The organism is Salinivibrio sp. ML198 (assembly GCF_001996015.1).
Lineage (GTDB): Bacteria > Pseudomonadota > Gammaproteobacteria > Enterobacterales > Vibrionaceae > Salinivibrio > Salinivibrio siamensis.
Window position 1 is genome coordinate 115,344 of the sequence record NZ_MUEZ01000005.1, and the last position, 57,671, is coordinate 173,014.

The 57,671-nt window shown below is 51.0% G+C and carries 58 protein-coding genes and 1 pseudogene (2 of these 59 cut by a window edge); 31 read left to right on the top strand and 28 right to left on the bottom strand.

Going from position 1 to position 57,671, the window contains the following annotated elements; genetic code table 11:
* Positions 1–299, bottom strand: partial view of an outer membrane protein assembly factor BamC gene (bamC, locus tag BZG25_RS04950; protein WP_046073722.1) — the 5' end (the start) only. 730 nt of this gene lie to the left of the window's left edge; the window shows 299 of its 1,029 coding nt (coding positions 1–299); it begins with the start codon at positions 297–299; its stop codon lies beyond the left edge, outside the window.
* Positions 300–314: 15 nt separating this feature from the next.
* Positions 315–1,193 (bottom strand): 4-hydroxy-tetrahydrodipicolinate synthase, encoded by an 879-nt coding sequence (gene dapA, locus BZG25_RS04955; protein ID WP_046073723.1) that lies wholly within the window; start codon positions 1,191–1,193, stop codon positions 315–317.
* A 267-nt stretch (positions 1,194–1,460) separates the two neighbouring features.
* Here dapA and bcp point away from each other — a divergent pair, with 267 nt between their 5' ends.
* Positions 1,461–1,931 (top strand): thioredoxin-dependent thiol peroxidase, encoded by a 471-nt coding sequence (gene bcp / locus BZG25_RS04960; RefSeq protein WP_046073724.1) that lies wholly within the window; start codon positions 1,461–1,463, stop codon positions 1,929–1,931.
* 102 nt (positions 1,932–2,033) lie between these two features.
* On the opposite strand, the gene BZG25_RS04965 is transcribed toward bcp, so the two are convergent.
* From BZG25_RS04965 to BZG25_RS04975, 3 genes are all read right to left on the bottom strand, one after another.
* A complete protein-coding gene (locus BZG25_RS04965; RefSeq protein WP_077578604.1) occupies positions 2,034–3,470 on the bottom strand; it encodes an FAD-dependent oxidoreductase in 1,437 nt (478 codons plus the stop codon).
* A gap of 106 nt (positions 3,471–3,576) precedes the next feature.
* The gene (locus BZG25_RS04970; protein ID WP_077578605.1) at positions 3,577–4,656 is read right to left on the bottom strand and encodes an AI-2E family transporter; all 1,080 of its coding nucleotides are present in this window, start codon (positions 4,654–4,656) and stop codon (positions 3,577–3,579) included.
* 10 nt (positions 4,657–4,666) lie between these two features.
* Positions 4,667–4,885, bottom strand: coding sequence for a sulfurtransferase TusA family protein (locus BZG25_RS04975; RefSeq protein WP_046073727.1), 219 nt, complete (start codon positions 4,883–4,885; stop codon positions 4,667–4,669).
* Positions 4,886–5,010: 125 nt separating this feature from the next.
* Here BZG25_RS04975 and BZG25_RS04980 point away from each other — a divergent pair, with 125 nt between their 5' ends.
* The 4 genes from BZG25_RS04980 to BZG25_RS04995 are packed head-to-tail and all read left to right on the top strand — an operon-like array spanning position 5,011 to position 7,927.
* Entirely contained in the window at positions 5,011–6,510 is a 1,500-nt protein-coding gene (locus BZG25_RS04980) for a M48 family metalloprotease (protein ID WP_077578606.1), read from the top strand.
* Positions 6,511–6,533: 23 nt separating this feature from the next.
* Entirely contained in the window at positions 6,534–6,890 is a 357-nt protein-coding gene (arsC, locus tag BZG25_RS04985; protein ID WP_077578607.1) for an arsenate reductase (glutaredoxin), read from the top strand.
* A complete protein-coding gene (gene wrbA, locus BZG25_RS04990) occupies positions 6,887–7,480 on the top strand; it encodes an NAD(P)H:quinone oxidoreductase (protein ID WP_077578608.1) in 594 nt (197 codons plus the stop codon). Before arsC ends, wrbA begins: the two co-directional genes overlap by 4 nt.
* 33 nt (positions 7,481–7,513) lie before the next feature.
* A complete protein-coding gene (locus BZG25_RS04995) occupies positions 7,514–7,927 on the top strand; it encodes a DUF2069 domain-containing protein (protein WP_077578609.1) in 414 nt (137 codons plus the stop codon).
* Positions 7,928–7,993: 66 nt separating this feature from the next.
* Here BZG25_RS04995 and BZG25_RS05000 read toward each other — a convergent pair whose 3' ends face one another.
* Positions 7,994–8,479, bottom strand: a complete 486-nt coding sequence (locus BZG25_RS05000; protein WP_046073731.1) for a zinc ribbon-containing protein — start codon at positions 8,477–8,479, stop codon at positions 7,994–7,996.
* 106 nt (positions 8,480–8,585) lie between these two features.
* Between BZG25_RS05000 and leuS the strand changes: the two are divergent.
* The 12 genes and pseudogenes from leuS to lipA all read left to right on the top strand — a co-directional run.
* A pseudogene (leuS, locus tag BZG25_RS05005) lies at positions 8,586–11,144 on the top strand (leucine--tRNA ligase); the annotation flags it as partial.
* Between the two features lie 32 nt (positions 11,145–11,176).
* The gene (lptE, locus tag BZG25_RS05010; protein ID WP_231637399.1) at positions 11,177–11,800 is read left to right on the top strand and encodes an LPS assembly lipoprotein LptE; all 624 of its coding nucleotides are present in this window, start codon (positions 11,177–11,179) and stop codon (positions 11,798–11,800) included.
* Positions 11,800–12,822 carry a DNA polymerase III subunit delta gene (gene holA, locus BZG25_RS05015; RefSeq protein ID WP_046073866.1) on the top strand — a complete coding sequence of 341 codons (1,023 nt, stop codon included), beginning with the start codon at positions 11,800–11,802 and terminating at the stop codon, positions 12,820–12,822. The genes lptE and holA overlap by 1 nt, the downstream gene beginning before the upstream one ends.
* Before the next feature lie 68 nt (positions 12,823–12,890).
* Positions 12,891–13,208 (top strand): ribosome silencing factor, encoded by a 318-nt coding sequence (rsfS, locus tag BZG25_RS05020; protein WP_046073734.1) that lies wholly within the window; start codon positions 12,891–12,893, stop codon positions 13,206–13,208.
* A 3-nt stretch (positions 13,209–13,211) separates the two neighbouring features.
* Positions 13,212–13,682 carry a 23S rRNA (pseudouridine(1915)-N(3))-methyltransferase RlmH gene (gene rlmH / locus BZG25_RS05025; RefSeq protein ID WP_077578611.1) on the top strand — a complete coding sequence of 157 codons (471 nt, stop codon included), beginning with the start codon at positions 13,212–13,214 and terminating at the stop codon, positions 13,680–13,682.
* A 6-nt stretch (positions 13,683–13,688) separates the two neighbouring features.
* Positions 13,689–15,569, top strand: coding sequence for a penicillin-binding protein 2 (mrdA, locus tag BZG25_RS05030; protein WP_077578612.1), 1,881 nt, complete (start codon positions 13,689–13,691; stop codon positions 15,567–15,569).
* Positions 15,566–16,684 carry a rod shape-determining protein RodA gene (gene rodA / locus BZG25_RS05035; RefSeq protein ID WP_046073737.1) on the top strand — a complete coding sequence of 373 codons (1,119 nt, stop codon included), beginning with the start codon at positions 15,566–15,568 and terminating at the stop codon, positions 16,682–16,684. The genes mrdA and rodA overlap by 4 nt, the downstream gene beginning before the upstream one ends.
* 2 nt (positions 16,685–16,686) lie before the next feature.
* The gene (locus tag BZG25_RS05040; protein ID WP_046073738.1) at positions 16,687–17,508 is read left to right on the top strand and encodes a septal ring lytic transglycosylase RlpA family protein; all 822 of its coding nucleotides are present in this window, start codon (positions 16,687–16,689) and stop codon (positions 17,506–17,508) included.
* A gap of 112 nt (positions 17,509–17,620) precedes the next feature.
* On the top strand, positions 17,621–18,772 hold the full coding sequence (locus tag BZG25_RS05045) for a serine hydrolase (protein ID WP_369795687.1): 1,152 nt from the start codon (positions 17,621–17,623) through the stop codon (positions 18,770–18,772).
* Between the two features lie 129 nt (positions 18,773–18,901).
* Positions 18,902–19,171: a DUF493 family protein YbeD gene (gene ybeD, locus BZG25_RS05050; RefSeq protein ID WP_046073739.1), complete on the top strand. Its 270-nt coding sequence runs from the start codon at positions 18,902–18,904 to the stop codon at positions 19,169–19,171.
* Positions 19,172–19,255: 84 nt separating this feature from the next.
* Entirely contained in the window at positions 19,256–19,906 is a 651-nt protein-coding gene (lipB, locus tag BZG25_RS05055; protein ID WP_172969991.1) for a lipoyl(octanoyl) transferase LipB, read from the top strand.
* Entirely contained in the window at positions 19,903–20,868 is a 966-nt protein-coding gene (gene lipA, locus BZG25_RS05060; protein ID WP_046073741.1) for a lipoyl synthase, read from the top strand. Before lipB ends, lipA begins: the two co-directional genes overlap by 4 nt.
* A 72-nt stretch (positions 20,869–20,940) precedes the next feature.
* Here lipA and BZG25_RS05065 read toward each other — a convergent pair whose 3' ends face one another.
* The 6 genes from BZG25_RS05065 to BZG25_RS05090 form a co-directional block, all read right to left on the bottom strand.
* The gene (locus BZG25_RS05065; protein ID WP_077578613.1) at positions 20,941–22,194 is read right to left on the bottom strand and encodes a glutamate-5-semialdehyde dehydrogenase; all 1,254 of its coding nucleotides are present in this window, start codon (positions 22,192–22,194) and stop codon (positions 20,941–20,943) included.
* Positions 22,195–22,215: 21 nt separating this feature from the next.
* Positions 22,216–23,370: a glutamate 5-kinase gene (gene proB, locus BZG25_RS05070; RefSeq protein ID WP_077578638.1), complete on the bottom strand. Its 1,155-nt coding sequence runs from the start codon at positions 23,368–23,370 to the stop codon at positions 22,216–22,218.
* Between the two features lie 85 nt (positions 23,371–23,455).
* Positions 23,456–23,857, bottom strand: a complete 402-nt coding sequence (crl, locus tag BZG25_RS05075) for a sigma factor-binding protein Crl (protein ID WP_077578614.1) — start codon at positions 23,855–23,857, stop codon at positions 23,456–23,458.
* 157 nt (positions 23,858–24,014) lie between these two features.
* Positions 24,015–25,268 (bottom strand): esterase FrsA, encoded by a 1,254-nt coding sequence (gene frsA, locus BZG25_RS05080; protein WP_077578615.1) that lies wholly within the window; start codon positions 25,266–25,268, stop codon positions 24,015–24,017.
* A 165-nt stretch (positions 25,269–25,433) separates the two neighbouring features.
* On the bottom strand, positions 25,434–25,889 hold the full coding sequence (gene gpt, locus BZG25_RS05085; protein ID WP_069361135.1) for a xanthine phosphoribosyltransferase: 456 nt from the start codon (positions 25,887–25,889) through the stop codon (positions 25,434–25,436).
* Between the two features lie 56 nt (positions 25,890–25,945).
* Entirely contained in the window at positions 25,946–27,238 is a 1,293-nt protein-coding gene (locus BZG25_RS05090; RefSeq protein ID WP_046073747.1) for an NCS2 family permease, read from the bottom strand.
* 702 nt (positions 27,239–27,940) lie between these two features.
* Between BZG25_RS05090 and BZG25_RS05095 the strand changes: the two genes are divergently transcribed.
* Positions 27,941–29,416 carry an aminoacyl-histidine dipeptidase gene (locus tag BZG25_RS05095; RefSeq protein ID WP_197075731.1) on the top strand — a complete coding sequence of 492 codons (1,476 nt, stop codon included), beginning with the start codon at positions 27,941–27,943 and terminating at the stop codon, positions 29,414–29,416.
* Here BZG25_RS05095 and dinB read toward each other — a convergent pair.
* The 10 genes from dinB to bolA all read right to left on the bottom strand — a co-directional run bounded on the left by dinB (position 29,413) and on the right by bolA (position 38,560).
* Positions 29,413–30,489 carry a DNA polymerase IV gene (gene dinB / locus BZG25_RS05100; protein ID WP_077578616.1) on the bottom strand — a complete coding sequence of 359 codons (1,077 nt, stop codon included), beginning with the start codon at positions 30,487–30,489 and terminating at the stop codon, positions 29,413–29,415. The genes BZG25_RS05095 and dinB overlap by 4 nt on opposite strands.
* A gap of 54 nt (positions 30,490–30,543) precedes the next feature.
* On the bottom strand, positions 30,544–30,765 hold the full coding sequence (nqrM, locus tag BZG25_RS05105) for a (Na+)-NQR maturation NqrM (protein WP_046073749.1): 222 nt from the start codon (positions 30,763–30,765) through the stop codon (positions 30,544–30,546).
* A 101-nt stretch (positions 30,766–30,866) separates the two neighbouring features.
* On the bottom strand, positions 30,867–31,883 hold the full coding sequence (locus tag BZG25_RS05110) for an FAD:protein FMN transferase (RefSeq protein ID WP_046073750.1): 1,017 nt from the start codon (positions 31,881–31,883) through the stop codon (positions 30,867–30,869).
* Between the two features lie 84 nt (positions 31,884–31,967).
* Positions 31,968–33,191 (bottom strand): NADH:ubiquinone reductase (Na(+)-transporting) subunit F, encoded by a 1,224-nt coding sequence (nqrF, locus tag BZG25_RS05115; protein WP_046073751.1) that lies wholly within the window; start codon positions 33,189–33,191, stop codon positions 31,968–31,970.
* A 31-nt stretch (positions 33,192–33,222) separates the two neighbouring features.
* Positions 33,223–33,819, bottom strand: coding sequence for an NADH:ubiquinone reductase (Na(+)-transporting) subunit E (gene nqrE / locus BZG25_RS05120; protein ID WP_046073752.1), 597 nt, complete (start codon positions 33,817–33,819; stop codon positions 33,223–33,225).
* A 6-nt stretch (positions 33,820–33,825) separates the two neighbouring features.
* Positions 33,826–34,458 (bottom strand): NADH:ubiquinone reductase (Na(+)-transporting) subunit D, encoded by a 633-nt coding sequence (locus BZG25_RS05125; RefSeq protein ID WP_046073753.1) that lies wholly within the window; start codon positions 34,456–34,458, stop codon positions 33,826–33,828.
* Entirely contained in the window at positions 34,451–35,254 is an 804-nt protein-coding gene (locus BZG25_RS05130) for a Na(+)-translocating NADH-quinone reductase subunit C (protein WP_077578617.1), read from the bottom strand. Before BZG25_RS05130 ends, BZG25_RS05125 begins: the two co-directional genes overlap by 8 nt.
* Positions 35,244–36,485 carry an NADH:ubiquinone reductase (Na(+)-transporting) subunit B gene (locus tag BZG25_RS15880; RefSeq protein WP_046073755.1) on the bottom strand — a complete coding sequence of 414 codons (1,242 nt, stop codon included), beginning with the start codon at positions 36,483–36,485 and terminating at the stop codon, positions 35,244–35,246. The genes BZG25_RS05130 and BZG25_RS15880 overlap by 11 nt, the downstream gene beginning before the upstream one ends.
* Positions 36,486–36,488: 3 nt before the next feature.
* On the bottom strand, positions 36,489–37,829 hold the full coding sequence (locus BZG25_RS15885) for a Na(+)-translocating NADH-quinone reductase subunit A (protein WP_046073869.1): 1,341 nt from the start codon (positions 37,827–37,829) through the stop codon (positions 36,489–36,491).
* Positions 37,830–38,248: 419 nt separating this feature from the next.
* Positions 38,249–38,560 (bottom strand): transcriptional regulator BolA, encoded by a 312-nt coding sequence (gene bolA / locus BZG25_RS05140; protein WP_077638627.1) that lies wholly within the window; start codon positions 38,558–38,560, stop codon positions 38,249–38,251.
* Positions 38,561–38,735: 175 nt separating this feature from the next.
* Here bolA and BZG25_RS05145 point away from each other — a divergent pair, with 175 nt between their 5' ends.
* The 7 genes from BZG25_RS05145 (at position 38,736) to BZG25_RS05175 (ending at position 45,064) form a co-directional block, all read left to right on the top strand.
* Positions 38,736–39,878, top strand: coding sequence for a methyltransferase (locus BZG25_RS05145; protein WP_077638628.1), 1,143 nt, complete (start codon positions 38,736–38,738; stop codon positions 39,876–39,878).
* Positions 39,879–39,897: 19 nt separating this feature from the next.
* On the top strand, positions 39,898–40,467 hold the full coding sequence (locus BZG25_RS05150; protein WP_046073758.1) for a YajG family lipoprotein: 570 nt from the start codon (positions 39,898–39,900) through the stop codon (positions 40,465–40,467).
* 2 nt (positions 40,468–40,469) lie between these two features.
* Positions 40,470–41,030, top strand: a complete 561-nt coding sequence (locus BZG25_RS05155) for a peptidylprolyl isomerase (RefSeq protein WP_077638629.1) — start codon at positions 40,470–40,472, stop codon at positions 41,028–41,030.
* Positions 41,031–41,051: 21 nt separating this feature from the next.
* On the top strand, positions 41,052–42,446 hold the full coding sequence (locus BZG25_RS05160) for an AmpG family muropeptide MFS transporter (RefSeq protein ID WP_077638630.1): 1,395 nt from the start codon (positions 41,052–41,054) through the stop codon (positions 42,444–42,446).
* Between the two features lie 221 nt (positions 42,447–42,667).
* The gene (locus tag BZG25_RS05165; RefSeq protein WP_046073870.1) at positions 42,668–43,483 is read left to right on the top strand and encodes an outer membrane protein OmpK; all 816 of its coding nucleotides are present in this window, start codon (positions 42,668–42,670) and stop codon (positions 43,481–43,483) included.
* An 88-nt stretch (positions 43,484–43,571) separates the two neighbouring features.
* Positions 43,572–44,462 carry a 2-dehydropantoate 2-reductase gene (locus BZG25_RS05170; protein WP_077638631.1) on the top strand — a complete coding sequence of 297 codons (891 nt, stop codon included), beginning with the start codon at positions 43,572–43,574 and terminating at the stop codon, positions 44,460–44,462.
* Positions 44,459–45,064 carry a DJ-1 family glyoxalase III gene (locus BZG25_RS05175; RefSeq protein ID WP_077638632.1) on the top strand — a complete coding sequence of 202 codons (606 nt, stop codon included), beginning with the start codon at positions 44,459–44,461 and terminating at the stop codon, positions 45,062–45,064. The genes BZG25_RS05170 and BZG25_RS05175 overlap by 4 nt, the downstream gene beginning before the upstream one ends.
* Before the next feature lie 68 nt (positions 45,065–45,132).
* On the opposite strand, the gene thiI is transcribed toward BZG25_RS05175, so the two are convergent.
* From thiI to pomA, 3 genes are all read right to left on the bottom strand, one after another.
* The gene (gene thiI / locus BZG25_RS05180) at positions 45,133–46,581 is read right to left on the bottom strand and encodes a tRNA uracil 4-sulfurtransferase ThiI (protein WP_077578624.1); all 1,449 of its coding nucleotides are present in this window, start codon (positions 46,579–46,581) and stop codon (positions 45,133–45,135) included.
* Positions 46,582–46,729: 148 nt separating this feature from the next.
* Entirely contained in the window at positions 46,730–47,668 is a 939-nt protein-coding gene (locus BZG25_RS05185) for a flagellar motor protein MotB (protein ID WP_077578625.1), read from the bottom strand.
* 46 nt (positions 47,669–47,714) lie between these two features.
* Positions 47,715–48,476 (bottom strand): flagellar motor protein PomA, encoded by a 762-nt coding sequence (pomA, locus tag BZG25_RS05190; protein WP_046073765.1) that lies wholly within the window; start codon positions 48,474–48,476, stop codon positions 47,715–47,717.
* A 223-nt stretch (positions 48,477–48,699) separates the two neighbouring features.
* Between pomA and xseB the strand changes: the two genes are divergently transcribed.
* The 3 genes from xseB to dxs are packed head-to-tail and all read left to right on the top strand — an operon-like array spanning position 48,700 to position 51,739.
* Positions 48,700–48,945, top strand: coding sequence for an exodeoxyribonuclease VII small subunit (gene xseB, locus BZG25_RS05195; RefSeq protein ID WP_046073766.1), 246 nt, complete (start codon positions 48,700–48,702; stop codon positions 48,943–48,945).
* Entirely contained in the window at positions 48,938–49,837 is a 900-nt protein-coding gene (gene ispA, locus BZG25_RS05200; protein WP_046073767.1) for a (2E,6E)-farnesyl diphosphate synthase, read from the top strand. Before xseB ends, ispA begins: the two co-directional genes overlap by 8 nt.
* Positions 49,838–49,864: 27 nt before the next feature.
* Positions 49,865–51,739, top strand: a complete 1,875-nt coding sequence (gene dxs, locus BZG25_RS05205) for a 1-deoxy-D-xylulose-5-phosphate synthase (protein WP_077638633.1) — start codon at positions 49,865–49,867, stop codon at positions 51,737–51,739.
* A gap of 140 nt (positions 51,740–51,879) precedes the next feature.
* On the opposite strand, the gene upp is transcribed toward dxs, so the two are convergent.
* A complete protein-coding gene (upp, locus tag BZG25_RS05210) occupies positions 51,880–52,506 on the bottom strand; it encodes a uracil phosphoribosyltransferase (protein WP_046073769.1) in 627 nt (208 codons plus the stop codon).
* A gap of 184 nt (positions 52,507–52,690) precedes the next feature.
* On the opposite strand from upp, the gene purM reads away from it, so the two are divergent.
* Together purM and purN are read left to right on the top strand one after the other, a co-directional pair.
* Positions 52,691–53,734 carry a phosphoribosylformylglycinamidine cyclo-ligase gene (gene purM / locus BZG25_RS05215; protein WP_077578626.1) on the top strand — a complete coding sequence of 348 codons (1,044 nt, stop codon included), beginning with the start codon at positions 52,691–52,693 and terminating at the stop codon, positions 53,732–53,734.
* On the top strand, positions 53,731–54,366 hold the full coding sequence (gene purN / locus BZG25_RS05220) for a phosphoribosylglycinamide formyltransferase (RefSeq protein WP_077578627.1): 636 nt from the start codon (positions 53,731–53,733) through the stop codon (positions 54,364–54,366). Before purM ends, purN begins: the two co-directional genes overlap by 4 nt.
* Before the next feature lie 54 nt (positions 54,367–54,420).
* Here purN and BZG25_RS05225 read toward each other — a convergent pair whose 3' ends face one another.
* Together BZG25_RS05225 and lpcA are read right to left on the bottom strand one after the other, a co-directional pair.
* Positions 54,421–55,209, bottom strand: a complete 789-nt coding sequence (locus tag BZG25_RS05225) for a class II glutamine amidotransferase (RefSeq protein ID WP_046073772.1) — start codon at positions 55,207–55,209, stop codon at positions 54,421–54,423.
* A 22-nt stretch (positions 55,210–55,231) separates the two neighbouring features.
* Positions 55,232–55,810: a D-sedoheptulose 7-phosphate isomerase gene (lpcA, locus tag BZG25_RS05230; protein WP_046073773.1), complete on the bottom strand. Its 579-nt coding sequence runs from the start codon at positions 55,808–55,810 to the stop codon at positions 55,232–55,234.
* A 310-nt stretch (positions 55,811–56,120) separates the two neighbouring features.
* Here lpcA and fadE point away from each other — a divergent pair, with 310 nt between their 5' ends.
* Positions 56,121–57,671, top strand: the 5' portion of a protein-coding gene (fadE, locus tag BZG25_RS05235) for an acyl-CoA dehydrogenase FadE (RefSeq protein WP_077578628.1). 894 nt of this gene lie beyond the right edge of the window; the window shows 1,551 of its 2,445 coding nt (coding positions 1–1,551); its start codon is at positions 56,121–56,123; its stop codon lies off the right edge, out of view.

Consider the following 57,671-nt stretch of genomic DNA (forward strand, 5'->3'; position numbering starts at 1 on the left):
AGGGTGACGCCACGGCTATCACGTTGTATCCGTGCGCCCGGGATCAGATCCAGCACTTGGCGCGGCGGACGAATATCAACGTTCTGACCGACTTCACCATTAAAATCTTGTGTCGGGATCTGATAATTGGTGGAAAAATACGGCGCTTGATCCGGCAAGGTTTGCCATGGCGACAACGGGGTTGTTTGCAAATAGTCAAAGTCATCTTTGGCTTGACGGCGCTGCTCGACGCCACCACTGCAGGCCACCACACTGGTGGCCATGATGGCACATAGGCCGAGCTTAAATACTGGTTTCATTGACACTCCAACGGCTTAAACAGCACCTGCGACACGCAGTGCCTCACGAACATCTGGACGCAAGTGCTCGCTTAACTCAGTTAATGGCAGACGAAGGTGCCCATCCGCAATCAAGCCCATCTCACGGACTGCCCACTTCACAGGGATCGGATTGGCTTCGTCAAACAGGTGACGATGTAGGGGGATCAAGGTTTCGTTAATGGCATGCGCTTGCTCTGCTTCACCTGCGCGCGCCAGTTTGATCATTTTAGCCATTTGCGCAGCCGCCACATTATTGGTCACAGAGATAACGCCGTGCCCCCCGGCCAAGACAAAATCCAAGCCCGTTAAATCATCGCCACTGAATAAGAGGAAATCGTCGCCACAAAGTTCCCGATGAATCGCCACTCGGCTTACATCAGCGGTGGCATCTTTCAGACCAATGATGTTGTCGAATGCCGCCAGTCGCGCTACTGTCTCAGGCTGAATATCGACCGCGGTACGCCCGGGAACATTATATAAAATCTGTGGCAGGTCCGTGGCTTCAGCAATGGCTTTGTAATGCTGGAACAAACCTTCCTGGGTTGGTTTATTATAATAAGGGGTCACGCTTAGGCAGGCGGCCACACCTGAGCCAGCAAACATTTTGCTGAAAGTGATTGCTTCATGGGTGGCATTGGCGCCAGTTCCCGCAATAACCGGAATACGCCCGTTAGCAAATTCCAAGGTTTTCAGCACAACTTTAATGTGCTCATCCACGGTTACTGTCGACGACTCACCCGTCGTGCCCACTGCGACAATCGCATCAGTGCCCGATTGGATATGAAACTCGACCAGTTTTTCCAGGCTAACGTAATCAACTTCGCCGTGTGCATCCATTGGTGTGACGAGCGCCACAATGCTTCCAGAAACCATGTTCGTCTCCCTTATTAGTGATGCTTGCAATGTTACTTTTGGCGCTGGGCAAACACAAGAATAACCCTGCGTCTAGGCATGTCTTAATCGACATTTTTTCATCGATAGACAATGTGTCTTATCGTTATAATCGAGGAAGGGGTGAGTCTGCGTCAATGGGCAGTCAAATCCTGTCAAGTCAGTGATCCTATTATCAAAAACTTGCGTAATCGCGAACACCCTCTATCATCGTGAATTCGGTTTACCGACAAAAAGGAAACGCAGCGCATGCAAACAATCACCGAAGGCGCACAAGCGCCCGATTTTTCACTGCAAGATCAAAATGGCGACACCGTCACGCTTAGCCAATTCAAAGGTGACAAACGTGTTCTGGTTTATTTCTACCCAAAGGCGATGACACCGGGTTGTACAACGCAGGCCTGCTCGCTACGCGATACGAAAGCCGAGTTGGATGCACTTGACACCGTGGTGCTTGGCATAAGTCCAGATCCGGTGAAAAAACTGGCCCGTTTTGTTGAACGCGACGCACTTAACTTCACGCTGTTGAGCGATGAAGATCATGCCGTCGCCGATGCGTTCGGAGTCTGGGGACCGAAAAAATTCATGGGCAAAGAATACGATGGGATTCATCGTCTAAGCTTTTTGGTTGGCAAAGACGGTAAGATAGAACATGTGTTCAATAAGTTTAAAACCAAGGATCACCACCAAGTGGTGCTTGATTACTTAAACCAAGCGTAACGTCAGTCCACGTTGGCTTTGGCGACACGTTAGCTTTGGCGACAAAGCAGCCTACATGCTGCTGACTAAAAGCGCACGTACACCGTGCGCTTTTTTGTATGATTAGCCGACAGGCTTTGCCAACGCCTCAGGGTATCCGCGGCGTGTCGCAAGCTCGCAAGCGGTATCGATTATCTTCGCGGTGTTGGGGCGAGACAATGGCTGATAAGAGGTAGGAGATATCCAACCTGAATCTTCAAATTGCGTCAGTACTTTATTGATGGCCGTCAGCGCCGACGATGCTTTGACAATTTCCAAACGCGCATAACGTTCACCATCAAACGACACATCCGAGGCACGTAACGAAGGATCATCCCCGGGGATTTGCTGCGCACCACACAAGGGTTTGCCACCTACTTCGGCCTGTTTAAATGCCGGTAACCACTGGCCAAAATGGTCAATCGCACGATCAGTGCGTTCACACACTTCTTGCCAGTCCCAGCCTTTATCGATGTTTTTCACATAACGTGCATCGACAGTCGGTTGCGCCGACTCCGCAGAGCTTTTCACTAAACCACGCTCAAACAAGGTGACGTCTTGAGTCATACCGTGCAGCTGGAAAAAACCATCCGGGTAAGGAGTCAACTGCGCCATTCCCTGTGGGGTGCCCCGTTGACCGTGGACAATGATTTCCGGCCACTGATACTCAGTCCGTGTCCAATGCGCGATATACGCGGCTTTGTATTCGACCAAACGCTCGCGACCAAACCCGGCCATATCATCGATTGTCCCCGTGCGGAATCCGGCCGCATTGATAAGATAGTCAACGTCGGTGGTCTGTATCTGCCCTGACTGGTCTTGATAGGTTACCCGCCACCCTGACGAGATGGGCTGAGTATCCATCACTTTGTGATTGAAATTAAGCTGACAATGAGGCGCGTCGGCAAGGGTCAATTGCGCTTCCGCCGCCAAGCGAAACACGCTAAGCCCGTATTCTTGCACCAGGACCAGAGGGTATTTCATTGCACTTAAATCGAGCGATTGCGCCACGGGCCACATCCATCGATCGGCAGCATCGATCACGCTGTGATAGTCTTGAGCGCGCAATGCTTCCAGTTCCTCTTGCTGATACAAACGGAAATAATCGCTCGGCTCACCCATGACTTTATTATCGCTATCGATCTCAACCAATTGCGCATAACGCTCACGCAGGGTTTCTAAACGTGCAATCACACTGTCTAATGAACCTGGGTCTTGCTGAGGAACGGCGAGGACAGTCGGTCGACGATTGACCGAATGCGGATACATGCGCACCGTGGCCACCGACTGTTCGAGTAAGGTCAGGCATTGATCGAGTGAAATTTCACGATACAAATTGCCGCCCGCGTGCAGATGGCAAATTGGCGGCCCACTCACCAAGCCGGTGCCCGCCTCAAACACCTGGGTGTCCACCCCACGCTCAACCAAGCGCATTGCCGCTGTGGTTCCCGCAACACCGCCACCTATCACCGCGACGCGAAACTTTTCTACTTGCGTTTGTTCTTGCCTGTGTTGTGCCATGCCAACCCTGTTTTCATTACTACTTCTGTGGGCCAAACTGATCACGACGTGTCGATGTTTACCTGCCGCTCAGCCCCTTTTATTAGGGGCGTGAAAACAAGATGGATCACTCAATATCTGTCTTGGGATCGTCATCCAGCTCAATCACTGGCAGCGCTTGCCACACCGCTTTCACTAAGGTCGCCAATGGAATAGCAAAAAATACCCCCCAAAAGCCCCAGAGTCCACCGAAAACCAGTACGGCTATTATGATGGCGACTGGATGTAAATTCACCGCTTCTGAAAAAAGTACGGGGACGAGCACATTGCCATCTAGCGCTTGGATAACGCCATAGGCGATCATTACATACCAAAAACCAGGCTCAAGCCCCCACTGGAACAAGGCAACAATGGCTATCGGGACGGTGACAATCGCCGCACCAATATAAGGCACCAAGACAGAGAAGCCCGTCGCCACACTGAGTAGGACCGCATAGCGAAGGTCTAACAGGCTAAAGGTCAAATAACTGGTCACCCCGACGATAATGATTTCAGTCACTTTGCCCCGGATGTAGTTGGAGATCTGCTGATTCATCTCATGGCCGACTCGAGAGGCAAGACGACGGTTGCGTGGTAACAAGCCTTTGAACATCGCCAACATTTGTACTTTGTCCTTGAGCAAAAAGAACACCAGCAGGGGCACTAAAATCAGGTATACCGCCACCGCGACTAAGTTCACCAAAGACGCCAATGAACCTTTTACCAATGTTTCGCCAAGGTTGAGCACTTTATTTTGCAAGGTATCGACAAAGGTATTGACCATATGGGGATTGATCAGCTCTGGGTAGCGTTCTGGCAAACTCAGCATCAGTGCTTGCATGTTATTAAACATATTTGGCACATCGGCCACCAAGCTGACCCCCTGGTTCCATATGGTCGGCACCAACCCGAATAACGCCATCAAGGTTAAGCTGACAAACACAGTCAGTACCACCAGCACTGACAAAATGCGGGGCAAACCCAGCCGGCAGAGACGATTTACCGGCCAATCAAGTAGATAGGCCATCACGATCGCGACCAATAATGGGGCGAGCAAATTGCCAAAAAAGTAGATGGTAATAAAACCAAAAAGAAGGATCGCCACCAGGCTCACGGCATGTGGGTCAGAAAAACGTCGCCGATACCAGCGATGTAACATATCAAACATAAAAAGCCCGCTATTTCTTTGTGATGAGTAGCCGCGAAGCTGGCGTGTCTAACCACCTCATGCTGAAGCCTTCGCGTTTAAAATACTTGGGGATATCGTCTTTCGCCCCTTGATCACCGAGTAAAATCACCAATTGCTCACCTGACTGCAATAACGCGGCGGCGCGCTTTGCCAGCAATAGCGCCATTGGACAAACATGTTCTCGCAAATCAAGTGTTTGAGATTCCATTCTGGCTCACCGGTCGGTATTATCGTCAGTATTGTAATGGACATTAGATAGAACGCCAACGAAACCCTAACGGGTTTTATCGGTCTGTACCTAAGTACACCCTGCATTTAAAGGTCATCATACTTATGTCATCTCGCGCACTTGGCTCTCACAAAGGCAACAACGCTCGCCGCCTGCTCTGTTATGCACTAGCGGGGGTTTTAGCGAGCGCACCTGTGTCGGCACGTGTTGAGTCATATCAAAGTGACTTACCTGATATCGGTACCGCCGCCGTCAGTACCTTATCGGTTGCCAAAGAGAAAGAGTTTGGTGATGCCTACATGCGGATGCTAAGAGCCAGCAAGCCCATCATCAGCGATCCTCTGCTCAACGAGTATATTAATGGCTTGGGCCATCGACTGGTGGCGAATGCCAACGATGTTCGCACACCCTTTCGATTTATTTTAATCGATAATCAGGCAATCAACGCCTTTGCCTTTTTCGGTGGCTACGTGGCCATGCACTCTGGGCTGTTCCTCCATGCAAAAACGGAAAGCGAATTGGCATCGGTGATGGCCCACGAAATCGCCCATGTCACCCAGCGTCATCTTGCAAGAAGCATGGAGGAGCAAGCGCAAACCTCGCCGCTGACCGTCGCCGCCTTAGTGGGATCGTTGATGCTCGCGATTGCCTCTCCCGAAGCCGGGATTGCAGCGGCACACGCCGCGACAGCGGGCAGTATGCAAAACCAAATAAACTTCACCCGTCGCAATGAAGAAGAAGCCGATCGGATCGGCATTGAAACCCTCGCACGTGCTGATTTTGACGTGCAAGCCATGCCGCGATTTTTCTCACGATTGGCGGATGAGTACCGTTACGCCAGCCAAATGCCCGAGTACTTCAGCACCCACCCTTTACCGGCTTCACGGATCACTGATTCTCGCGCTCGTGCCCGCCAATACCCACAAAAACGGGTACCTGTCTCGCCCGATTATCAACTCGCGCGCGCCCGTATCGTCGCGCGATATAGCGGCATCGCCAGCCGCTCGGCGATGGATTGGTTTGAACGGCGTCATAAAGAGGCCTCGCCGGCCGAAAAGCAAAGCCTCAACTACGGGATGGCGTTGCTTGATATTGATGCCCGTCGTTTTGACGATGCGCGAGAAAAATTAACCCCACTTATCAAGGCGCAACCTAATAATCGATTTTTCCTCGATGCGATGACCGATTTAAACATCGGTGAGAAACAGTACGACAAGGCATTGACGCGCCTTGAAAACGCATTGAACCATCAGCCTAATAACCGCGTATTATTGCTCAATCGTGCCTATACCCTCGTCAAAGCCAAGCGAGGAGGCGAGGCGATCTCCATGCTGGAACGATATACACACCAGCATCCAGATGACAGCAACGGTTGGTTTTTGTTACAACAAGCGTACGAAAGTACCGGGACGCATCGAGACGGTGAGCTGGCCGCCCAAGGTGAGCGGTATGCCTTACGCGGACAATGGGACAAAGCCATTCGCAATTATACCCAAGCCGCTCAGCTCTCAGAACTAGGTAGCTTGGCGCAGGCACGGTATGATGCGCGTCTTGATCAACTTCGTCGCCAACAAGCCCGCTTTAAAGCGCTTAGCGACCGTTAATTCACTCAAAAAGGATCATTGTTGTGACCGCTATAACCCTCTACCACAACCCCCGTTGTTCAAAAAGTCGTGAAACCCTCAAGTTGTTGGAGTCCAACGGTGTCACGCCAACTATCATCAAGTATCTCGACACCCCTTTGTCTGCTGAAGCGTTGACGATGTTAAAACAGCAACTCGGACTCAGCTCGTTTCGGGAGATGATGCGAACCAAAGAAGCAGACTATAAAGCGGCAAACTTGGGCGATGCCTCCGTGGACGAAGCGCAATTACTCGACGCCATGGTTAACAATCCCAAATTGATCGAACGTCCAATCGCCGTCAAGGGCGAAAAAGCGGTCATTGGTCGTCCACCTGAAAACGTCCTCACGCTAATAAAATGACGAAAGTATTAGTGCTCTACTACAGCCGCTCGGGGAATACACGCAAACTCGCCCAGCAAGTCGCCCGTGGTATCGAGGCGCAAGGCGCTGAAGCGGTATTGCGCACGGTGCCCGAGCTGCCCGCTTACCCTGATGGCCAAGTGCCAGACACAACCGCGAAAGACCCGTTTGTCACTCGGCAAGATTTGCTGGACTGTCATGGCCTAGCCCTCGGCAGTCCGGTGCGTTTTGGCAACATGGCCGCGCCTTTGAAGCAATTTATCGACAGTACCAGTGGGGAGTGGCTATCAGGCGCCCTGATTGATAAACCTGCAGCCGTGTTTGGCGCCGGATCAATGCTGCATGGCGGACAAGAAACCACCCTGCTCACCATGACAGTACCACTGCTTCATCATGGTATGGTGTTGCTCGGTGTGCCACATAGCGAACGTGCGCTACATACCACGCAAGGTGGCGGCTCGCCTTATGGTGCGTCGAGTGTGGCAGAGCCGAACCTGCCTTTAATCGCAGACGAGAAACAAATCGCCAAAACCTTAGGTCAACGTCTTGCACGTTTTGCACAAACCTTTCACCACCACTTGGGACAATAGGATAGTACTGTGACTGACTCTCGGCTTGCATTAATGCGTAGGCTCTCGCTATTGAGTAACCTCGGCCTGATTGGTTGGGTAGTAATCTGGCATGCGTCTTTATCGCCCCACCCACACCTCAATGCTTGGGCGGTAACGATCGGCTGGACCATCCCGCTGCTCCTTCCGCTACCGGGGATCTTGAAAGGAAAGGCCTTTACTCATGCGTGGGCGAACTTTATTTTGATGTTTTACTTTTTGCACGCATTGACCCTTATTTATGTCGATGAAGGGGAACGCTGGTTGGCCGCTATCGAGCTTGTCTTGGTCGCCTGTGCGTTCGCCAGCAATATCGTCTTCGCGCGTTGGATGGGAAAATCACAAGGGCTAAAACTGCCACGCCTGTCTCAAGTGGAACGCGAAGAGCGCCAACGCTTTGAGGGCAAAGATAACGCCTCGTCTGACTGATAACTGACCGTTATCCTCGCCCTTGGTATCTTAACCGCCTCGGCTAAGCCAAGCACCGCGCTTGGCTTACACCGGATAAGGGCGGCGAGAGAAATACCGGTGGCCACACTTGCTACAAGGCGCAATCACATCCACCCGGCTGTGGCGTGACTGGTGGTGGCACTGCTCACATTGCAATACGCCCAGCCCGACAATTTCACCCGCTTCATACACGCCATGGTGCTGAAGGTCGTCAAACACTTCACGCCACTCTAGCTGAGTGCGATCGGTGATTTCTGCCAGCTGTTCCCAAATCGAGTTGGCAATCAGATCGTTAAACACCTGACTGTCCATGTCTTCGCCTTGAGATTTGTCGTACTGCTCACCAAACGCTTTCACATCGCGCTTGAAGTAAGCCTCAATCAGCGCCCACTCATCTTTGGTAAGATCCGCAGCTGCTTTGAGATATTGATCAGACAACTCGACCCAGCGAGACAAAGCCTCTGGACTGTTTTCCAGTGCCTCTTTTACCCGCTCAATGATACTTTGTTGCGGTTCTTTCTCTTTATTCATGGTTCTGTCCTGATTCAAGTGTTGTTGCGGTCTCTGCCTTTCGTTATTCTATGACGATATTTCTCTTTCAGGTTTTACCTTTCTCACAGAATCTCGGAAGCCATCGATGCAAGAACAATATAGCCCGCAAGATATTGAACAAAAAGTTCAAGCCCATTGGGACGACAATAAAACCTTTGTGGCTCATGAAGACCCTAACAAAGAAAAATTCTACTGTCTTTCTATGTTCCCTTACCCCAGTGGCCGACTTCACATGGGGCATGTCCGTAATTATACCATCGGTGATGTGATCTCGCGTTATCAGCGCCTGCAAGGCAAAAATGTGATGCAACCTATTGGTTGGGACGCATTTGGTTTGCCGGCCGAAGGGGCCGCTATCAAAAACAAAACCGCCCCTGCACCTTGGACATATGAAAACATTGATTACATGAAAGGCCAGCTGAAAATGCTGGGCTTTGGTTACGACTGGGATCGCGAAATCGCAACCTGTAGCCCTGATTACTACCGCTGGGAGCAAGAATTCTTTACCACGCTTTATAACAAAGGCTTGGTATACAAAAAAACCTCGTCAGTGAATTGGTGTCCACACGATCAAACCGTGTTGGCGAACGAGCAGGTGCATGAAGGCTGCTGCTGGCGCTGCGATACCCCGGTTGAGCAAAAAGAAATTCCACAGTGGTTTATCAAAATCACCGATTATGCAGAAGAGCTGCTGCAAGACATCGACAAACTGGATGGTTGGCCAGAGATGGTAAAAACCATGCAGCGCAACTGGATTGGCCGTTCAGAAGGCGTTGAGCTGACCTTCGATGTTGAGGGCGATCACCCTGCGCTGGGCGTCTACACCACCCGCCCTGATACCCTGATGGGGGTGACTTATGTCGGTATTGCCGCCGGTCACCCACTGGCCGATGCCGCGGCCAAGAACAACCCAGCCTTGGCGGAGTTTGTGCAAGAGTGCCGTAACACCAAGGTAGCGGAAGCTGAGCTGGCCACCATGGAGAAAAAAGGCATGGCGACGGGCTTGTACGCCACGCACCCATTAAACGGCCGCCGCGTACCTATCTTTGTCGCCAACTTCGTGTTGATGGATTATGGGACGGGCGCAGTCATGGCCGTGCCTGCACACGACCAACGCGATTTTGAATTTGCCAGCAAATATGGCCTCGATATTGAGCCTGTGATCCTGGATGAAAATGGCAACGCACCTGATTTGTCTGAGCAAGCACATACCGAAAAAGGCAAGCTATTTAACTCTGGTGAATTCGATGGCTTAGACTTTGATGCCGCGTTTGGTGCGATTGCCGCTAAGCTTGAGTCTTTGGGTAAAGGGCAAAAAACGGTCAACTTCCGCTTACGTGACTGGGGCGTTTCTCGTCAGCGTTATTGGGGCGCACCTATCCCAATGCTGAACACCGAAGACGGTGACGTGGTCCCTGTCCCGACGGATGAGCTGCCGGTTATCCTGCCAGAAGACGTGGTAATGGACGGGGTGCAAAGCCCGATTAAAGCCGACAAACAATGGGCACAAACCCAGTATCAAGGCAAGCCTGCGCTGCGTGAAACCGACACCTTCGATACCTTTATGGAATCGTCTTGGTACTATGCACGCTATTGCTCGCCGCAGGCCGATCAGATGCTCGACCCAAGCGCTGCCAACTATTGGCTGCCTGTCGATCAGTATATTGGTGGGATTGAGCACGCCTGTATGCACCTGCTTTACTCACGCTTCTTCCACAAGTTGCTGCGTGACGAAAACATGGTCGATAGCGATGAACCCTTCAAGCAACTGCTCTGTCAAGGCATGGTACTGGCTGATGCCTTCTACTATACCGATGACAAAGGCGTGCGCGTGTGGGTCTCGCCAACCGACGTCACCGTTGAGCGTGACAGCAAAGGACAAATTGTTAATGCGGTAGACAGCCAAGGCAATGCGGTGACCCATGCGGGCATGACCAAGATGTCGAAGTCTAAAAACAACGGCATTGATCCGCAGCTCATGGTCGAGAAGTACGGGGCTGATACGGTGCGCCTGTTCATGATGTTCGCCGCGCCTGCGGATATGACGCTGGAGTGGCAAGAATCAGGGGTTGAAGGGTCACACCGCTTCTTGCGTCGCGTCTGGAAACTGGTTTACGAGCACAGCCAACAAGGACCTGTCGTGGCACTGGATGCTAGCGCGCTCACCAATGAGCAAAAAGCGCTGCGCCGCGAGGTGCACAAAGCCATTGCGAAAGTCAGTGATGACATGGGGCGCCGTCAAACCTTTAACACCGCCATCGCGGCGATTATGGAGCTAATGAACCGATTGGTGAAAGCCCCACAACAAAGCGAACAAGACCGCGCGGTGCTCGACGAAGCCCTCAAAGCGGTGGTGCTAATGCTTTACCCCATTACCCCACATATCTGCTTTAGCCTGTGGAATGCATTGGGTGAGACCCACATTGATGACGCAGCGTGGCCAGAGGCAGATAAAGAAGCCATGGTTGAGGACGAAAAGCTGATTATCGTCCAAGTCAACGGTAAGCTACGCGCCAAGATCACCGTCGCCGCAGATGCGGAGAAAGACGCAGTGGAAGCCCAAGCGATGGCAGATGAAAACGTGGTGAAATTTACCGAAGGCAAAACCGTGCGCAAGGTGATTTATGTACCTGGCAAGCTGGTTAACATTGTTGCCAACTAACAAGGAGCGATGGAGTGAATCTGTTTAAGACAATGCTTCGCTCCCTGCTTGTCGCGATGGTCTGTTTGACCATCGCGTCTTGCGGGTTTGCCTTGCGTGGCAGCTACAACCTGCCCGATGAGGTTGATAAGGTGTCGTTAACGAGCTTTGACCCTTATGGTGAGCTCACCCGGCAAATGCGAAATGCCTTACGTCAACACAAGGTCGATCTTGTCTCCCCTTCCAAGGACGTGGCCAATATCCACTTGCTCGGTGAAAGCAATAGCGAACAGACGTTATCGCTTTATCAAAACAGCCGCGTGGCGGAGAAAGAGTTTCGCTATGTCGCGCGCTATCGCGTCACCGTGCCTGATAAAGGCAGTTATACCTACAACACCACCTTAAGCCGTAATTTCCTAGATAACCCGCTGACAGCGCTGGCAAAATCGGTGGAAGAAGATAAGTTAGTCGCTGAGATGCGTACAGAAGCCACTCGGCAAATTATGCGTCAACTTTCCCAATTAAAAGGCGATATCGCCGAGTTTGAACGCCAACAGGCCGAACAAGCGGCCATGGAGAAGCTCGAGCAAGGTGAAACGCCAACAGAGCCCAACGTGATCATCGAAACGCGACAAACCGAGACGAATACCGCGCAATGATGAGAACCTATCCCGACCAATTGGCGCAGCAGCTCAATCAACCGCTGCGCCAAACTTACTTGGTCTTTGGCTCCGACCCATTACTCAAACTCGAAGCGCGTGACGCCATTACAAGCGCGGCACGCACCCAAGGTTTTGAAGAGCATCATAAATTTGTCATCGATGGGCAACTAGATTGGCAAGAGGTTATCGACTGCTGTCAAGCGCTTAGCTTGTTTGCTTCTCGGCAAATTATTGAACTTTCCTGCCCTGATAATGGCCTCACCAGCACGCAAGCCAAGCAGCTTACCGAGCTGGCCGCTTATCTGCATCCTGATATCCTCCTATTGGTGCAAGGGGAAAGACTCAATAAGAAGCAAGAAAGCGCTAAATGGTTTTCAGCGCTCGCCCAACACGGCTTATACGTGGTGTGTAATACCCCGGATGCCCGTCAACTCCCGCGTTTTATTGAGCAACGGTGTCGCCAGTTAGGGCTAAAGCCAGACCAACCAGCGCTACAGTTGTTAGCACAATGGCATGAAGGAAACCTATTGGCATTGGTACAAAGCCTGCACATTCTACAACTGCTCTATCCGGATGGCGCCTTAACCCTGCCACGCATAGAGAGTGCCCTGTCACGCCACCATCACTTTACACCCTTTCAGCTCACCGATGCGCTGCTAGCAGGAAAGGCACAACGCGCGCAACGGATACTTGAGCAACTGCATGCTGAAGGTGAAGAGCCCACTCTCCTTTTACGACTGATCCAAAAGGAGCTCAAACAGTTGTATACCATTCACGAGCAGGGGCAAAAAGGCAGGCCGCTGAATGCCATCTTTGACCAACTTCGTGTATGGCAAACACGTCGTCCCATGCTCACCGCCGCTCTCAATCGGCTCAACAAAGCCCGATTAACCGCACTGCTACGCCGCTTAGCACAGTTAGAGATCAGGCTAAAAACGGACTTTGGTAGCGACCCTTGGCCAGATCTGCATTATTTTTGTGCACTCATGTGCCAAGCGTCCGAACCACTCACGCCCTAGCGTGTCCAACGGGTTAGCAAATGGTATACTGGCCTAATAAGACCATCAGCAACACATAGAGGTTTTCTTTGCAAGCTAACGAGTTAAAACAGTTTGTGACCGATAAGGTCGATGAGTTAAAAGCCAGCGATATTGTGACTCTGGATGTACGCGACAAATCATGCATTACCGACTTTTTAGTGCTGTGCACCGGCAACTCTCGCCGTCATGTTGCCTCCATTGCCGAGCATGTGTGTGAACAGGCCCAAGCGGTCGATATCGACTCTCTCGGCACGGAAGGACAAGATGACAGCGAATGGGTTGTGGTCGATTTAGGTGACGTTATGGTGCATGTCATGCAAGAGGAGCAACGCCAACTCTACCAATTGGAAAAACTCTGGAACTAAACCATGAAAATCCAATTGATTGCGGTGGGTAATAAAATGCCCAAATGGGTGGAGCAAGGCTTTGAAGAATATCAACGCCGCTTTCCAAAAGACATGCCACTCGAGCTGGTAGAGGTACCTGCTGGCAAGCGGGGCAAAAATGCCGATATCACCCGTATCTTGCAAAAAGAAGGGGAAGCGATGTTGGCGGCCGTCAACCGTGGTAGCCGCATTGTGACACTCGATATTCCCGGCAAGCCTTGGGACACACCGCAATTGGCTAACCAGTTGGAAAAGTGGAAACTTGATGGCCGCGATGTCGCCATTTTGATCGGTGGGCCAGAGGGGCTAGCACCACAGTGTAAAGCGGCCGCGGAGCAAAGCTGGTCGCTATCGCCACTGACCCTCCCCCATCCGCTGGTACGCGTCATTATGGCCGAGAGCCTATATCGAGCGTGGAGCTTGACCACCAATCACCCGTATCATCGAGAATAAGCAAAGATGAAGCGCCAACGAGTTGAAATCCGAGACCACAGCGCCGAGGCGGCCTTGTTTGTGCGACGCGCTATCGTCTGCTTTGTCGGTATCATGGCGTTGGTTGGGGTGCTGCTAACCAACCTTTATCATATTCAGGTGACCGAACACCAAGACTACCAAACCCGCTCGAACGATAACCGCATTAAAGTCGTCCCGGTGGCGCCTAACCGTGGCCTCATTTATGACCGCAATGGGAAATTGCTGGCGGAAAACCGCCCCGTTTATCACTTAGAAGTGACGCCTGAGCAAGTCGATGATATGCCGGCAACCCTCGCCCAGCTAAAAGACTTACTCTCATTGACCGACAAAGACATTACGCGCTTTCAAAAAGAGCGTCGCCGCTCGCGACGTTTTAATGCCGTGGCATTGAAAACACAGCTCACCGATAAAGAAGTCGCGATTTTTTCCGCGCACCAGCATCAATTTTCTGGGGTGGAAATCAAAGCCTACTTAAAGCGCCATTACCCTTACGGCGATGCACTGACCCATGTGCTCGGGTATGTCGCCAAAATCAATGATCGCGATATTGCCAAACTCAGGCAAAAAGGGGTGCTCAATAACTACAAAGCAACCCGTGATATTGGCAAGCTGGGGATAGAGAAATACTACGAATCAACACTGCATGGTAAAGCGGGCTACCAAGAAGTTGAGGTGAACAGCCGTGGCCGTGTAATACGTACGCTTAAATATGTGCCCCCGCAACCGGGTAAGGATCTGATTCTTAATCTCGACATTGACCTGCAACTTTACGTGCGCGGCATCCTCGGTGACCGACGAGGCGCGGTGGTGGTGGTCGACCCTGACACCTCGGGCGTCCTGGCGATGGTGTCAACGCCCAGCTACGATCCTAACTTATTTGTGCATGGTATTTCCGGTACCCAATATCGGCAGTTGCTCAATGATAAAGATCGTCCCTTGGTGAATCGCGCCACCCTAGGCATTTACCCGCCAGCTTCCACCGTGAAGCCTTTCATTGCTGTCGCCGCGCTAGAAGAAGGCGTTATCACCACCAAGACCACGCGTAACGACCCTGGTTATTGGCGGATCCCTAACTCGGATACGCGCCCTTTCCGTGACTGGCTCCCTTGGGGGCACGGACGGGTAAATATCGTGCAGTCGATCGAGGAGTCAGTCGATACCTTCTTCTATCAAATCGCTTATGACATGGGGATCGATAAACTCTCTATGTGGATGGAAAAATTTGGCTTTGGCCAATACACAGGCATCGACATTCAAGAAGAAAGCAGCGCTAATATGCCTAACCGTGAATGGAAAATGAGTCGCTACCGCCAACCCTGGTATAAAGGTGACACGATTCCCGTCGGAATTGGGCAAGGTTATTGGACTGCCACCCCGATGCAAATCGTCAAAGCCTTGACCGTGCTGCTCAACCGTGGCGAAGTCAAAGCCCCCAAACTGTTAAATAAAACACGCGATGAACACGGCACCCACAAACCCGACACCGAGCCGTTTCCACCGATTAAAGGGGTCGACGATAAATATTGGGATGTCGGCCTCAAAGGTATGCAACTGGTTAACCACGGTCGCAAAGGGACCGCGCGTCGTTCATTCCGTTCGGCGGAGTATTTATCGGGCGGTAAGTCAGGCACCGCACAGGTTTTCGGGCTGGGTGAAGATGAAGAATATAACGCGGACGAAATTGCTGAACACCTGCGAGACCACGCCCTTTTCATCGGCTTTGCCCCCTTTGAGAACCCGGAAGTCGCGGTCTCTATGGTACTGGAAAACGCAGGGGGTGGCTCGAGCAACGGGGGCCCCATTGCCCGCCGCATCTTCGACCATATCTTGTTAGAAGACAAAGAGACCAAAGAGGCCAAACAATGAGTTCACTTGCCCAAGTCAGCGCGAAACGCTCTTTGTTCGATCGCTTGCATCTCGACTTACCCATGCTCGTGGGCATTTTGTTACTGATGGGCTTCGGCCTGGTGGTGATGTATAGCGCCAGTGGCCAAAGCATGGTGATGATGGAGCGCCAGGCGATCCGCATGCTATTGGCACTCGCGGTCATGTTTGCCCTCGCCCAAGTGCCGCCGCGCCACTATGAGTTTTGGGCGCCCTATTTGTATGCCGTGGGGGTGGTGTTACTGGCGGCGGTACTATTGGTTGGCGAAACCGCAAAGGGCGCGCAGCGCTGGCTTGATCTCGGAGTGGTCACCTTCCAACCCTCAGAGATCATTAAACTTGCGGTACCGCTCATGCTTGCCCGCTTTATTGGCAAAGATCCGCTGCCCCCCAAATTTACTCACTTGCTCATCGCCCTAGTGTTATTGTTTGTGCCCACCATTATGATTGCTAAGCAGCCAGATTTAGGCACCTCAATACTGATTGCCGCCTCTGGGGTGTTCGTGCTGTTTTTGGCCGGGATAAGCTGGAAAATTATCACAGCAGCGGTGATTGCGCTGGCCAGTTTTGTCCCTGTACTCTGGTTTTTCCTAATGCATGATTACCAGCGTACCCGCGTGCTGACCCTGTTTAACCCAGAGTCCGATCCCTTGGGCGCAGGCTATCACATCATTCAATCTAAAATTGCCATTGGCTCTGGTGGCTTAAGCGGCAAAGGCTGGCTACAAGGGACACAGTCTCAATTGGAGTTTCTCCCTGAGCGACACACAGACTTTATTTTCGCCGTTATCGCTGAAGAATGGGGGTTGATCGGTGTCTGTGTCTTGTTAGCCCTGTACCTCTTTTTGATCGGTCGAGGGCTAATGCTCGCCAGCCGCGCCCAAACGGCATTTGGCCGAATGATGGCTGGCAGTATCGTGTTAAGCTTTTTTGTTTATGTTTTTGTCAATATTGGCATGGTCAGCGGCATTCTTCCTGTGGTTGGGGTACCCTTACCACTTATCAGCTATGGCGGCACCTCAATGGTCACACTGATGGCCGGTTTTGGCATTCTGATGTCTATCCACACTCATCGTAAAATGTTATCCAGGGCATAAACATGCGAGCTATTATCGTTTCTAGCGCTATCGTCTTATTAAGTGCATGCAGCAGCCAGCAAGGTCGCTACGACATGCAAAGTGATAAAGCACCCGAGACGGTGCCACAAGTTATTCACGCAGAAAACGCCCAACCCAGGTATGAGCCTTACAGCCTCGCGGGTAACAAAGATTACACGTTAAATGGTCAGCGCTACCAAATCTTACGCGATCCAAAAGGCTACCAAGAGGCGGGCATTGCCTCCTGGTATGGGGAGAAGTTTCATGGCCATCGTACCTCCAATGGCGAGGTGTATGATATGTACTCCATGTCAGCCGCGCACAAAACCCTTCCCCTGCCCAGTTACGTGGAAGTCACCAACCAAAATAATGGTAAAAAGGCCATTGTGCGCGTCAATGACCGAGGGCCCTTTCACAACAAGCGCTTGATAGACCTGAGTTATGCCGCGGCCAAGAAGCTGGATGTATTAAAGACGGGGACAGCCCCCGTGTCACTGCGTCTACTCTCACCGAGTAAACCAGCGGATGACGAGTGGCATTCCGCTCGCCATCATGCCTATTATGTGCAATTGGCTGCCCTCTCTGATGGCCTAAAAGCCAATCAAAAAGCGGAACAATTGGCGAAGACCCATGGTCTACCTACACATATCGCCCGCCGTGATACCGTGTATCGTGTTCGCTTTGGTCCTTTTTATGATCGAGACCAAGCGCAACAAGCGATGCGCACGGCAAAGCAGCATCAGTTGCCGGGGGCATTTATCGTCACCGAAGCACTTGTTAATGGCGACACATCTGTCACAAGTGCTAAAACAAACAATCAATAAGTTAAAGAAATCGAGCCTGTCCCTCTATCCGCAATTTGGTATAGTGAGGGCACAGTATCGACATCGATAACCGACATAAGTACTAACAATGATGAATAAAACCGTTTTCCGCATGCGTACACTGCTTTCTGCAGCCTTATTCGCCTCTGCTACCGCTCAAGCCGCACCTGCTGTTGTCCCTGATGCGCCGCAAATTGCCGCCAAAGGCTACGTATTGATGGATTATCATTCTGGCGAGGTACTGGCTGAAAACAACGCCTATCAACGCCTTAATCCTGCCAGTTTGACGAAAATGATGACCAGTTACGTAATTGGTCAGGAAGTTGAGCGTGGCAATATCTCAATGGATGATGACGTCGTCATTAGTGAGAATGCGTGGGCCAAAAACTTTCCCGGCTCTTCGAAGATGTTCATCGAAGTGGGTACCACGGTGAAAGCGGCCGACCTCAATCGTGGCATTATCATCCAGTCAGGCAACGACGCCTGTGTAGCGATGGCTGAACATGTTGCGGGGTCAGAAGACGCCTTTGTCGACTTGATGAACCGCTGGGGCGAAACCCTAGGTATGGACAGTTCCCATTTTTCCAATGTTCACGGTTTGGACTCCAAAGATCTTTACACCACACCGTACGATATGGCGCTGCTCGGCCAAGCCCTGATTCGCGATGTGCCTGCGGAATATCGTATTTATAAAGAAAAAGCCTTCACTTACAACGGTATCACGCAATACAACCGCAACGGCTTGCTATGGGATAAAAGCTTGAACGTTGACGGTATCAAAACTGGCCACACCGACGGTGCAGGCTACAACTTGGTCACCTCAGCCACTGAAGGCGACATGCGTCTTATCTCGGTGGTGATGGGCACCAAGAGCGCCAACGCCCGCAAAGCAGAGAGCAAAAAACTACTCAACTATGGTTTCCGCTTCTTCGAGACCGTGGCCCCCCATAAAGCCAACGAAACCTTTGTGACTGAGAAGGTCTGGATGGGTGATACAGACGAAGTCGCGCTCGGCGTCACTGAAGATACCTTTGTCACGCTTCCCCGTGGCAAGGCGCAAGATCTGAAAGCCAGTTTTGTCCTCGACAACACATTGGAAGCCCCGATCAGTAAAGGTGATGTCGTCGGTAAACTCTTCTATCAAGTGGATGATGAAGATGTGGCGGAATACCCGCTTGTCGCCCTAAACGATGTTGAAAAAGGCGGGCTTTTTAGTCGCTTAATAGATTACATCGTGATGATGTTTAAAAACCTCGTCGGTTAATCCCTCTCTGTGCCGCCCACCAACTTGGTGGGCGGCTTGTTTTCTCGCGCTTGGCAGATTAGTATTTCGCGTTAATCGTGATCAATCGCACAAACGCGTGCCTCTATCAGCCTGCAGTTGGGAGTTAACATGCAAGAGCAACCGAAATTAAAAGATCTGTTGGAGTTTCCTTGCCAATTCACCTACAAGGTGGTGGGCCAGGCAAAACCTGAACTACCCGATCATGTATTGACCGTGATCCAACGCCACGCGCCAGGCGACTATAGCCCAGCCGTCAAGCCCAGTGCCAAGGGTACCTATCACTCGGTGTCGATCACCATTAAGGCGACCTCCATTGAGCAAGTGGAAATCCTCTATAAAGAGCTGGGTGAAATTGACATCGTCCGCATGGTGCTCTAATTCGAATACCCACACGACTGGCGGCTTTAAATCGCGCTGCCAGCCTCTATAATATCGCCACTGACAACAACATGGGAAATGGGTTTGCAGCACCAACTCGTTGTAAGGCACCTTGGCCGTCAACCGTATCTCCGCGTCTGGGAACAGATGCGCCACTTCACCGATCGGCGTGACGACAATACGCGTGATGAAGTTTGGCTGGTTGAGCATGATCCGGTTTTTACCCAAGGACAAGCGGGAAAAACGGAACATGTGTTGGTCCCAGGCGACATCCCTGTCGTACAATCAGATCGCGGCGGACAGGTGACGTATCATGGGCCAGGGCAACTCGTCGCCTATTTCCTGATTAACCTCAAACGTAAAAAAGTCGGTGTGCGAGCGCTCGTGAGCCATATTGAAGATCTTGTGGTGAACACACTAGCACACTTCCACGTTGACGCTTACGCCCGCCCAGATGCGCCCGGTGTTTACGTTAACGACGCAAAAATATGTTCTCTTGGGCTCCGTATCCGTCGCGGGTGCTCATTCCATGGACTGGCACTCAACATCAATATGGACTTATCACCGTTTCAGCGTATTAACCCATGTGGTTACGCTGGTATGGCCATGACGCAACTGAGCGATCAGGTTGGCAAAGTCACGCTCGAGGACGTTCAACCTGTGCTGGTAGACACTTTAACTCAACAGCTGACGTACTCTGAGGTTGAGTTTACAACGGAAAGCAGCGATTTATGAGCAAACCGATTCAGATGGAACGCGGTGTTAAGTACCGCGACGCCGACAAAATGGCGCTTATCCCGGTCAAAAATATGCCGACCGAGCAAAAAGAAGTGCTGCGCAAGCCTGATTGGATGAAGATCAAACTCCCAGCTGAGACTGCGCGTATTAAAGAAATTAAAGACGCGATGCGTAAAAACAACCTTCACTCCGTGTGTGAAGAGGCATCGTGTCCTAACTTGGCGGAGTGCTTTAGTCACGGCACGGCAACCTTTATGATTCTCGGGGCGATTTGTACCCGCCGTTGCCCTTTCTGTGATGTTGCCCACGGTCGTCCCGTCGCCCCTGATAGCGAAGAGCCAAAGCATCTGGCGCAAACCATCAAAGACATGAAACTGCGCTATGTAGTCATTACCTCGGTTGACCGTGATGATTTACGTGACGGGGGCGCCCAACACTTTGTTGACTGTACCCGAGAAATCCGCGCGCTCAATCCAGAGATCCAAATTGAAACACTGGTTCCTGACTTCCGTGGCCGTATGGATCGCGCACTCGATATCTTGCAAAACAACCCACCCGATGTTTTCAACCATAATTTAGAAACAGCGCCACGGTTGTACCGAAAAGCGCGTCCTGGTGCCAACTATCAATGGTCGCTGGATCTGCTGAAAAAGTTCAAAGAGATGCATCCAGAGGTGCCGACCAAATCGGGCTTGATGATGGGCTTGGGTGAAACCAAAGAAGAGATCATCGAGGTTCTCAAGGACTTGCGTGCTCACGGCGTCACCATGCTCACGCTTGGCCAGTACTTGGCACCAAGCCGCCACCACTTGCCAGTAGAGCGTTACGTCCCGCCTGAAGAGTTTGACGAGCTGAAAGACATTGCTCTTGATTTAGGCTTTACGCATGCCGCATGCGGCCCCTTTGTTCGCTCTTCCTACCATGCCGATCTACAGGCAAAAGGCGTGGAAATTAAATAAACGCCCAAGCTGTTGAGACAAAAAAACCGCTAGCCAGACTAGCGGTTTTTTATTATCGGTTACCTTGGGTACTCAGTGACGTGATAAATAGTCCGCACGCCCCACCCATTTATAGGTAGTCAGCTCCTCAAGCCCCATCGGGCCACGTGCATGCAGCTTTTGCGTCGAAACCGCCACTTCTGCCCCAAGCCCAAACTGCGCACCATCGGTGAAGCGCGTTGAGGCGTTGACGTACACTGCCGCCGAGCCGGCACCATTAATAAAGGTTTCTGCCGCCTGCAAGTCGTTGGTCAAAATGGCATCGGAATGGCTGGCATTGTGCGCGCGCATATGCGCGAGTGCCTCATCCACACTATCAACCACCACCACTCCAAGGGTTGGCCCGAGCCATTCCGTATCAAAGTCTCCTGATTGCGCCTCACGCAGTTGCGCCACACCATCCAGATACGGTAACGCACTTGATCCGGCGACGATGTGCAGCCCATGCTGATTAAACGCCGTCAGCAAGCGAGCGAATAATTGTGCTGCCACGTCTTTGTGAACCAGCAAGGTGTCTAGCGCGTTGCAGGCGGATGGGCGGTCTGTCTTGGCATTGAGGATCACATCGGGTGCTCTATCAAGATCGGCACTGTGATCGACATACAAGTGGCTAATGCCAAACCCCCCGATAATCACAGGGATGGTACTGTTTTGTTTGCACATTTTGTGCAGTCCGGCACCACCGCGTGGAATGATCATGTCGACATAATCATCAAGAGTCAGTAACTCAGAGACCAGCGCACGATCAGGTTTTTCAATATATTGCACCGAGGCATGCGGCAGCCCCGCTTTCTCTAACCCAGTTTGTATCACTTTCACTAATACCTGGTTAGTCGCGAAGGTTTCTTTCCCTCCCCGCAGAATCGCTGCATTGCCCGTTTTTAAGCACAATGCCGCGATATCAATGGTGACATTCGGGCGCGCCTCATAAATGACCCCAATCACTCCTAGCGGTTCACGGCGCTTTGATAATGACATGCCGTTTTCAAGCAGCTTATGATCAAGCATCTGGCCCACGGGATCGGCCAGCGCAATCACTTGCCTCACATCGCTCGCCATATTGGTTAAACGGTCTGGGGTCAGGGTTAAACGGTCCAACATCGCAGGATCCATGTCTGCCTCACGAGCGGCGGCGAGATCGCTTTGGTTGGCGGCTAATATTGCACTTTGCTGTGCATCCAGCTCGTCAGCAATAATGGCGAGTGCTCGGTTCTTGTTGCTCGTCGATGTGACGGCCAGTTGGTGCGCAGCGTCTTTGGCTGCTTTGCCCATGTTTTGTAAACTCATTATGTCCCCGTCTTTGCTCTTTTAATTGTCTACTACGACTAGGTCATCACGGTGCATCGCGACAGGACCGTATTCATAACCAAGAATATCTGCGATTTGCTGGCTATGAGCGCCAGCGATACGGCGCAAATCACTGGCGGTATAGCGACAAATACCGCGCGCGACGCATTTTCCTTCAACCGAGAGAATACGCACCACTTCACCACGCGCAAACGCCCCTTTCACTGCAACAATCCCCTTACTTAACAGGCTGCTACCTTTTTGCGTCACGGCGGTAATCGCGCCCGCATCGACGACAATATCCCCCGCGGGTGGCGGTCCGGCAAGGATCCAGCGTTTACGGCTTTCTAAGGGGCTTTCTAAGGGCAAAAAGCGCGTGCCTGCGTTATCCCCAGCGGTGACTTTTTGAATCACTTCAGGCTTACTCCCCGCGGCGATGGTCACCTCTACCCCCGCTCGACGGCCAATATCAGCCGCTTGAAGCTTGGTCGCCATACCACCTGTGCCCAGGCCCCCTACGCTACCACCTGCTAATTTGCGTAAGGTTTCATCAATGGTATGGACTTCACGAATCAGCTCGGCATCCGGGTTTGAACGCGGATCGGCCGTGAACAAGCCGGGTTGGTCAGTTAAAAGGAGGAGTTTGTCTGCATCGGCGAGGATGGCCACCAAGGCAGATAAGTTATCATTATCGCCCACCTTGATTTCGGACGTTGCAACCGCATCGTTCTCATTCACAATCGGCACAATGCCATTATCCAGTAAGGCCTGAAGCATATCACGCGCGTTGAGAAAGCGTTCACGGTGCTCTAGATCGGCCCGGGTAAGCAGCATCTGTCCGACTTGAAAGCCGTACAAACCAAATAAATGTTCCCAGGTTTGTATTAAACGGCACTGACCCACCGCAGCCAGCATTTGCTTGTTGGCAACCGTGTCAGCGAGTACTGGATAGCCGAGGTGCTCTCTGCCCGCGGCAATCGCAGCTGATGATACGATGATCACCTGATGACCTTGCTGCCGTAAACGGGCACATTGACGCACCAGCTCAACCATGTGTGCCTGATCTAAGCGCGCAGAACCGCCCGTCAACACACTGGTGCCGAGTTTTACCACTAGCGTTTGGGGAGAGACGCTGGCCGCGAGGTCACCGTCTTGAAATACATCTTGAATTGTCATGGTTGCCTGATCCACAAAAGCGTATGTCTCTCTTTTATCAATCCCTCACCTATTTAACAAGGGGTGGGATCAGGCAAATGACGGGTTATTCAGAGCAGGCCAGTTCCGGCTCAGTCAGTGCTTGGCTTGGTGAAAGAGACAGGCCTAGTTCATCGTCCAGCAACGCACTCAATTTGGCATAAAAGTTAGTCAAGGTTTTATCCACGGCCGCTTGCGCTTCACGCGGAATCGACTTGGCGACCCAATCCCCTTTTTTATCAAATAAACCAAACCCATAACGATAGGTAAACCCTTCCCCCTCCGGGGTCATTTCAAACCACCAGCCCCAGAACTCACGTGCGTCAGGATCTTTTTTAGCATCCACACAGACAGAAAGGCTATCGAAGAAGTAGCGCTCGGTGTCTGACTTTCCTTCTCGAAAGTAGGGGCCCAATGCAGTAAAGCGTGTTTTTAATCGTCCATGTGAAAGCGGTAATTTATCGCTCATCGTGTCCTCCAATGGCACTGTGACGTCCTTGTTCATGGTATATCATGGGCTTAGCCATCAGGTGAACGACAATATCCCGCTTTCAGCGGTGGATCACATCTTCATTTTTATCCCTCTCACGGGTAGCGCCTATGCTATCCGTGCCGCGGTATCCCGATTAGAGCACATCCTCGAACCACTTAACGGTTTCGGTCAAGGCACGGTGATAACCATCGTGCAGTGGGGTATTGGGTAACGTCATGGCTTTGCCACCACGACTGTACCTGGCGATCATTTGATTGTCTGACTCCGGACAAACGGGATCATCTTTTAGGCTAAGCGCTAAGATCGGCACCTCAGTGCGTCGGCCAGTAAGCAACCCTTGGTTTTTTAGCGACCACGCCTGTAAGCGCGTTTTTAATGTGTCGATAGGAATACGACGCCCCAAGCGTGATCCGAGGGTATCCAAGTACATAGGCGGCATTTTTTTCATTAAAGAGGCGTCTGTCAGTAACGCATGAACAATACCACCGAGTGACGCACTGGCTTTCACGCGATGCGGCTCGAGAAACGCCATTCTCACTGCCGGATTGGCACCAAAGCGAATGCCCATGGTGCCCACACGGTGATGATCCACCCAAGGGACATCGACCAACTTATCCAACATCGCGGTGTGCAAACGGCTGGTATCTTCATTGAGATGCCAATGGCAGCTATGCCCCACGGAAGGCATATCTAGGGTCAACACAGCAATGTCGGCGGGGGCAAAATAGTCAACAAACAAGCGCCACAAGTCAGTTTGTAAGCTATCTAAGCTGCCGCTTAAGATAACCACCGGTAGCGTGGCGTCGGTGCGGGGTAAATAGAGATATCCTTTCAATGATTTCCCATCTAGCCGCGTCTCCACCGTTTTCACTGTGAACGGCAGTTGTGCAATCGCACTCTCGAACGCCTTAAATGCCAAGGTTTCCGACTGTAGCGCCAAGCTGTCCCCTTTCAAGTGTGGGTAAGCGGCAATACCAAAATATGTGCAAGCTTGTAGCCATTGCTCCCCCGCTTGTTTGGCTTTTCCCTCATCCATCAAGGCTTGGGCGGCTTTTTGATGCTGCATGCCAACCGCTGTCCATTCATAATTCCAGTTTCCCGAGCGGTAGCCTTCAACGGTATCGAGCAATGTTTCTACCGAACGCGAGTTGTCTGAGTGAGCGATACGGGCAAAGATGGCCTCCATTTCCAATGGCTCAACCCCTTGCCACGTCCACTGACCACGACGGCGCATTCGATACCAACTCGACTCACTGTCACCATCAAATGCCGAGTAATCTGACTGTTGGGTTTGCTGAACGGCACCGAACAGGGTCGATGTCTCGGTGGCATGCTTGTGTTTAGCAAACAGCTTGACCGATAGATTTTGTGATTCGTTGTCCGACACACCCGCTCCTAGGCTTTTTATGTAACGTGCTGTTAGTTTAAACCATACACATATCAAGGCCATGATTTTCCGCACTAATCAGCCATACCAGCCAAAAGCGTCACCCCAGAAACCAAAAACGCCGCGTAACAACGCGACGTTTTTTGGGGTGGGAGTATGAATGACTTACTTGGCGATGGGATCAATATAACTGACCGCCATATCCCAAGGCTGTTCAATCCAGGTGTCTTGGGCAATATCGACCACATAGTCATCTACCAAAGGTTTCCCTGCCGGCTTAGCACTGACAGTGACGAAGCGCGCTTTCGGGTATAGCTGGCGGACCATTTCTGCGGTACCCCCGGTATCGACCAGATCATCCACCACGATAAAGCCTTCACCATCACCTGGGGCTTGCTTCACCACTCGCATATCGCGTTGATGGTCATGGTCATAGCTTGAAATACACACAGTATCGACATGACGAATACCCAATTCACGAGCCAGTATGGCTGCGGGTACGAGGCCTCCGCGGCTTACGGCAATAATCCCCTTCCATTGCTCTGCGGGCAGCAATTTCTCCGCCAACTGACGGGTGTACATCTGCATATTGTCCCAAGTGATAATAAACTTATTGCTCATGGTGAAAACCTCGTGGCGACTCTCGCCTTGTTATAACATCAATGTGGGCAGCTGTTTTACACCAAGAAAACGAACTTGAGTAAGAACAACCCCGCCAAAATCCAAATACTGACAGGGACTTCTCGCCCTTTGCCCGCAAAGGTTTTTACGGCACAAAACGCAATAAAGCCAAGCCCGATACCGCTTGCAATCGAATACGTCAGCGGCATCAGCAAACAGACAACCACCACAGGGGCCGCTTCTGTGAGATCTCGCCAATTGATACCGACTAAGCCAGACATCATCAAGATCGCCACATAAAACAATGCGCCGGCGGTCGCATAAGCTGGCACCATCCCTGCGAGCGGCGCAAAAAAGAGCGCGAGCAAAAACAAGATGCCGACAACGACCGCCGTTAGGCCTGTGCGCCCGCCCGCGGCGACCCCGGAGACACTCTCAATGTAAGAAGTCGTGTTTGACGTGCCTAAAAGCGCCCCGACGGAGGTCGCGGTACTGTCTGCCAGTAAAGCACGATTTAAACGCGGTAGTTTACCATCTTTGTCGAGAAGTTCCGCGCGCTGTGCCACACCCACTAAGGTTCCTGCGGTATCAAAAAGGTCAACAAACAAAAATGCGAACACAATCGACACCAACCCCACTTCCAATGCGCCAGAAAAATCTAGCTGCATAAACGTCGGTGCTAAGCTCGGTGGTGCTGACATCACGCCCCCATAAGCCACATCTCCGGCAATCACACCAATCACGGTGACCGCTAAAATCGCAATCATGACCGCCCCTTTCAAACCACGATGCACAAGGCCAATGGTCAGGAAGAACCCGAGTGCCGCCATCGCGGGGGCGAACGCGGTCACATCGCCCAGTGCCACCATGGTGGCTGGATGATCAACCACAATCCCCGCATTTTGTAAGGCAATCAGTGCCAAGAAAAGACCAATACCAGCGGAGATCCCCGTCCTCAATGACATGGGAATGGAGTTAATAATCCACTCTCGCACGCGCAATACACTCAGCAAGATAAAACATAGGCCCGAGATAAAGACCGCCGCTAGCGCAACTTGCCACGAGTGTCCCATTTGCAATACCACCGTGTAGGTGAAGAAAGCATTCAAGCCCATCCCCGGCGCCTGCGCCACCGGATAGTTGGCAACAATCCCCATCACCAAACAACCAATTGCGGCAGCGAGACAGGTGGCGACAAAGACAGCGCCTTTGTCCATGCCCGTTTCGGCTAAAATCGATGGGTTGACGAATATGATGTACGCCATGGTTAAGAAGGTGGTAAACCCAGCAATCACTTCCGTGCGAAGATCTGTGCCATGGGCCTTGAGTTTAAATAAACGCTCTAACATCGGTTATGTCCCAAACTAAAAGTGGTGTATCGCTAGATACCAAAAGGAAAACGTTTGCGTGGTAAAATTTGGCGCAAATCTTACCGATCGATGGCGGAAATTTCCAGCGTAAAAAGACCGGAACAAGGGTAAATATCGCCGACTCGAACAGATAACTGTCAAAATCGTCATTATTTGGTAGCAAACAGGCAAAAAAAACGCCACACATTGTGCGGCGCCAGAATTAAAGCGTTTGCTTCTGGATCAGAAATGTCTCTGTAAGAGCGGGGGAATCGTAAAACTTACTTGCTATACCCGAACGGTGCCGGATACGTAAAACCTTGTGTATAGACTGACTGCTGGTTCCAGTAGTAGCTTGATACCATGCCTTCCATTTTTAACCTCTCTCAAGTTTAAACCAATGTTGTTCACATTTATCTCGGTTCCTTGGAGGCGAATACTCGGGTTCACTCCATGAACAACTGGCAAGCTTGGTTGCCAATGTCTAGATAATACCCCAATGGTAATTTATTTACAAGTATAATGGTGACCATAGTCACAAAAAGTTCATATGTGTAATTTAGTTACAATAAAAACGCCTAGTAATGCCGGCATAAGTGGTTTCTCTCCGTGACTGTTGTCGACATAGAGACAGTGATATCCTTGGGTTTGTTTTTCCATTCCAGAGAGGCCTGCTACGAAAAAGGCCATAGATAAAATAAAATGGAGTCTACCGTGTCTGAAATCAGCCAATTATCACCCCGCCCCGTTTGGGCATTCTTCGACCAGATCTGTGCTATTCCTCATCCCTCTTATCATGAGTCGCAACTTGCTCAATTTATTATCGACTGGGCTAAAGGGCGCGGCCTAGACGTCCGTCAGGATCAAACGGGGAACGTATTTATTCGTAAACCGGCAACGCCCGGAATGGAAAACCGTAAAGGGGTCGTACTCCAAGCCCACTTGGATATGGTGCCGCAGAAAAACGAGCATACCGATCACGATTTCACTCGCGATCCTATTCGTCCTTATGTCGATGGTGACTGGGTGACCGCTGATGGCACGACATTAGGCGCGGACAATGGCATTGGCATGGCTTCATGCCTTGCGGTACTAGATGCGGATGACATTGAGCATGGCCCGCTAGAGGTGCTACTTACCACCAATGAAGAAGCCGGAATGGATGGCGCATTTGGCTTGGAAGCAGGATGGCTAGAAGGCGACGTTTTGCTCAACACGGATTCGGAGCAAGAAGGCGAAGTCTATATGGGGTGTGCCGGTGGCGTCGATGCCAGCATGCATTTTCCGATTGAGCGACAAATCAACGACGAGGGGCTTGCGCGCTTTACCGTGGGGATCAAAGGGCTAAAAGGTGGTCACTCAGGAGTCGACATCCACACCGGACGCGCCAATGCCAATAAATTACTGGCCCGTTTGCTCAGTCATCATCTTGGAGAAACGGATACACGCCTACTCGCATTGCGGGGCGGCACCTTGCGTAATGCCATCCCGCGAGAGGCGTTTGCCGATATCGCCATCCCTAAAGGCCAGCAGCAAGCGCTGGCGGCGGCTGTCGATGATTTTGCCATGCTGATGAAAGACGAACTTGGCCAGCTTGAACAGCAAGTCACTGTCATTCTAGAGCCGTGTGATAACCCCATTGCACCGCTGACACGCGCCGTGCAATCCCGTTTATTGGCGGCCTTGAATGCCGCACCAAACGGCGTTGTCAGAATGAGTGATGATGTTCCGGGCGTGGTCGAAACGTCACTGAATTTAGGGGTTATCAACACCGAAGAGGATCGCATTACTGTGCTATTTCTGATCCGCTCGTTAATCGATTCAGGCAGAGAAATGATGCAGGGGATGCTGCAATCTTTGGCAAGCCTCGCCAATGTCACGGTCGAGTTCTCAGGCGCATATCCAGGCTGGAAGCCCGATCCTGACTCACAAATCATGCATATTTTCCGTGACACCTATGAAGGTATTTATCAGCGTAAGCCTGACATTATGGTGATTCATGCTGGCCTTGAATGTGGCTTGTTTAAGAAGCCGTATCCAACGATGGATATGATCTCCTTCGGCCCGACCATCAAGTTCCCACATTCACCCGATGAAAAAGTGCATATCGACAGTGTGGGCCATTACTGGCAGCAAATGCAGGCGATTTTAAAGGCGATCCCCACTAAATCAGCCTAACCCAGTAAGCTAAGTTGGGGGGCATTATCGTCCCCCAATCCCACCGATAGCCCAATCAGTCGTATGTGTCGTCCCTCGCCACGATAAAACGCCTCATGCAGCAAGGTATCAAACAACGCGCGGTCAAGTGACTCGCATCGATGCGCCACCGTGGTGGTTTGAAAATCATTGAACTTGATTTTTATCCCCTGCCGACAAATTCGGCCACTAGCATCGGCTTTTTCTAAGCGAACCAATAACGCTTGATAGAGGTGATCTATCCAGGGTAGACAGGCCTCGAGCTGGTCAATATCCTCGGAGAGGGTCCGCTCTACGCCCACGGATTTGCGAACTCGCTCAACTTCAACCTCTCGTGGGTCAATACCGTGCGCCCGCTGCCATAGCACGGCACCAAATTTCCCCATCCGCTGTATCAAATCGGTTTGATCGCAGGCCTGGATATCTGCGCAAGTAAAAAGGTTCCATTCATGTAGTTTTGTCAATGTGACTCGACCCACACCAGGAATTGACTGCAAAGGGAGGTCACGGACAAAGTCATCCACCTGCTCAGGCCCCACCACACAAATGCCATCCGGTTTGTTTTTGTCAGAGGCGACTTTAGCGACAAACTTCACCGGTGCTACACCGGCTGATGCGGTGAGACCAAGCTCTTGATAAATATCGCGCCGAATCGCTTGAGCTATCCGCGTCGCAGAGTTTTGTAGACACACAGTGTCGGTGACATCGAGGTAAGCTTCATCCAAAGATAACGGCTCGATGAGATCGGTGTAGCGATGAAAAATAGCATGAAGCTGCTGAGATACTCGGCGGTATTTGCCCATATCGCCGCGCATCACGGTTAACCCAGGGCATAGTTTAAGAGCTTGGGCGGTCGCCATTGCCGAGCGGATCCCAAATCGGCGCGCCGGATAATTACAGGTCGCTATCACACCTCGCCCATCCGCAGACCCACCAATCGCTAAGGGAATGGTTTGTAACGCAGGATTATCCCGCATTTCGACGGCCGCATAAAAACAGTCCATGTCGATATGGATAATTTTCTTGCTCGCTCGGCGGGTTTTTGAGCTCGTCATTATGCTGCGTCGCTAACAGCCCAACCGTGGCGGTCACCACGGTGGGCATTCTCTTTAGATGATTTGGTTTTTCTTCCATTCACGCGTTTTTTCCGCGCGATCTTCTCGCTTTTTCCGCGCATCACATGGCTCTGGGCAGTCGCACTCTTTTTCGATACCGACGGCCCCTAAGCCACCACAGCTACCACTGATCGTTTTCTGCTGCACGATGTAACCAATTGCCATGCCGGCAATGACGAGTACAAAGACAGCAAAGGTGATAAGAAAAACTGACATAATTGCTCACCTACTTTTAGTCGTCACGCTCAGCAACATAACGCTGAACGCTAGTTCCACGCCTAATGCGTGTAATAGTAGCCGCCAGTGCGCGTGACGCACTAACGGTTTAGGTACGGTTTAAAGGCCTCTGACGCCATTTCTGTAAACCCGTCATCGGTTTTGACCACCATAAACGCGGGAATATCCGCTTGGTTGGCCAGCGCCATGGCCTTTTCCGGCCCCAACACCATAAAGCCCGTCGCTAAACCATCAGCGGTCATGCAAGACGGATCAAGCACAGTGACGGACACGAGGTGATGATTAATGGGTCGTCCTGTTTTGGGGTCGATAATGTGCGAATAACGTACACCATCTTGCTCAAAATAGTTACGGTAATCGCCAGACGTAGCGACGGCCATATCACCGGGCTGAATGATCTCTTGCACAGATTGCGCGCCAGCACTGGGTTTTTCGATGGCAATCCGCCACGGGTTTTGATCTTGGTTGACACCCTTTAATTGTAACTCACCGCCAATCTCAACCAAATAATTATCGAGACCAAGCGTGGCGAGATAATTGGCGACCACATCTACCCCATACCCTTTGGCAATCGTCGACAAATCGACATACAGATCAGGATGGGTTTTGGTGAGGGTGTTGCCTTCAACCTGTAAATGCTCCAACCCAATCCTTTCCATGCGTGAGGCGATGTCTTTGTCGCTCGGAATATTCTCTGGGCGTTTCTCGGGGCCAAAGCTCCATAAGTTCACCAACGGGCCTACAGTGACATCGAGCGCCCCTTGAGTGAACTCATTCAGCCGAATCGCTTCTTTCACCACGGTCGCGGTTGCTGGCGATACGTCCATTGGTGTATCCGCTTTCCGCTGATTGAACTGGCTGAGTTCAGAATCGGTACGATACGTCGACATCTGATCGTTGACTCGTTCCAAGCGCTTATCAATTTCAGCTTGAATCACATCCTGTGATGGCGCGTTGTCGGTGGCGATATATTTCACCGAGTAGTATGTTCCCATGGTCTCACCGGTCAGATGCACCAGCTCAGGAGCACGGTCGCAACCGAGCAATCCGACAGCTAGCGCAAATACCCATGCACAGCGTAACCATAACGTCTTCATAGTGGTGTCCTTCGACATCAGTTTCATACGTAAAATGGCTGACCCATAGGCCAGCCATTAAGAGGTAAGACAGACTGTCGGTGTTTACCCGCCGAAATCATCCAGAAGAATGTTTTCGTCTTCGACACCCAGGTCTTTAAGCAAACCAATCACGGCGGCGTTCATCATCGGCGGCCCACACATGTAATATTCACAATCTTCTGGCGCTTCATGATCTTTCAAGTAGTTTTCATAAAGGACATTGTGAATAAAGCCCGTGTCCCCTTCCCAGTTATCCTCTGGAAGTGGATCCGATAGCGCACAATACCACTCGAAGTTATCGTTTTGCTCTTGGAGCATATCGAAGTCTTCGACATAGAACATTTCTCGCTTAGAGCGCGCACCATACCAGAAGGTGATCTTACGATCGGTGTTCAGACGCTTAAGCTGGTCAAAGATGTGTGAGCGCATTGGCGCCATACCGGCACCACCACCCACAAATACCATCTCCGCATCGGTGTCTTTAGCAAAGAACTCACCGAATGGCCCAGAGATTGTACACTTGTCACCTGGCTTGAGTGACCAAATATAGGACGACATCTGACCTGGTGGCACATCAGGATTACGTGGTGGTGGCGTTGCCACACGCACGTTCAGCATGATAATGCCTTCCTCTTCTGGGTAGTTTGCCATCGAGTACGCACGGATGATCTCTTCATCCACCTTCGACTCATAGCGGAAAAGATTAAACTTCTCCCAGTCTTCAAGATATTCCTCTGGAATATCAAAGTCTGAGTATTTGATGTGGTGCGGTGGCGCTTCAATTTGAATATAACCGCCAGCTCGGAAGGGAACCGACTCACCATCAGGGATACGTAGTTTAAGCTCTTTGATGAAGGTGGCTTTGTTATCGTTGGAGATAACTTCACATTCCCATTTTTTCACCCCAAAGATTTCTTCGGGAAGCTCGATTTTCATGTCTTGCTTGACTGCAACCTGACATGAAAGACGCTCACCTTCACGTGCTTCACCTTTGGTGATGTGGTCAAGCTCGGTCGGCAGAATATCACCACCACCTTCTTTGATCTTCACGCGGCACTGACCACATGAACCACCGCCACCACAGGCAGACGATACAAACACACCAGCACCAGCCAGTGCGCCAAGCAGTTTACCGCCTGGCTGAGTAACGATCGCTTTTTCAGGATCGTCATTGATATCAATTGTGACGTCTCCGGTTGGTACCAGCTTGGATTTGGCGAACAAGATCACCAATACCAATGCCAGCACAATCAGAGTAAACATCACTACACCAAGAATAATGTCCATTGACTATTCCTTTTCTCGCAGTTTACCCGGCTTACAGTTGCACACCAGAGAAAGACATAAAGCCCAATGCCATCAGGCCAACAGAGATAAAGGTGATCCCCAATCCCCGCAGTGCTGGCGGCACGTCTGAATACTTCATTTTCTCACGGATACCCGCAAGGGCGACGATGGCTAACATCCAGCCCACCCCAGAGCCGAAGCCATATACGACTGACTCTGCGAAGTTGTAATCACGCTGTACCATGAATGATACGCCACCAAAGATGGCGCAGTTCACCGTGATCAACGGCAGGAAGATACCTAACGCGTTGTAAAGTGGCGGGAAGAAGCGGTCTAATACCATTTCCAAGATCTGGACCAATGCGGCGATAACACCGATAAAGGTCACAAAGTTTAGAAAGCTTAGATCGATCCCCTTCACCAACGCGTCTTCACGCAGGATCAGGTTGTAGACCAAATTGTTAACCGGTACTGCGATAGTCAATACCACCACCACGGCGACACCAAGGCCAAACGCTGTTTTGACTTTCTTAGATACCGCCAAGAACGTACACATGCCGAGGAAGAATGCCAGCGCCATGTTCTCAATAAAGATTGAGCGCACCAGCAGGCTCAAATAATGTTCCATGTGCTGTTACTCCTTCGCTTCAACTTGTTCTGGTTTGAAGGTACGCACAATCCAAATCAAAAAGCCGATTAGGAAGAATGCAGATGGGGCCAATAGCATCATGCCGTTTGGCTGATACCAACCCCCTTCACTGACTACAGGCAGGATAGACACGCCAAAGACAGAGCCTGAGCCCAGAAGCTCGCGGAAGAAGGCAACCGTCATCAGAACGAAACCATAACCTAGTGCGTTACCCAAACCATCGATAAATGACGGCAGCGGCGACGATTTCATCGCATACGCTTCCGCGCGGCCCATCACGATACAGTTGGTAATGATAAGGCCAACAAATACCGATAGCTGCTTGGAAATATCGTAGACAAAGGCTTTGAGTGTCTGGTCAACCACGATAACCAATGACGCGATGATCGCCATTTGCACGATGATACGTACACTGTTAGGAATGTGATTGCGGATCAGCGATACGAACAAGTTAGACATGGCAGTCACGAACATCACCGCCAAGGTCATAACAAAGGCCGTTTGCATCTGCGTCGTCACCGCCAGTGCCGAACATACACCGAGAACCTGAAGGGCAATCGGGTTATTGTCTAACACCGGCGATAGCAGATTTTTCTTCAGTTCTTTCGCTTCAGCCATTGGTCAGGCCTCCCTCACGAACTTTTGCTAGGAATGGACCAAAGCCCAAATCACCTAGCCAGAAATCAAATTGTTTCTCCACACCGTTACTGGTCAGGGTTGCACCCGATAGCGCATCAATACCGTGTTCACTATCACTCGGTGCACCGCCTTTAACCACCTTGATAGCAGGCTCGCCTTGGTCGTTAAACAGCTTTTTGCCATCCCACTTCGCGCGCCATTTCGGGTTTTCAACTTCGCCACCCAAGCCCGGGGTTTCCCCTTGCTCATAATAGACGATGTCTGCCACCGTATTGCCATCGGGCTCGACCGCAACAAACGCATACATCATGCTCCAAAGACCCGAGCCTTTAACTGGCAAGATGAGACGTTGCAAATCACCTGCGTCGTTTTTCACTAAGTAGATCTTTGCGATATCAGCACGACGGCCAAAACCCGCAATGTTTTCCTCACCACTCAGTTTTCTTGACAATTCAGGGTCTTTGGCGGCTTCACGCTGATCATAGTCAGCGACTTCCTCAACATTCACCGCATCAGCGCTAACAAAGTCGCCTTTTTCTAGGCTAACTAGACGCGGCTCAATGTACTTGTTGTACGCATCGTTGATCGCACTCTTACCGCCCGACACCTCAATGCCGGCGACTGAAAGAATGTTCTTTTGTACGTCTAGCTTTGCGTTCATCTGCTGCAAAGGACGTAGCGCTACCGCTGCACCGGATACTACGATTGAGCACACCAAGCTCAACGCGATAACAACGATCAGCGTTTTCTTAATACTATCGTTACTACTTGCCATTACGAGCCAGTCTCCGTTTGATGTTGCCCTGAATCACCAAGTTATCGAACAAGGGTGCAAACAGGTTAGCGAACAGGATCGCCAGCATCATGCCTTCAGGGTATGCTGGGTTGACCACGCGAATGATCACAGCCATGGCACCGATCAATGCGCCGTACCACCACTTCGCTTTGTTAGTAAACGCGGCTGAAACGGGATCCGTTGCCATAAACATCATGCCGAATGCAAAGCCACCTAGTACCAAGTGCCAGTAAAAAGGCATGCTAAACATCGGGTTAGTGTCGGAACCAATCAGGTTAAACAGGGTTGCCGCAACGGCCATACCCAAGAAGGTACCTAAGATGATGCGCCATGAGGCAATGCGCATGTACACCAAGGCCGCACCACCAATCAAGATAGCCAAGGTTGACACTTCACCGATAGAGCCTGGGATATTACCGATAAAGGCATCCATCCAAGACATCGTTTGTCCAGTGACATTGTGTTGCAGTGCTTCTTCACCACCTGAATACCATTGGCTCAGTGCCGTTGCGCCTGAGTAGCCGTCTGCAGCTGTCCACACCAAATCGCCAGAGATCTGCGCGGGATAAGCAAAGAACAAGAACGCGCGTCCGGCAAGCGCCGGGTTCAAGAAGTTACGCCCAGTTCCCCCGAAGATTTCTTTTGCAACCACCACACCAAAGGTAATACCCAGTGCAGCCTGCCACAATGGCAAGGTTGGCGGCACGATCAGCGCAAAGAGAATCGAGGTAACGAAGAAACCTTCGTTGACTTCATGCTTACGCACGATGCAGAACAGGACTTCCCAAAAACCACCTACAATAAATACGGTGGCATAAATAGGCAGGAAGTAGGTGGCGCCTAGAATGGTTTTGGTTCCCCACCCCGCGGCGGTTAGCGGCCCCGCAATCGACTCGGTGAGCCAATAATGCCAGTTACCACTGATCACCTGTGCCAGTTGATCACCAGAATACAAGTCCATCAATCCCATGATGGCTTGGTTACCTGTGTTATACATGCCCCAGAACATCGCGGGGAACACCGCAAACCACACCATGATCATGATGCGTTTCAAATCGATGCTGTCACGCACGTGCGCGCCGGCTTTGGTCACCATACCCGGGGTGTACAAAATGGTGGCAACCGCTTCGTACAGGGCAAACCATTTTTCATGTTTGCCGCCTGGCTCAAAGTGTGGCTCGATTTGCTCTAGAAAATTTTTAAGGCTCATCAGTTACCCTTCCTTCTCAATCTTTTCTAGGCTTTCGCGGAGCATTGGTCCGTATTCGTACTTGCCTGGACAGACAAAGGTACAAAGGGCCAAATCCTCAGGATCTAACTCCAGCGCGCCCAGCTGTTGCATGCTATCTGTATCGCCAGCACAGATATCACGCAGCAGCATTGTTGGCTCGATATCTAGTGGCATTACTCGCTCATAATTACCGATTGGTACCATGGAACGATCACTGCCATTGGTCGAGGTGGTCAAATTGAAAAGTTGGCCTTTGAATAGGTGGCCAAGGTAAGCACGCGTCACTGAGAAACGGTTTTTACCTGGCGACAACCAACCAAACAGCTCTTTCTCATTGCCTTCGCGCAATACAGAGACTTGCAAGTGGAAGCGACCCAAATAAGCATGTGGGCCAGACGCTTTTGTCCCCGACAGCACAGAGCCAGAGATAACACGGCTTTCACCCGCCATTAGCTCGCCTTCAGTCAGCTCATCAAGGTTCGCGCCTAACTGCGTGCGCACCAAGCGTGGCTTGTTAACCATCGGACCAGCCAAAGAGACCACTCGGTCGGTATTGATTTCACCGGTAAGGAACAAGTGGCCGAACGCTATCACATCTTGGTAATTAAGATGCCACACCTTTTTCTCCATGCTTGCTGAGCGCAAGTGGTGGATATGGGTGCCCACTAAGCCTGCTGGGTGAGGACCAGCGAAGACATGTTGTTCAACGTTAGGTTGCTGACTGGTAGGTAACTCAACATCCGCCTTACAGACAAACACTTTTTTGTCAGTTAAACGGGAGAGTACATCAAGACCTGCAATGAAGGCCTCTTTTTGCTCATCAATGATCACTTTCGGATCCGCGGCGAGCGGATTAGTGTCCATCGCATTAACAAAAATGGCTTCCGGCACCGCATCAATAGCGGGTGAACGGCTGAACGGACGTGTACGGAGCGCGGTCCACATACCCGACTCAACCAATTGATCAACCACCGCTTGACGCTCAATGGAGGCCAATTGCGAGGCTTCGTACTTGTTGAATGTCACTTGCTCGTTGCCATCGACTTCAATGACGACAGACTGAAGAACACGTTTGGCACCGCGGTTGACTTCAACCACTTTACCGGCTGCGGGAGCAGTAAATATAACACCAGGATTTTTCTTATCTTCGAAAAGGCCCTGGCCTTTTTTCACCACATCACCCACTCGCACATGCATAGTGGGGCGCATTCCAACGTACTCTTCGCCAAGCAAGGCGACTTTCTTGACGGCTGGGCCATCATTTATCACCTGAGCAGGAGTCCCAGCAATGGGGATATCCAAACCCTTTTTTATTGTAATCATACGCACTTGCACTACATTAACGGGAAAAAGAATTCTGTTATTGCGCAGTTAAAGACACGACTTTCGACTGTATGGTGGCCTGAGGGCGCACCGTCGCAACATCCTGCTAACCATGACGTTACACAAAGGTAGCCTAGGTTAGTCTTTAAGCACGGCATTCTATCACTAACCCCAGTATTGATTCTATGGGTATTGTCACCAGGGCGTGGCAATTATGCATACCTGTACAAACAATGCTCGTTGTAAGCTCACAGTTTTACTGTTGTTTTTTTGCTCGCTTTAAGGTTAGGGTACCCAACCTCAAGCCCTTGGCGTTGTGTGCCAAGCGACGCATTGATAGGCACGCCAACGACGACTTTATGTAAGAATTTGTTGCCATAACGTGAAGAATCAACACGCCTAAGCACATTGGCTAACTCTTATTTCAAACCACCACCGCGACATGCGGGTGAGTCTGGCGCGTGTGCTTGCTCTTGCCACTCTTGTGGGGTGTAAGTGTGAATGGCCAATGCATGAATATCATCAGCAAGCTCGTCCGCCAATGTGGTATTGATAGCACGATGACGCTGTATTAAACGCTTACCTTCAAACTCATCTGATACCACGACAACCTTAAAGTGGCTCTCTGCCCCTTCAGGTACGTTATGCATGTAGCTTTCATTGCGGACATCAAGATGAACAGGCGCAAAAGCCTGGGTCAGTTTCTCTGTAATTTGCGTTTGAATTTTCATGGCTTCCCCAACCGATTAAGGGCAAGTTGCCCAGATCTTAGTCGTTATCGATAAAATTGCGAATTCAATAGCCTGATCACGCCATCATTAATGGCATACGCACCGAGTTTGAATTGCAGTTGTGGTGTGAGTGCGACAATATACGCAGTCTGTGACCTCCGACGCAAACGCTCCCATGAAAACAGAACTTGCAACCCCAAGCGGCGAATCTCCCCTGACACTGCACCGCTACCCGCGCCGAAAAAATGAAACGCTTCAAGCCTTTGATGCGGCAGATGAATATATCATTGAGCACGCCAGCACCTGGCAACTTGAGGCCGGCGATCGGGTTTTAATTCTCAATGATCAATTTGGCGCGTTGAGTTGTTGGGCAAGCGCGCTGGGTTGTGACGTGGTCTCCGTCAGCGACTCCGTGGTGTCACAACAAGCAACCCTAGAGAATCTTCGCCAAAACCAGCTTCCAGACATTGAGCTGGTAAAGAGTACGGAACCACTGCCTAAACGGTTTGATGCGGTGCTCATGCGGGTGCCTAAAAGCAGTAAAATGTTGGCATGGCAACTCCAGCAACTGGCTTCTGTGACGACACCGGCCACACGCATCCTCGCCGGTGCCAAGGCAAAAGAGATCCATACCTCTACGCTGAATCAGTTTGAGCACTGGCTTGGGGCAACCACCACCTCGTTGGCAAAGAAAAAAGCGCGCTTGATTTTTGTTACCGCTAACGCCCAGACTCAAAAGCCAATCGAGCCACTTAGCTATGTCGATGTGCCTGAGTTTTCGATGCGCTTGGCTAATTGGCCCAATGTTTTTTCCGCCAAAAAGCTGGATATCGCGGCTTACTTAATGCTTCCGCAAATCCCAAGTTCGCGCGACGAAAGAAAAATAGTGGATTTAGGCTGTGGTAATGGTGTGCTTGCCCTGCAGGCGGCACGTACCAACCCACAGGCATACATTTATGCGGTCGATGAAAGCCATATGGCCGTCGCCAGCGCAAAACACAACCTTGAAAGCCATGGTATTGACGCGCGCCGTTTCCAATGTGAAGCACGAGATTGCCTTACCGGTTTTGAACCCACAGATATTGACCTAGTGTTATGTAACCCACCCTTTCACCAGCAACAAACCATCACTGATCACATTGCTTGGCAAATGTTTTGTGACGCAAAACGTGTTCTGACCACGAATGGTGCGCTTTTAGTCATTGGCAATCGTCATCTTGGCTATCATACTAAGCTAAAACGTCTTTTTGGTAACGTGACTGTCGTTGCGTCAAATAAAAAATTCGTTATTCTCAAGGCAGTCAACGCCCAATTTTAACAAAAGGATGCTGAACCCCATGAAGAAACTGATTATTGCCGCCGCTGTGCTAGTCCTAGCGGGCTGCTCAACACCTCGCGAGCCACAACTAACGATTGCACCGTCTCCAGCGTCATCCAATCAGCAACAGGTCAACAATCTTCCTGTGGTGGTAAAGAGTAAGGACTTACGGACGGCTCAGTTCGTCGCGGTGATTGATAGCGGTCGCTCCAATGTCAAACCTTTACATGCCAGCCAAAACTTGCGCGTGGTTCTTGAAGACACACTTTCACGCCAGCTTTCTGCACAAGGGTTCCGCGTCGTGGCGAACGGCCCTGGCATGCTACGTTTAGATATTCTCGACGCGTTAGTTCGTGTAAAACACACGGTGTTTAAGCACGATATGGAAGCGTCCGTACAGCTGCAACTGGTCGCTGAATCGCCCGATGGCCGCTTTGTAAAACGTTATACCGGCAAATCAACCCAAAGCGGCGTTAGCAGCGCCTCGCCTGATGATATCGAAATGGCATTAAACAACCTGCTGGAAGCTGTCTTACAAGACATCGCCAATGATGAGCAACTGCTTGATCACATGAAAGCGCACTTTTAATCATGAAGGTACGCGCACTTTTATGGGTACTTACACTGGCGGTTGCGCCAGTGCAAGCCAATGTGATGGTAGCCGTTGAAACAACCCAAGGAGACTTTGTCTTGCAACTTAATGAGGACAAAGCCCCCAAGACGGTCAGCAACTTTTTACGCTATGTCGAGGATGGCAGTTACATTGGCACCCAATTTCATCGGGTGATCCCACGTTTTGTCGTACAAGGAGGCGGATTTGATAAAGACTTCAATCGCCGTCCATCCTATGAGCCAGTCGATAATGAGTCGCGTAATGGCCTGCGTAACCGTCGCGCGACTATCGCGATGGCCAGAACCCAAGATCCGGACTCTGCCACCCGCCAGTTTTACATCAATGTCAGTGATAATGGCTTTTTAGATGCAACTCCCAATAAGCTGGGGTATACCGTGTTTGGCCGCGTGGTGGAAGGATTTAACACTATCTTGACCATGACCGAGCAGCCAACCGTTACTATCCCCAGCAAACGGATGCAGGACGTCCCCCAACAACCGATTATTATTACCGCTATCGACCGTGTGTCGTCACCCTAGTATTCATGTAGGCCCTTTGCTATGCAGTCATCCAAGCTAAAAACGACCTTGGCGGCCTACGCCGACCGTCGCCTGCTCTTTGTTTTTTTAATGGGGTGCTGCAGTGGTTTCCCTTGGGTATTAATTGGCTCCAACTTAAATGGTTGGCTCGCCGATGAGGGGTTATCGCGCACGGCCATTGGCCTTTTTGGCTCTGTGTTTGTCCTTTACGCCGTCAACTTTTTGTGGGCTCCCCTGCTCGATAGGCTTAAGATCCCGGTATTGAATAAGAAGCTCGGCCATCGCCGCAGCTGGATTGTGGTGACACAATTATTGATGCTTTTAGCCACCTTGGCCTTGTCTCGCGTTAACATGCAAGGCCTGCAAGCGATCGACCCATGGGTCACCACTCTGGTCCTTTCGTCATTGATTTTTTCTATCGCCCTCGCATCAGCCACGCAAGATATTGCCATTGATGCCTTCCGTATCGATAACTTCGCCGAGCACGAAACCGAGAAGTTTCCGCTCGCCTCGGCCATGTCGGTCATTGGTTGGTGGACAGGTTATTCCGTGCCTGGCTATATCGGTTTTATTAATGCCGATGCCATGGGGTGGAACCAAGTCTATGTGATTATGGCCGGCTTTGTTGGCTTAATGATCTTGGCTACCCTGTATGTCAAAGAGCCTGTCAGTGATCGCGAACAGCGCCAAGACAAGGCCACCAAACATTACCTCAATCAAGGCTATAGTGGCTTCCAAACTTGGTTTGCCGTCACCGTCGTGGAACCTTTTGCCGAGTTCTTTCGTCGCAACGGTATCAATGTGGCCCTCACGCTGTTGTTGTTTGTGTTTTTGTTCAAATTGGGCGAAGCCTTTCTCGGCCGTATGTCGATTGTGTTTTACAAAGATGTCGGCTTTACCAATGAGCAAATTGGCTATTACTCCAAGCTGGTCGGCTGGGGACTCACCGTGGTCTACACCCTGATTGGCAGCTACATTAATCTGCGTTTTGGCGTGATTAAAGGCCTATTTATTGGCGGTGTCGCCATGGCATCCAGCAACTTAATGTTCGCGTGGATTGCGATGGTCGGCCCCAACGAGCATCTGCTACTGGGTGCCATCTTGGTAGACAACTTTACCTCAGCGTTTGCCACCATTGCGTTTGTCTCCTTTTTAACCTTCTTAACCGGTCGCGCGTTCTCAGCTACCCAATATGCGCTGCTCGCGTCCTTGGGGAACTTAGGTCGCACCACAGTCGCGTCATTCAGTGGCATGATGGTCGACTGGCTCGATAGCTGGTCAACATTTTTCGTAATAACTGCGTTAATGGTGATCCCGGGACTGGTCATGCTGATCTATATTGGCAGGCACTTTCGTCAACCTCCGTCACAAAATGATAAGCGTGCTGGACACTGCCTAGATTCCCGTCGCGACTAACCCTGACATATCACAGTGGAGTGCAAAATTTTGTACGACGCTGTGAGTGTTTTAGTAACAAAGATCACATAAAACTGTCATGCAACGCTTTACAACTTGCCACTGATCACAGCCTATTTTTGTGTCTATGTTTATTACATTCTTTATAGTGAACTTAATCAATATACTACCTCTGTCCAATGCGCACTGCGCAACAACAAGACCCAGCAGAGGCAGTCACTATGAAAAAATCCCTACTCGCACTCGCCGTTATCGCCGCCAGCGGTGTATCCGTTGCCAACGCCGCCGATTACTCGGATGACATTTACAAAAATGATCATAAATGGCTTCAGTTTAATGCCATGTATGCCATTAACGAAAAGCCGCAATTTGGTGATGACACCGATAAAGACCACAACTATCTAGAAATGGAGTTTGGCGGCCGTAAAGGCGTGGTCGATCTCTATGGTTATGTGGATATTTTTGACTTGGCAGAAAGCGACAGCGACAACAACAATAAGAAAGACGCCGCTAAGTCCTTCATGAAATTGGCGCCACGCTTCTCGATTGATGGCATCACCGGACAAGACTTGTCGTTTGGCCCTGTACAAGAAGTCTACTTCTCGACCTTGTTTAACTGGGGGGGCGGTAAGTCAGACACAAATAATTCATTCTGGGGTATCGGTGCCGATGTTGAGCTACCTTGGTTTGGCAAAGTGGGCATGAACCTTTATGGCTTGTATGACATCAATAAAAAAGATTGGAATGGCTATCAGTTCTCGACTAACTGGTTTAAACCTTTCCACTTTTTCGACAATGGCAGCTTCCTGTCGTACCAAGGTTATATCGATTACCAATTCGGTGCTGACGACACCTTTAAAGGCAGCAGTCAGGCGACCCATGGCGGTGCGATGTTTAACGGCCTGTACTGGCACTCAGACAACTACGCCCTCGGCTATGGCCTAAAAGCGTACAATGACGTCTACTTAATTGAAGATGCCGGTACAACTGAAAGCTCGGGTATTTCTCACTACCTTAGCGCGACCTACAAGTTCTAATCTATCCAGCGCCGGTCCCTGCCGGCGCTTTGCTCCCTGCTCTATATTGTCTGTGATACACTGGCCTTTTCATTGATAGGCAAGTGTCATGCGGATCACCTTGATAGGCGCTGGTGCGATCGGCACCTTATGGGCGGTAAAATTAAGCCAAGCGGGTCATCACGTTCATCTTATCACCCGCGATAGCGCTCATCAGCGAGAGCTCAACCTGGACGGCGCCTCCCTTACCTTGCCCGCCAATCAACCAGACGTACTTCGATACAGTGATCTTTGGCTGGTATGCACCAAAGCCTATGACGTGCAAGCAGCCTTAACCCCGTGCTTTACTCATCTTGAGCCGGAGACCATGGTGATGTTGATGCATAACGGCATGGGACCGCATCAATGGCTCATTGATTCTCTACCAGCCAGCCAACCGCTGCTACTCGCAACCACCTCACAAGGTGTATTTCGTGCTGAAACAGGCGAGTATCAACACACGGGCAATGGCCCCACGGCGCTCGGGGCAGGTAACAAAGCCGGTGAAGCCTGCCAGTTTCTCGCCGATGTGTTGGATCATGCCTTGCCGACAGCAACCTGGCAAACCAATATCATTGAATCGCTATGGTATAAACTGGCAGTCAATAGCGTCATCAACCCGCTCACCGCTTTACACGGGATAAAAAATGGTGAGTTGCTCAAGCTTGATTATGAGCCAATCATTGATGCGCTGTGCCAAGAGTTGGCCACTGTAATGCGAGCAGAGCGGATCCTTGCCTCTGCCACCGAAGTGCGTCAACGCGTGGAAACGGTCGCCAAGGCAACCGCAGACAACTACTCTTCAATGAATCGGGATGTGTTTTATCAGCGCTCCACAGAGCTGGAATACATTACAGGCTATGTGTTACAACGCGCACAGGCACACCAGATCTCAACCCCACATCACCAGCAGCTTTATCAAGCCATGCAACAAGCACAAAGGAATAAGGAATCATCATGAGTGACAAACGCATCCTGATTTGTATTGCTAACGGCACTGAAGAAATGGAAGCCGTGACCGCCATTGATGTCATGAAGCGCGCCGGCTTTAACGTCACTGTCGCCAGTGCTGATCCGGATGGCGCGCTGACGCTAACCTGCTCGCGTGGCGTGAAGCTAGTTTGCGACGCGGCGCTGGCGATGGTGGCCGATCAACCATTTGACTGTGTGATCTTACCCGGAGGGATTGAAGGCGCGCAGTGTTTGGGGGACAGCAACCTTGTGACTGAAATGGTTAAACAACAACAGAGCGACAATGCTTGGGTCGCTGCGATTTGTGCCGCACCAGCTTTGGTACTACAACGCCACCAGCTATTCCCACAGTCACACATGAGTTGTCACCCGAGCGTTAGCGATCAGATCCCAGAGCAATGGCTAAGCCGCCGCCGCGTGATGACCGATTATGACCACCGTTTAATTACCAGTCAGGGGCCAGGCTCGGCAATGGAGTTCGCGATTGAAATCGTTCACGTGCTCGGCGGCAAAGCCTTGGCATGGCAAGTCGCGGAGCCGATGATGCCTCTGCCTCAACTGCATTATGAGAAAAAGTTTACAGAAGGCTAGGCTCATGCAAGGCTCAAACGTAAACAGGCAGCCAAATGGCTGCCTGTTTTTATTGCGGCAAAACTGCGTTACACCCGATACACTTTGACATTCTCAAAGCCCATATCTTTAAGATACAGCGCCTGCAAGCGACTCATCACGCCTCGCTCGCAATAGAGCAAATAGGTTTTCGTTTGGTCAAGGTCGCCAAACTGGGTCGCCAGTTTAAAGAAGGGAATATGCACGACATCGACGCCTTCAATCTCAAGAGGCTTATCTTCTTGCTCTTCACGGCTGCGAATATCAAGCACTACTGCGCCGTTCTCTACCTCATTAACCAGCTCCGCTTCCGGCGCTTTTTCTTGGCTCAATGCTTCGATATCACGGATATCCATCACAGTGGCGTTATCAACCACTTGTTCTAGCAAGCTAAAATCAAATTTGGTTTCTTCGTGTTCCAGCTTAGCTTTTTCGGCTTTCACCGTTGGCTTTTTGGAAATCACGCCACAATACTCAGGCATGGTCTTGGCGAAATCTTCCGTACCAATTTTACGCGCCGTTTGAATAATGTCTTCTTTGTCCCAATTAATCAGTGGACGCAAAATCAAGCTATCGGTGACATTATCAATCATGCGCAGGTTGGTCAGTGTTTGGCTCGACACCTGTCCTAACGCCTCACCGGTCACCAGTGCCTGAATACCAAACCGTTTGGCCACCATGGCCGCCGCACGCATAAACATACGCTTAAGCACCACGCCCATTTGCGCGTTATCGATATTTTCCAGGATGTTGTTAACAACTGGCTCAAAATCAATCGAAATAAACTTCACTTTGGCCGACGAGCCAAATTTATTCCATAGGTAATGAGACACCTGCTGCACACCCGTTTCATGCGATTTTCCGCCTAGATTAAAGAAACAGTAGTGCACTTTACTGCCGCGTTTAATGTGCAAATAACTGGAAACGCCTGAATCGAACCCGCCAGAGATCAAGCTCAATACATCTTCCTGTGTACCGAGCGGAAAGCCCCCTAAGCCTGCGTGACGATGTTTCACCACGTTGAGCTTGTCGTGGTCCACTTCCATCATCACGGTGACATCCGGTTTTTTCAGTTGCACGCTGGCCGACGGGACGGCTTGGTTTAATCCGCCACCGACATAGCGCTCAAGATCGATAGAGGTAAAGTCATGCTGCCCACGACGCTTAGCGCGCACACAAAAGGTTTTGCCTTCGATTTGATGACGTACGTCCGCCAAAGTGAGCTCATAGATATGATGTAAATCGTTAAACAGGGTTTGCTCAACCTCAAGCACGGTTTGCACGCCTGGTGTGTTGGTCAGCACATCCAAAACCAATTGGCGCTCGTTAGGTTGTTTTAACGTCACCTCAATGTGATCCCGACGGTTATATACCGCCGTATTATCAGTCCGACGCTTTAAAATATTACGAATATTGCATTCGAGGATTTTTGTAAAACGCTTTCTGACTGACTCACTTTTGACGATCACCTCAGGGTGAATTTTAACGATAAACTTCATAACCGGTTCGATACAGCTGGAAACAAGGCCGCGGATTATACAATAACCAGGCTGCCGCTGAAACCGGGTATTTTTGCGTCGCTAAAAAGTGGGAGTGACCGGTGACAACTTGCCTTATCAGACAGTCAGTTATCACCGGGATAGGCCGCTAGGGGGCATTGGGGGACGCGTTCTCGGTAGAGATTTCATCCGAATAGGTGGGTTTTCCTTGGATCACAGCAATTTCCACGCGTCGGTTAGATGCACGGTTTTCCGGTGAGTTGTTCGGGGCACGCGGCTTGGTATCCGCCAGGCCTTCCACTTTCATCCTTAAATGGTTAAAACCAGGCACTTTCTCCATCTCTTGTGCCACTGACACCGCACGCTGTGCGGAGAGATCCCAATTGGATCGGTACAGCTCTGACTCCAAAGGTGTGCTGTCGGTATGTCCTGAGACTTTTATTTCCCCCGGCACGTCTTTTACCAGTTGCGCGATTTGACGCACCATGGGGCGGAACTTAGGCTGCAGAAACGCCGAGTTTTGTGGAAACGCCCCTTTTTCGCGGATCCTTATCACCAACTGTTGCCCTAAATTCTCTACTTCAACCGCGCCTTCATCGATTTCGCGTTGCAACGCCTGCATCAACGCCTTTTGCAGCTGCTCAAGTTGCTGCTGCATTCGCTGCTGCTCCAATTGTGACGCCACTTGGGCGCTGGTGCCGCCTTCCTTATCTGATGTATTGCGTTGGGAGCCGCCCGACCGATCATCTTCGCCCTCTTGAAAGTCCAAGGTGCGCTGCGTCATATCAATGGTTTGCTGCATGATGACTTCAATCGGTGTCGGCTCTGGGCGTCCCGGACGGAACTCTTGGGCAATCACACTGGTTCCTTTGGGAATGTCTTTCACCTCAAGGACATTTTGTACCCCGAAAGCGAACTTCATCGAACCGGCAATTTGCTTAAACTTAAGCACATCCATCTCTGAAAATGACAACAGAAGGACGAAAAAGCACATAAGAAGCGACATCAAGTCCGCAAACGTCCCCATCCACGGCGGTAAGCCGGGAGGCGGACATTTACATTCCTCTTCTTCTTGTTGTTGTGCCATGAAGACTCCTTAATTGGCGATCGCTGAAGCCAAAACCTCAGTCCGATTAATTATCGACATCAACCTCACGCTTACCCTCATTGAGATAGTTTTTCAAAAAGCCATCAATGACACGCGGGTTTTGTCCATCTTGAATCGCAAGTAAGCCGTCCATAATCAAGCGTCGATTCAGTTTCTCTTGCTCCTTGCGCAAGGCAAGTTTATTGGCGATGGGGGTCGCCACCATGTTGGCCAACATCGCACCGTACATGGTGGTCAACAAAGCAACCGCCATTGCAGGGCCAATCGCCTTCGGATCATCCATGTTCGATAGCATGGCCACCAGCCCTATCAAGGTCCCTATCATCCCCATCGCTGGCGCCACATCAGCCAAGGCACTGTAAAAACCGATGCCATGATCGTGGCGCTCCTCGGTAAGGTTAATATCTTTGTGCAGCGTGGCGCGAACCACGTCGGCATCATGACCATCGACGAGCAAGTCCACGCCTTTTTGCATAAACGAGTTACTGACCTCCATCTCTTCGAGCGCGAGGAAGCCACCCTTACGGGCGGCGTCAGCCATCTCAATGATTTTGGCAATCAGATCCTCGGGGTCATCAGATTTGAACATGAACGCCTTGCCTGCAATTTTAAAACAGGCAAAAAACTGTCCTACGGTGTATTTGGTGAGAACAACAAATAAACTCCCGCCAATGACGATAAGCACCGATGGCACATCAAAATACATGTTCATGGTGCCGCCCAACAGCATCGCCATTATTACGAATGCGAACGAGCCGATAATGCCGATGAGCGTCGCTATATCCACGTCAGTCTCCCTTAAATTACATCAAGTCATTGTTTTTCATTTTTTAGGGTATTGATTATATCGGCAACCAACCCTATAGGTTTAGCGTAAATACGCCGATACCAACAAGGATAACATGCCTTTTACTACGGTGGCGCCAAGCACACAAAAACACGCCGAGTGGTTTGACCGCCCTTAACCACTGAGTTACCGTCTAGCCTCTCTTTTCTAATTTTATGGCATCATGGCTGTGAAGAAACCAGAAAATATGACCTTTGAGGACACGCTCAAAGAGTTAGATAGCATTGTCGGTGCGCTAGAGTCCGGCGAACTCCCCCTCGATACCGCGATGAAACGTTTTGAACGCGGCATTGCACTCACGCGTCAAGGACAAAAAACCCTTGCAGACGCAGAGCAACGCGTCGAGATCTTGCTTTCGCAAGAAGATGATGGGCCACTGACTGAGTTTTCTCCTCAAGACGATGATTAACACTGTTGTACACGATGCGCTGCGCGAAACGCAAACCCGAAGTAATCAACAACTCGAAGCGTGGCTTGATACCTTATCCTCTCAAGATCAACCGCTTATCCAGGCAATGCGCCATGGTTTGCTCTTGGGTGGTAAACGCATTCGCCCCTTTCTAACCTATGCCACAGGGCAGTTGTTTGGTGTGCCACTTGCGCAAATTGATACACCGGCTGTCGCCGTGGAGTGTATTCACGCCTACTCGTTGATTCATGATGATTTGCCTGCCATGGATAACGACAGTTTGCGACGCGGGCAGCCAACCTGTCATGTCGCCTTTGATGAAGCGACCGCGATTTTGGCCGGTGACGCGTTACAAACACTGGCCTTTACCGTGCTGGCTGAAGGCGAACTCAATCCAGCGGCCGAACCTTACCGTATACATATGGTGAAAACCTTGGCTACGGCCAGCGGTGCTGCGGGTATGTGCCTAGGACAATCATTAGATTTAGCCGCGGAGGGACGTGCTGTTGATCTTGAAGCACTCAAACGCATTCACCACAATAAAACCGGTGCATTGATCAAAGGGGCGGTGAGGCTCGGTGCTTATGCCGCTGGCGAGTCCGGCGTGCGCCATTTAAGTGCGCTTGATCGCTTTGCTGACGCCATCGGTCTCGCGTTTCAAGTTCAAGACGACATTTTGGACATTACCAGCGATACCCAAACACTGGGTAAGCCACAAGGGTCAGACGTAAACGCAGATAAAAGTACCTACCCGGCATTGCTGGGGCTGGCCGGTGCACAAGAAAAAGCCGAACAACTTTACCGAGAGGCACTACACGCCTTGGAGGCAATCCCCTACAATACCGAACAATTGGAAGTTTTTGCCCGATATATCATCGAGCGCAACAACTAGCATGATTAATAAAAGCGCCGAACCATTATGACACTGGATATATCAAAATACCCCACTCTCGCTCTTGCTGATACGCCGGAAGAGTTGCGTACCTTACCACGCGATCACCTGCCGCAGCTTTGTGAAGAGTTACGTACCTATTTACTCAACACGGTCAGTCACTCAAGTGGCCACTTTGCCTCTGGGCTAGGTACCGTGGAGCTGACTGTGGCGCTGCACTATGTGTATAACACGCCCTTCGATCACCTCGTTTGGGACGTAGGGCACCAAGCCTATCCGCACAAGATCCTGACTGGACGACGTGAGCGCATGCAAACTATCCGGAAAAAAGACGGTTTGCACCCCTTTCCGTGGCGCGGAGAAAGCCCCTACGATGTGCTGTCGGTTGGTCATTCCTCAACGTCCATCAGCGCCGCGCTCGGTATGGCCATTAGTGCGCAAAAAGAGGGGCAGAATCGACGTGTAGTCAGTGTGATAGGCGATGGCGCAATCACCGCTGGGATGGCATTTGAAGCCATGAACCATGCCGGCGATATCAAACCCGATATGCTCGTGGTACTCAACGACAACGAGATGTCCATTTCTGAAAACGTCGGCGCGCTGAATAATCACTTTGCCCAACTCCTCTCTGGCAATGTCTACACCAGTATTCGTGAAGGCGGTAAGAAAGTATTGTCGGGCGCGCCACCAATTAAAGAGTTAGTGCGCCGCGCGGAAGAGCACCTTAAAGGCATGGTTGTCCCAGGCACCATGTTTGAAGAGCTGGGCTTTAACTACATTGGCCCGATTGATGGCCACGATGTCGAAGAGTTAGTCAAAACCCTCAAAAACATGCGCCATTTAAAAGGGCCGCAGTTTTTGCACGTCATGACCAAAAAAGGCAAAGGGTACGAGCCGGCGGAAAAAGATCCGATTGGGTACCATGCCGTGCCTAAGTTTGATCCCAGTGTACACACGCTGCCTAAATCCAAGCCAGCGAGCCCAACGTTTTCTAATGTGTTCGGCGACTGGCTATGTGATATGGCGGCGCAAGATGACAAGTTACTCGCGATTACGCCAGCCATGCGCGAAGGCTCCGGCATGGTGCGCTTTTCTAAAACGCACCCAGACAAATATTTTGATGTCGCCATTGCTGAGCAGCACTCAGTGACGCTGGCTGCAGGCATGGCAATCGGTACCTACCACCCTGTGGTGGCCATTTATTCGACCTTCCTACAGCGCGCCTATGATCAAGTCATTCACGATGTCGCGATCATGAATTTACCCGTGCTGTTTGCCATTGACCGTGGCGGGATTGTTGGCGCAGATGGCCAAACCCACCAAGGCGCTTTTGATTTAAGCTATTTACGCTGTGTCCCCAACTTGGTGGTGATGACGCCAAGTGATGAAAACGAGTGTCGCCAAATGCTGTATACCGGCCATATTCATAATGGGCCAGCGGCGGTGCGCTATCCTCGCGGCAGTGGTATCGATGCAGAGATTGAACAGAAGATGCAAGCGATGCCGATTGGCAAAGGCGTGATCAAACGTCGGGGAACACGGTTAGCCATCCTCAACTTTGGTACCTTATTGCCGCATGCTCAGGAAGCAGCAGACGAGCTGGATGCCACCTTGGTTGATATGCGCTTTGCTAAACCTTTAGATGAAGCGCTGCTACTCGACATGGCCAAGACGCATGACTGCCTGGTCACCGTGGAAGAAAATGCGATCGCAGGTGGTGCAGGCTCCGGGGTGATTGAAGCGATGATGCGCCATGGGGTTATCAAGCCTGTACGGCAAATCGGTTTACCCGATCGCTTTATCTCTCAAGGCACCCAGCAAGAAGTGCACGCCGAGCTTGAGCTCGATGGCCCCGGCATTAAGGCTCAAATTCAGCGTTACTTGGCCACGTTGGCTGAATAGGGGCGTTGACTGCGTAGAGGCGTCGTTTTTGCAACACGAGTCAGGCGCTATCTTCTGGTATGAAAAAACCCGCTACCAATGAGCGGGTTTTTTATGCTTCAGCGGACATTGACGCAGTGGCTTAGCCCGCTCACGCACGCTTACTTGGTACCAAAAATCTTATCACCGGCATCACCAAGCCCAGGTACAATGTACCCTTTGTCATCCAGCTTTTCATCGATAGCCGCCGTATAAAGCTCAATATCAGGATGCGCTTTTTTCAATGCCTCAATCCCTTCTGGGGCAGAGACCAATACCAAGACTTTGATCTGCTGACAGCCCTGCTCTTTGAGCAAGTCGATAGTCGCAATCATCGACCCCCCCGTGGCCAACATCGGATCCACAACCAAGGCCATGCGCTCGTCGATATTACTGGCTAGTTTATGAAAGTAAGGGACAGGCTCTAGGGTTTCTTCATCGCGATACACACCGACGACACTGATGCGCGCACCTGGGACATGCTCAAGCACCCCATCCATCATGCCCAAGCCTGCACGCAAAATAGGCACCACGGTGACTTTTTTGCCTTTGATTTGATCGACATTAACTGGGCCATCCCAGCCATCAATCGTTACTGTTTCTGTATCGAAGTCAGACGTCGCTTCATAAGTCAGCAGACTGCCCACTTCGGTCGCAAGCTCGCGAAACCGTTTGGTGCTAATATCTCGCTCGCGCATCAAGCCGATTTTATGTTTGACTAACGGGTGCCTTACTTCCACGACCTTCATCTTAGACTCCTTACAAAAAACAAATTCTCGGTAGTATACATGAAAGGTTTTTGCTAGCGTAGGCTTAGGGCTTGACATATCGCCCAGATTCTCGCCAAACAGCCTACGCAAACGTTTTCCTTTCTCTGAATCCACTGATAGAATAGCGCCGACTTTTGACTTCCAACTCCGGCGAGGAATTGCAGTGAGCGGTAAACAATCATCTCTTAGCTATAAGGACGCTGGTGTCGATATTGACGCTGGTAACGCACTAGTCGACCGCATTAAAGGGGTAGTAAAACAAACGCACCGGCCCGAAGTCATGGGAGGCCTAGGAGGCTTTGGCGCGCTTTGTTCATTGCCAACCAAATACAAAGAACCGGTATTGGTCTCTGGTACAGACGGCGTAGGTACCAAGCTGCGCTTAGCACTGGATGCGAATAAACACGATACTATCGGCATCGATCTGGTTGCAATGTGCGTTAACGATCTGATCGTGCAAGGTGCTGAGCCTCTCTTTTTCCTCGACTACTATGCAACAGGCAAGTTGGATGTTGACGTCGCGGCGGACGTTGTGACGGGTATCGCCCAAGGCTGTCAGCAAGCAGGTTGCGCCCTTATCGGCGGCGAGACCGCGGAAATGCCTGGCATGTACAGCGGCGATGATTACGATGTGGCTGGTTTTTGTGTCGGTGTTGCCGAGAAGTCTGCCATCATTGATGGGAGCCAAGTCAGCGATGGCGACGTCTTGATTGGCCTTGCGTCTAGTGGCCCGCATTCAAACGGCTACTCGCTGATCCGAAAGATCCTCGAAATCAGTCAAGCAAACCTGAGTGACGACCTAGAAGGCCAACCACTCATCGATCACTTGCTAGCCCCGACCCGCATTTACGTCAAATCGGTATTAGCCCTGCTTGAGCAAATCCCCGTTCACGCGATTTCTCATATCACAGGTGGCGGCTTTTGGGAGAACATCCCCCGCGTATTGCCCGATGGAGCCAAGGCGGTGATCGACAACACCAGTTGGCAATGGCCGGCTGTGTTTAACTGGTTGCAAGAAAAAGGCAACGTCAGTGACTATGAAATGCTACGCACCTTTAACTGTGGTGTGGGACTTGTGATTGCACTCCCTCAGGCTGAAGCTGACAAAGCGATTACCCTGTTAAATCAAGCGGGCGAAACCGCCTGGCAACTGGGCCATATTGCTCACGCGACGGGCGACGACGCACAGGTGGAGCTGAAAGCATGAAGCGCATTGTCGTCTTGATTTCCGGCAGCGGTTCCAATTTGCAAGCATTGATTGATAACATTCACGCGCAGCACGCGAACATTGTCGCCGTGATTGCCAATAAAGCTGACGCCTATGGGCTCACGCGTGCCAAGCACGCGGGGATACCGGATCAAGTGGTTGCCAACACCGATTATGCTAGCCGGGAAGAGTATGATGCGGCGCTTATTCGAGCGCTAGATGCCTATCAGCCCGACCTCGTCGTACTGGCGGGTTTTATGCGTATTTTAACCCCAGGTTTCGTTGCCCACTATGCGGGGCGAATGCTCAACATTCACCCCTCCCTGCTCCCCAAGTACACAGGACTGCATACCCACCAGCGTGCGATTGATGCTGGCGATACCGAGCATGGTACATCGGTGCATTTTGTCACTGAAGAGCTCGACGGTGGCCCCGTGATACTCCAAGCTCGTGTACCTATTTTTGAGGACGACGACGCAGAGTCTGTCGCCGCGCGCGTCCAACAACAAGAGCACAGGATCTACCCACTGGTGGTCAAGTGGTTTGTCGATGGCCGCCTGAAGATGATGGAAGATCACGCTTGGCTTGATGGTCAGGCACTCGGCCACGCCGGCTATGCCGCAGACGCGTAGCTCGTATAGACACTGACAACATAAAATAAGGCGCATTCGCGCCTTTTTTATTCGCTAAGATACCGATGTGTGATTGGCGCAATACACCTCGCCAAAGTGAAACACACAATATTCCCCTTCAGCCATTTTATGCCAGCGCTCGTTGTTGGTAAGGGGTTGCGTGGCAATCACGGTCACCACATCGTTAGGCGTGGTTTGCTCATGAAAATCGACCGTCATCTCTTGGTCGATCAGGCTAGCTTTTCCAAACGGAGCGCGACGCGTGATCCAATGGAGGTTATTGGTACAATACGCCATGACATAGTCGCCATCGCTAAACAGCATGTTGTAGACACCCAACGCGCGCAGGCGATCACAGCGTGAAGCGATAAAGTCAAACACCTCACACATATTGTCTGGCTGTTGCGGATAGTGCTTAAACAACTCATTCAATAACCAACAAAACGCTTTCTCACTGTCCGTTTCCCCGACAGGCTTAAAGTGGCCAGTATCCAGGCTCTCAAACCCAGATAACTGCCCATTGTGAGCAAACGTCCAATAACGCCCCCAGATCTCACGAGTGAAAGGATGTGTGTTTTCTAAGCTGATCCCACCTCGATTTGCTTGGCGAATATGGCTAACCACCGCACAGCTTTTTATCGGATAACTGGTGACCAGCTCTGCGACCTTGGATTGGCTACTGGGTGCCGGATCTTTAAAGGTGCGAAACCCTTTGCCTTCATAAAAGGTGATCCCCCAGCCATCGCGATGCGGGCCCGTTTTACCGCCGCGCTGAATCAAGCCAGTAAAGCTAAAACAAATATCGGTTGGGACGTTGGCACTCATGCCAAGCAGCTCGCACATTCTTTCATCTACCTCCGAGGGGTTACGCTGCCATTTCCTTTTCCACTAGCTGGATAAGAATATGGATAATTTTGATATGGACTTCCTGAATACGATCCGCATAACCAAAGTGAGGCACACGGATTTCAATATCAGCGAGACCTGCCATTTTGCCGCCGTCTTTTCCTGTAAGCATAATGGTCTTCATGCCTTTTTGTTTGGCGACATCAATGGCATTGAGGATATTCCCCGAATTGCCCGATGTAGATAGCCCAAACAACACGTCGCCTTTCATGCCCACCGCCTCAAGATAACGCGAGAAAACATACTCGTAGCCAAAGTCATTCGACACGCACGAAATATGGCTTGGATCTGAAATGGCAATCGCGGGATAACCAGGACGGTTTTCTCGGTAGCGACCGGTTAATTCTTCAGCAAAATGCATGGCATCACAATGCGAGCCGCCATTGCCACAAGAGAGCACCTTGCCACTGGCCTTAAAACTATCGGCCAACAGTTTCGCGGCTTTCTCGATTTGCTGAATGTTATTGTCATCACTTAAAAACGCTGTTAACACATCGGCAGCTTCTGTCAGCTCACCGCGAATAATATCTTGGTACATGGCACCTTCCCACTGTTAACAAATATCTGACGTTCTTGCCTGACAGGCATAACGTCACATGACTGCCAGTGTACCCGCATCGTTTTACGGCTGTCGACTGCCGCGCCCTTCCGACAAGCGAGCCAGGTCACGTTTGCTTGAATGGCAACCTATCTTGCCAGTTGTCCTCATCCTCAAGTGGTGATTTTCTCACCTTGCAAGCTAGGTCACACCGTATCATTTTACAATTCGTTAATTATTTGCTTACATTGAGTGGTACGACCTCTTACCACGACAGTAAGGGCAAACCAAAACCTAAGGAGATGACGTGATGGCAACAGGGTTATATATCGCCGCCATGCTAATACTGGCCGGTGTACTCGCATACCATCGTGCTAAGCTGCTGGTATCGACTGCCGTGCTCGCAGCCGGACTAGTTGTAGGGACAATCATGGGCAGCGTCGGGGAGATCACTTGGTTGATCTTTGCCGTGATCGCGTTGCCCCTCAATATCGTGACGTTTCGTCGCAACTGGCTCAGCAAGCCCGCTTTCAAAGCATTTAAATCCGTGATGCCAGAAATGTCAGCGACGGAAAAAGAAGCGATTGATGCGGGAACAGTCTGGTGGGAAGCCGACCTATTCCGCGGCGCGCCGGATTGGAACAAACTGCATGACATTCCCGCCCCGACGCTGAGTGCGGAAGAGCAGGCATTTTTAGATGGACCGGTCAACGAAGTCTGCCGCATGGTCGATGACTACCAAGTCACGCATGAACTCGCTGACCTGCCCGAGGATGTTTGGCAATATTTGAAAGACAACAAATTCTTCGCCATGATCATCAAAAAGCAATATGGTGGCTTGGAATTTTCTGCCTACGCACAATCCTTGGTGCTGCAAAAATTGTCAGGCGTCTCTGGTGTGCTGTCATCCACCGTGGGGGTCCCTAACTCACTAGGCCCAGGTGAATTGCTCCAGCATTACGGCACCACAGAGCAAAAAGACCATTACCTCCCTCGTTTGGCCCAAGGTAAAGAAATCCCTTGTTTTGCGTTGACCAGCCCAGAGGCGGGCTCTGATGCAGGCTCGATTCCTGATTATGGTGTGGTCACCAAAGGTATGTGGCAAGGTGAAGAAGTGCTGGGGATGAAAATCACCTGGAACAAACGTTATATTACCCTCGCCCCGGTTGCCACTGTGTTGGGTCTGGCGTTTAAGCTACGCGATCCTGAACACCTATTAGGCGATCAGGATGAACTTGGCATTACCTGTGCGTTGATCCCAACGGACCTCGAAGGGGTTGAAATTGGCCGTCGCCATTTCCCGCTTAACGTGCCTTTCCAAAACGGTCCAACTCAAGGCAACGACGTCTTCGTACCGATGGACTTTATTATTGGTGGCCAGAAAATGGCAGGCCAAGGCTGGCGTATGCTGATGGAGTGCTTGTCCATCGGTCGCGGTATTACCCTACCCTCCAATACCACGGGGGGACTAAAGTCAGCCGCCCTAGCAACAGGGGCTTACGCACGCATTCGCCGTCAGTTCAAACTCCCCATTGGTAAAATGGAAGGGATTGAAGAGCCTCTCGCGCGTATTGCTGGCAACGCCTACGTGATGGATGCCGCCAGCGCGCTGACGGTGACGGGTATCGATATCGGCGAGAAGCCCTCGGTCATTTCTGCCATCGTTAAATATCACTGTACCCACCGCAGTCAACAAGGTGTGATTGATGCGATGGATGTGGTAGGCGGTAAAGGCATCTGCCTGGGACCAAAAAACTTCCTGGGACGCAACTATCAAGGTTCGCCGATCGCCATCACGGTGGAAGGCGCTAACATCCTGACGCGTTCAATGATCATCTTCGGTCAAGGTGCGATTCGTTGC

Bases quoted from the DNA above. Each gene is read 5' to 3' on its own strand.
- dapA (WP_046073723.1), bottom strand. From the start codon at position 1,193: ATGGTTTCTGGAAGCATTGTGGCGCTCGTCACACCAATGGATGCACAC.
- bcp (WP_046073724.1), top strand. From the start codon at position 1,461: ATGCAAACAATCACCGAAGGCGCACAAGCGCCCGATTTTTCACTGCAA.
- BZG25_RS04965 (WP_077578604.1), bottom strand. From the start codon at position 3,470: ATGGCACAACACAGGCAAGAACAAACGCAAGTAGAAAAGTTTCGCGTC.
- BZG25_RS04970 (WP_077578605.1), bottom strand. From the start codon at position 4,656: ATGTTTGATATGTTACATCGCTGGTATCGGCGACGTTTTTCTGACCCA.
- BZG25_RS04975 (WP_046073727.1), bottom strand. From the start codon at position 4,885: ATGGAATCTCAAACACTTGATTTGCGAGAACATGTTTGTCCAATGGCG.
- BZG25_RS04980 (WP_077578606.1), top strand. From the start codon at position 5,011: ATGTCATCTCGCGCACTTGGCTCTCACAAAGGCAACAACGCTCGCCGC.
- wrbA (WP_077578608.1), top strand. From the start codon at position 6,887: ATGACGAAAGTATTAGTGCTCTACTACAGCCGCTCGGGGAATACACGC.
- BZG25_RS04995 (WP_077578609.1), top strand. From the start codon at position 7,514: ATGCGTAGGCTCTCGCTATTGAGTAACCTCGGCCTGATTGGTTGGGTA.
- BZG25_RS05000 (WP_046073731.1), bottom strand. From the start codon at position 8,479: ATGAATAAAGAGAAAGAACCGCAACAAAGTATCATTGAGCGGGTAAAA.
- holA (WP_046073866.1), top strand. From the start codon at position 11,800: ATGAGAACCTATCCCGACCAATTGGCGCAGCAGCTCAATCAACCGCTG.
- rlmH (WP_077578611.1), top strand. From the start codon at position 13,212: ATGAAAATCCAATTGATTGCGGTGGGTAATAAAATGCCCAAATGGGTG.
- mrdA (WP_077578612.1), top strand. From the start codon at position 13,689: ATGAAGCGCCAACGAGTTGAAATCCGAGACCACAGCGCCGAGGCGGCC.
- rodA (WP_046073737.1), top strand. From the start codon at position 15,566: ATGAGTTCACTTGCCCAAGTCAGCGCGAAACGCTCTTTGTTCGATCGC.
- BZG25_RS05040 (WP_046073738.1), top strand. From the start codon at position 16,687: ATGCGAGCTATTATCGTTTCTAGCGCTATCGTCTTATTAAGTGCATGC.
- BZG25_RS05045 (WP_369795687.1), top strand. From the start codon at position 17,621: ATGCGTACACTGCTTTCTGCAGCCTTATTCGCCTCTGCTACCGCTCAA.
- ybeD (WP_046073739.1), top strand. From the start codon at position 18,902: ATGCAAGAGCAACCGAAATTAAAAGATCTGTTGGAGTTTCCTTGCCAA.
- lipA (WP_046073741.1), top strand. From the start codon at position 19,903: ATGAGCAAACCGATTCAGATGGAACGCGGTGTTAAGTACCGCGACGCC.
- BZG25_RS05065 (WP_077578613.1), bottom strand. From the start codon at position 22,194: ATGAGTTTACAAAACATGGGCAAAGCAGCCAAAGACGCTGCGCACCAA.
- proB (WP_077578638.1), bottom strand. From the start codon at position 23,370: ATGACAATTCAAGATGTATTTCAAGACGGTGACCTCGCGGCCAGCGTC.
- crl (WP_077578614.1), bottom strand. From the start codon at position 23,857: ATGAGCGATAAATTACCGCTTTCACATGGACGATTAAAAACACGCTTT.
- gpt (WP_069361135.1), bottom strand. From the start codon at position 25,889: ATGAGCAATAAGTTTATTATCACTTGGGACAATATGCAGATGTACACC.
- BZG25_RS05090 (WP_046073747.1), bottom strand. From the start codon at position 27,238: ATGTTAGAGCGTTTATTTAAACTCAAGGCCCATGGCACAGATCTTCGC.
- BZG25_RS05095 (WP_197075731.1), top strand. From the start codon at position 27,941: ATGGAGTCTACCGTGTCTGAAATCAGCCAATTATCACCCCGCCCCGTT.
- dinB (WP_077578616.1), bottom strand. From the start codon at position 30,489: ATGACGAGCTCAAAAACCCGCCGAGCGAGCAAGAAAATTATCCATATC.
- nqrM (WP_046073749.1), bottom strand. From the start codon at position 30,765: ATGTCAGTTTTTCTTATCACCTTTGCTGTCTTTGTACTCGTCATTGCC.
- BZG25_RS05110 (WP_046073750.1), bottom strand. From the start codon at position 31,883: ATGAAGACGTTATGGTTACGCTGTGCATGGGTATTTGCGCTAGCTGTC.
- nqrF (WP_046073751.1), bottom strand. From the start codon at position 33,191: ATGGACATTATTCTTGGTGTAGTGATGTTTACTCTGATTGTGCTGGCA.
- nqrE (WP_046073752.1), bottom strand. From the start codon at position 33,819: ATGGAACATTATTTGAGCCTGCTGGTGCGCTCAATCTTTATTGAGAAC.
- BZG25_RS05125 (WP_046073753.1), bottom strand. From the start codon at position 34,458: ATGGCTGAAGCGAAAGAACTGAAGAAAAATCTGCTATCGCCGGTGTTA.
- BZG25_RS05130 (WP_077578617.1), bottom strand. From the start codon at position 35,254: ATGGCAAGTAGTAACGATAGTATTAAGAAAACGCTGATCGTTGTTATC.
- BZG25_RS15880 (WP_046073755.1), bottom strand. From the start codon at position 36,485: ATGAGCCTTAAAAATTTTCTAGAGCAAATCGAGCCACACTTTGAGCCA.
- BZG25_RS15885 (WP_046073869.1), bottom strand. From the start codon at position 37,829: ATGATTACAATAAAAAAGGGTTTGGATATCCCCATTGCTGGGACTCCT.
- bolA (WP_077638627.1), bottom strand. From the start codon at position 38,560: ATGAAAATTCAAACGCAAATTACAGAGAAACTGACCCAGGCTTTTGCG.
- BZG25_RS05145 (WP_077638628.1), top strand. From the start codon at position 38,736: ATGAAAACAGAACTTGCAACCCCAAGCGGCGAATCTCCCCTGACACTG.
- BZG25_RS05150 (WP_046073758.1), top strand. From the start codon at position 39,898: ATGAAGAAACTGATTATTGCCGCCGCTGTGCTAGTCCTAGCGGGCTGC.
- BZG25_RS05155 (WP_077638629.1), top strand. From the start codon at position 40,470: ATGAAGGTACGCGCACTTTTATGGGTACTTACACTGGCGGTTGCGCCA.
- BZG25_RS05160 (WP_077638630.1), top strand. From the start codon at position 41,052: ATGCAGTCATCCAAGCTAAAAACGACCTTGGCGGCCTACGCCGACCGT.
- BZG25_RS05165 (WP_046073870.1), top strand. From the start codon at position 42,668: ATGAAAAAATCCCTACTCGCACTCGCCGTTATCGCCGCCAGCGGTGTA.
- BZG25_RS05170 (WP_077638631.1), top strand. From the start codon at position 43,572: ATGCGGATCACCTTGATAGGCGCTGGTGCGATCGGCACCTTATGGGCG.
- BZG25_RS05175 (WP_077638632.1), top strand. From the start codon at position 44,459: ATGAGTGACAAACGCATCCTGATTTGTATTGCTAACGGCACTGAAGAA.
- thiI (WP_077578624.1), bottom strand. From the start codon at position 46,581: ATGAAGTTTATCGTTAAAATTCACCCTGAGGTGATCGTCAAAAGTGAG.
- BZG25_RS05185 (WP_077578625.1), bottom strand. From the start codon at position 47,668: ATGGCACAACAACAAGAAGAAGAGGAATGTAAATGTCCGCCTCCCGGC.
- xseB (WP_046073766.1), top strand. From the start codon at position 48,700: ATGGCTGTGAAGAAACCAGAAAATATGACCTTTGAGGACACGCTCAAA.
- ispA (WP_046073767.1), top strand. From the start codon at position 48,938: ATGATTAACACTGTTGTACACGATGCGCTGCGCGAAACGCAAACCCGA.
- dxs (WP_077638633.1), top strand. From the start codon at position 49,865: ATGACACTGGATATATCAAAATACCCCACTCTCGCTCTTGCTGATACG.
- upp (WP_046073769.1), bottom strand. From the start codon at position 52,506: ATGAAGGTCGTGGAAGTAAGGCACCCGTTAGTCAAACATAAAATCGGC.
- purN (WP_077578627.1), top strand. From the start codon at position 53,731: ATGAAGCGCATTGTCGTCTTGATTTCCGGCAGCGGTTCCAATTTGCAA.
- BZG25_RS05225 (WP_046073772.1), bottom strand. From the start codon at position 55,209: ATGTGCGAGCTGCTTGGCATGAGTGCCAACGTCCCAACCGATATTTGT.
- lpcA (WP_046073773.1), bottom strand. From the start codon at position 55,810: ATGTACCAAGATATTATTCGCGGTGAGCTGACAGAAGCTGCCGATGTG.